The sequence below is a fragment of the Streptomyces sp. NPDC059718 genome, assembly GCF_042733315.1.
In the GTDB taxonomy this organism is placed as follows: domain Bacteria; phylum Actinomycetota; class Actinomycetes; order Streptomycetales; family Streptomycetaceae; genus Actinacidiphila.
This window is the reverse complement of the sequence record NZ_JBHWGA010000012.1, coordinates 1-54,652: the sequence shown is the minus strand read 5'-3', so window position 1 is coordinate 54,652 and position 54,652 is coordinate 1. Positions and strand designations below refer to the sequence as shown.

54 protein-coding genes and 2 tRNA genes (1 of these 56 cut by a window edge) are annotated in these 54,652 nt (G+C 72.9%); 19 read left to right on the top strand and 37 right to left on the bottom strand.

Annotated elements, in window-relative coordinates:
- Window positions 1–226, bottom strand: the start of a protein-coding gene (locus tag ACFV3E_RS15925) for a putative bifunctional diguanylate cyclase/phosphodiesterase (RefSeq protein ID WP_500535211.1). It extends 1,649 nt beyond the left edge of the window; only the first 226 of its 1,875 coding nucleotides appear in the window; it begins with the start codon at window positions 224–226; its stop codon lies off the left edge, out of view.
- Between the two features lie 315 nt (window positions 227–541).
- Here ACFV3E_RS15925 and ACFV3E_RS15920 point away from each other — a divergent pair, with 315 nt between their 5' ends.
- Together ACFV3E_RS15920 and ACFV3E_RS15915 are read left to right on the top strand one after the other, a co-directional pair.
- Window positions 542–1,792: a M6 family metalloprotease domain-containing protein gene (locus ACFV3E_RS15920; protein ID WP_500535305.1), complete on the top strand. Its 1,251-nt coding sequence runs from the start codon at window positions 542–544 to the stop codon at window positions 1,790–1,792.
- A 4-nt stretch (window positions 1,793–1,796) separates the two neighbouring features.
- Window positions 1,797–3,029: a M6 family metalloprotease domain-containing protein gene (locus ACFV3E_RS15915; protein WP_500535210.1), complete on the top strand. Its 1,233-nt coding sequence runs from the start codon at window positions 1,797–1,799 to the stop codon at window positions 3,027–3,029.
- 72 nt (window positions 3,030–3,101) lie between these two features.
- Here ACFV3E_RS15915 and ACFV3E_RS15910 read toward each other — a convergent pair.
- The 7 genes from ACFV3E_RS15910 to ACFV3E_RS15880 form a co-directional block, all read right to left on the bottom strand.
- Window positions 3,102–3,174 (bottom strand) — tRNA-Lys (locus tag ACFV3E_RS15910).
- A 53-nt stretch (window positions 3,175–3,227) separates the two neighbouring features.
- Window positions 3,228–3,776: a bifunctional DNA primase/polymerase gene (locus tag ACFV3E_RS15905; protein WP_500535209.1), complete on the bottom strand. Its 549-nt coding sequence runs from the start codon at window positions 3,774–3,776 to the stop codon at window positions 3,228–3,230.
- A gap of 112 nt (window positions 3,777–3,888) precedes the next feature.
- Window positions 3,889–4,260, bottom strand: coding sequence for a DUF8844 domain-containing protein (locus ACFV3E_RS15900; protein WP_499512035.1), 372 nt, complete (start codon window positions 4,258–4,260; stop codon window positions 3,889–3,891).
- A gap of 77 nt (window positions 4,261–4,337) precedes the next feature.
- Complete coding sequence (locus ACFV3E_RS15895; protein WP_500535208.1) at window positions 4,338–5,663, bottom strand: AAA domain-containing protein; 1,326 nt, start codon at window positions 5,661–5,663, stop codon at window positions 4,338–4,340.
- On the bottom strand, window positions 5,660–7,219 hold the full coding sequence (locus ACFV3E_RS15890) for a hypothetical protein (RefSeq protein ID WP_500535207.1): 1,560 nt from the start codon (window positions 7,217–7,219) through the stop codon (window positions 5,660–5,662). The genes ACFV3E_RS15895 and ACFV3E_RS15890 overlap by 4 nt, the downstream gene beginning before the upstream one ends.
- A complete protein-coding gene (locus ACFV3E_RS15885) occupies window positions 7,210–8,304 on the bottom strand; it encodes a hypothetical protein (protein WP_500535206.1) in 1,095 nt (364 codons plus the stop codon). Before ACFV3E_RS15885 ends, ACFV3E_RS15890 begins: the two co-directional genes overlap by 10 nt.
- Before the next feature lie 78 nt (window positions 8,305–8,382).
- A complete protein-coding gene (locus ACFV3E_RS15880; RefSeq protein ID WP_500535205.1) occupies window positions 8,383–9,267 on the bottom strand; it encodes a phosphatase PAP2 family protein in 885 nt (294 codons plus the stop codon).
- A gap of 260 nt (window positions 9,268–9,527) precedes the next feature.
- Here ACFV3E_RS15880 and ACFV3E_RS15875 point away from each other — a divergent pair, with 260 nt between their 5' ends.
- Window positions 9,528–10,211 (top strand): TetR/AcrR family transcriptional regulator, encoded by a 684-nt coding sequence (locus ACFV3E_RS15875; protein ID WP_500369298.1) that lies wholly within the window; start codon window positions 9,528–9,530, stop codon window positions 10,209–10,211.
- Between the two features lie 94 nt (window positions 10,212–10,305).
- Here the strand turns inward: ACFV3E_RS15875 and ACFV3E_RS15870 are convergent, their stop codons facing one another.
- Window positions 10,306–11,802 carry a cellulose binding domain-containing protein gene (locus tag ACFV3E_RS15870; RefSeq protein WP_500535204.1) on the bottom strand — a complete coding sequence of 499 codons (1,497 nt, stop codon included), beginning with the start codon at window positions 11,800–11,802 and terminating at the stop codon, window positions 10,306–10,308.
- Between the two features lie 335 nt (window positions 11,803–12,137).
- On the opposite strand from ACFV3E_RS15870, the gene ACFV3E_RS15865 reads away from it, so the two are divergent.
- Window positions 12,138–12,377 (top strand): hypothetical protein, encoded by a 240-nt coding sequence (locus ACFV3E_RS15865; RefSeq protein WP_500535203.1) that lies wholly within the window; start codon window positions 12,138–12,140, stop codon window positions 12,375–12,377.
- 70 nt (window positions 12,378–12,447) lie between these two features.
- Here ACFV3E_RS15865 and ACFV3E_RS15860 read toward each other — a convergent pair whose 3' ends face one another.
- Window positions 12,448–13,836 carry a HAMP domain-containing sensor histidine kinase gene (locus ACFV3E_RS15860; RefSeq protein WP_500535202.1) on the bottom strand — a complete coding sequence of 463 codons (1,389 nt, stop codon included), beginning with the start codon at window positions 13,834–13,836 and terminating at the stop codon, window positions 12,448–12,450.
- Window positions 13,833–14,510: a response regulator transcription factor gene (locus ACFV3E_RS15855; protein ID WP_500369305.1), complete on the bottom strand. Its 678-nt coding sequence runs from the start codon at window positions 14,508–14,510 to the stop codon at window positions 13,833–13,835. The genes ACFV3E_RS15860 and ACFV3E_RS15855 overlap by 4 nt, the downstream gene beginning before the upstream one ends.
- Before the next feature lie 108 nt (window positions 14,511–14,618).
- Here ACFV3E_RS15855 and ACFV3E_RS15850 point away from each other — a divergent pair, with 108 nt between their 5' ends.
- Window positions 14,619–15,173, top strand: a complete 555-nt coding sequence (locus ACFV3E_RS15850) for a hypothetical protein (RefSeq protein ID WP_500535201.1) — start codon at window positions 14,619–14,621, stop codon at window positions 15,171–15,173.
- Here the strand turns inward: ACFV3E_RS15850 and ACFV3E_RS15845 are convergent.
- Window positions 15,170–16,033, bottom strand: coding sequence for a spermidine synthase (locus ACFV3E_RS15845; protein WP_500535200.1), 864 nt, complete (start codon window positions 16,031–16,033; stop codon window positions 15,170–15,172). The genes ACFV3E_RS15850 and ACFV3E_RS15845 overlap by 4 nt on opposite strands.
- A gap of 33 nt (window positions 16,034–16,066) precedes the next feature.
- Window positions 16,067–16,465: a hypothetical protein gene (locus tag ACFV3E_RS15840; protein ID WP_499512023.1), complete on the bottom strand. Its 399-nt coding sequence runs from the start codon at window positions 16,463–16,465 to the stop codon at window positions 16,067–16,069.
- Window positions 16,466–16,642: 177 nt separating this feature from the next.
- On the opposite strand from ACFV3E_RS15840, the gene ACFV3E_RS15835 reads away from it, so the two are divergent.
- Window positions 16,643–17,965, top strand: a complete 1,323-nt coding sequence (locus ACFV3E_RS15835) for an NsdA family TPR-like regulatory protein (protein WP_500535199.1) — start codon at window positions 16,643–16,645, stop codon at window positions 17,963–17,965.
- A 31-nt stretch (window positions 17,966–17,996) separates the two neighbouring features.
- Here ACFV3E_RS15835 and ACFV3E_RS15830 read toward each other — a convergent pair whose 3' ends face one another.
- The 8 genes from ACFV3E_RS15830 to ACFV3E_RS15795 form a co-directional block, all read right to left on the bottom strand.
- A complete protein-coding gene (locus tag ACFV3E_RS15830; RefSeq protein WP_500535198.1) occupies window positions 17,997–18,464 on the bottom strand; it encodes an SUKH-3 domain-containing protein in 468 nt (155 codons plus the stop codon).
- Between the two features lie 241 nt (window positions 18,465–18,705).
- Window positions 18,706–20,676, bottom strand: a complete 1,971-nt coding sequence (locus ACFV3E_RS15825; RefSeq protein ID WP_500535197.1) for a hypothetical protein — start codon at window positions 20,674–20,676, stop codon at window positions 18,706–18,708.
- Window positions 20,677–20,681: 5 nt separating this feature from the next.
- Window positions 20,682–21,503, bottom strand: coding sequence for a nucleic acid/nucleotide deaminase domain-containing protein (locus tag ACFV3E_RS15820; RefSeq protein ID WP_500535196.1), 822 nt, complete (start codon window positions 21,501–21,503; stop codon window positions 20,682–20,684).
- Window positions 21,504–21,541: 38 nt separating this feature from the next.
- The gene (locus ACFV3E_RS15815; RefSeq protein ID WP_500535195.1) at window positions 21,542–22,123 is read right to left on the bottom strand and encodes an SUKH-4 family immunity protein; all 582 of its coding nucleotides are present in this window, start codon (window positions 22,121–22,123) and stop codon (window positions 21,542–21,544) included.
- 54 nt (window positions 22,124–22,177) lie between these two features.
- On the bottom strand, window positions 22,178–23,917 hold the full coding sequence (locus ACFV3E_RS15810) for a WXG100-like domain-containing protein (RefSeq protein ID WP_500535194.1): 1,740 nt from the start codon (window positions 23,915–23,917) through the stop codon (window positions 22,178–22,180).
- A 90-nt stretch (window positions 23,918–24,007) separates the two neighbouring features.
- Window positions 24,008–25,033, bottom strand: a complete 1,026-nt coding sequence (locus ACFV3E_RS15805; protein ID WP_500535193.1) for a hypothetical protein — start codon at window positions 25,031–25,033, stop codon at window positions 24,008–24,010.
- A 4-nt stretch (window positions 25,034–25,037) separates the two neighbouring features.
- Window positions 25,038–25,604 carry a hypothetical protein gene (locus ACFV3E_RS15800; RefSeq protein WP_500535192.1) on the bottom strand — a complete coding sequence of 189 codons (567 nt, stop codon included), beginning with the start codon at window positions 25,602–25,604 and terminating at the stop codon, window positions 25,038–25,040.
- A gap of 10 nt (window positions 25,605–25,614) precedes the next feature.
- Window positions 25,615–26,235, bottom strand: coding sequence for a hypothetical protein (locus tag ACFV3E_RS15795; RefSeq protein WP_500535191.1), 621 nt, complete (start codon window positions 26,233–26,235; stop codon window positions 25,615–25,617).
- A gap of 37 nt (window positions 26,236–26,272) precedes the next feature.
- On the opposite strand from ACFV3E_RS15795, the gene ACFV3E_RS15790 reads away from it, so the two are divergent.
- The 3 genes from ACFV3E_RS15790 to ACFV3E_RS15780 are packed head-to-tail and all read left to right on the top strand — an operon-like array spanning window position 26,273 to window position 28,098.
- Window positions 26,273–27,034, top strand: coding sequence for a GNAT family N-acetyltransferase (locus ACFV3E_RS15790; RefSeq protein WP_500535190.1), 762 nt, complete (start codon window positions 26,273–26,275; stop codon window positions 27,032–27,034).
- Window positions 27,035–27,085: 51 nt separating this feature from the next.
- Window positions 27,086–27,901 carry a Scr1 family TA system antitoxin-like transcriptional regulator gene (locus ACFV3E_RS15785; protein ID WP_500535189.1) on the top strand — a complete coding sequence of 272 codons (816 nt, stop codon included), beginning with the start codon at window positions 27,086–27,088 and terminating at the stop codon, window positions 27,899–27,901.
- Complete coding sequence (locus tag ACFV3E_RS15780; RefSeq protein ID WP_500535188.1) at window positions 27,898–28,098, top strand: DUF397 domain-containing protein; 201 nt, start codon at window positions 27,898–27,900, stop codon at window positions 28,096–28,098. Before ACFV3E_RS15785 ends, ACFV3E_RS15780 begins: the two co-directional genes overlap by 4 nt.
- 22 nt (window positions 28,099–28,120) lie before the next feature.
- On the opposite strand, the gene ACFV3E_RS15775 is transcribed toward ACFV3E_RS15780, so the two are convergent.
- The 4 genes from ACFV3E_RS15775 to ACFV3E_RS15760 form a co-directional block, all read right to left on the bottom strand.
- Entirely contained in the window at window positions 28,121–29,593 is a 1,473-nt protein-coding gene (locus tag ACFV3E_RS15775) for a GH1 family beta-glucosidase (RefSeq protein WP_500535187.1), read from the bottom strand.
- 76 nt (window positions 29,594–29,669) lie between these two features.
- Window positions 29,670–30,587, bottom strand: coding sequence for a carbohydrate ABC transporter permease (locus ACFV3E_RS15770; RefSeq protein ID WP_326575906.1), 918 nt, complete (start codon window positions 30,585–30,587; stop codon window positions 29,670–29,672).
- Window positions 30,588–30,592: 5 nt separating this feature from the next.
- Window positions 30,593–31,624, bottom strand: a complete 1,032-nt coding sequence (locus tag ACFV3E_RS15765) for a carbohydrate ABC transporter permease (protein WP_500369337.1) — start codon at window positions 31,622–31,624, stop codon at window positions 30,593–30,595.
- Window positions 31,625–31,629: 5 nt separating this feature from the next.
- A complete protein-coding gene (locus tag ACFV3E_RS15760; RefSeq protein ID WP_500322778.1) occupies window positions 31,630–32,976 on the bottom strand; it encodes an ABC transporter substrate-binding protein in 1,347 nt (448 codons plus the stop codon).
- 158 nt (window positions 32,977–33,134) lie between these two features.
- On the opposite strand from ACFV3E_RS15760, the gene ACFV3E_RS15755 reads away from it, so the two are divergent.
- The 3 genes from ACFV3E_RS15755 (at window position 33,135) to ACFV3E_RS15745 (ending at window position 35,251) form a co-directional block, all read left to right on the top strand.
- Window positions 33,135–34,163 (top strand): LacI family DNA-binding transcriptional regulator, encoded by a 1,029-nt coding sequence (locus ACFV3E_RS15755; RefSeq protein WP_500535186.1) that lies wholly within the window; start codon window positions 33,135–33,137, stop codon window positions 34,161–34,163.
- 340 nt (window positions 34,164–34,503) lie between these two features.
- A complete protein-coding gene (locus ACFV3E_RS15750) occupies window positions 34,504–34,692 on the top strand; it encodes a hypothetical protein (RefSeq protein WP_500322782.1) in 189 nt (62 codons plus the stop codon).
- Window positions 34,693–34,747: 55 nt separating this feature from the next.
- A complete protein-coding gene (locus tag ACFV3E_RS15745) occupies window positions 34,748–35,251 on the top strand; it encodes a pyridoxamine 5'-phosphate oxidase family protein (RefSeq protein WP_499512006.1) in 504 nt (167 codons plus the stop codon).
- 7 nt (window positions 35,252–35,258) lie between these two features.
- Here the strand turns inward: ACFV3E_RS15745 and ACFV3E_RS15740 are convergent, their stop codons facing one another.
- Entirely contained in the window at window positions 35,259–36,035 is a 777-nt protein-coding gene (locus tag ACFV3E_RS15740; RefSeq protein ID WP_500535185.1) for an isocitrate lyase/PEP mutase family protein, read from the bottom strand.
- Window positions 36,036–36,143: 108 nt separating this feature from the next.
- Here ACFV3E_RS15740 and ACFV3E_RS15735 point away from each other — a divergent pair, with 108 nt between their 5' ends.
- Together ACFV3E_RS15735 and ACFV3E_RS15730 are read left to right on the top strand one after the other, a co-directional pair.
- On the top strand, window positions 36,144–36,353 hold the full coding sequence (locus tag ACFV3E_RS15735) for a hypothetical protein (protein ID WP_499512004.1): 210 nt from the start codon (window positions 36,144–36,146) through the stop codon (window positions 36,351–36,353).
- A gap of 67 nt (window positions 36,354–36,420) precedes the next feature.
- Window positions 36,421–36,930, top strand: coding sequence for a flavoprotein (locus ACFV3E_RS15730; protein ID WP_499512003.1), 510 nt, complete (start codon window positions 36,421–36,423; stop codon window positions 36,928–36,930).
- Between the two features lie 80 nt (window positions 36,931–37,010).
- Here ACFV3E_RS15730 and ACFV3E_RS15725 read toward each other — a convergent pair.
- The 3 genes from ACFV3E_RS15725 to ACFV3E_RS15715 form a co-directional block, all read right to left on the bottom strand.
- Window positions 37,011–37,083, bottom strand: a tRNA-His gene (locus tag ACFV3E_RS15725).
- A 91-nt stretch (window positions 37,084–37,174) separates the two neighbouring features.
- Window positions 37,175–37,786 (bottom strand): oligoribonuclease, encoded by a 612-nt coding sequence (orn, locus tag ACFV3E_RS15720; RefSeq protein WP_500369344.1) that lies wholly within the window; start codon window positions 37,784–37,786, stop codon window positions 37,175–37,177.
- 5 nt (window positions 37,787–37,791) lie between these two features.
- Entirely contained in the window at window positions 37,792–39,312 is a 1,521-nt protein-coding gene (locus tag ACFV3E_RS15715; RefSeq protein ID WP_500535184.1) for a helix-turn-helix domain-containing protein, read from the bottom strand.
- Window positions 39,313–40,026: 714 nt separating this feature from the next.
- Between ACFV3E_RS15715 and ACFV3E_RS15710 the strand changes: the two genes are divergently transcribed.
- Together ACFV3E_RS15710 and ACFV3E_RS15705 are read left to right on the top strand one after the other, a co-directional pair.
- A complete protein-coding gene (locus ACFV3E_RS15710) occupies window positions 40,027–40,548 on the top strand; it encodes a universal stress protein (protein WP_500322789.1) in 522 nt (173 codons plus the stop codon).
- A gap of 111 nt (window positions 40,549–40,659) precedes the next feature.
- Window positions 40,660–41,256 (top strand): acetate uptake transporter, encoded by a 597-nt coding sequence (locus ACFV3E_RS15705; RefSeq protein ID WP_500535183.1) that lies wholly within the window; start codon window positions 40,660–40,662, stop codon window positions 41,254–41,256.
- 73 nt (window positions 41,257–41,329) lie between these two features.
- Here ACFV3E_RS15705 and glmS read toward each other — a convergent pair whose 3' ends face one another.
- The 6 genes from glmS to ACFV3E_RS15675 form a co-directional block, all read right to left on the bottom strand.
- Complete coding sequence (gene glmS / locus ACFV3E_RS15700; protein ID WP_500369348.1) at window positions 41,330–43,144, bottom strand: glutamine--fructose-6-phosphate transaminase (isomerizing); 1,815 nt, start codon at window positions 43,142–43,144, stop codon at window positions 41,330–41,332.
- 43 nt (window positions 43,145–43,187) lie between these two features.
- The gene (locus tag ACFV3E_RS15695; protein WP_500369350.1) at window positions 43,188–43,463 is read right to left on the bottom strand and encodes a hypothetical protein; all 276 of its coding nucleotides are present in this window, start codon (window positions 43,461–43,463) and stop codon (window positions 43,188–43,190) included.
- Window positions 43,464–43,536: 73 nt separating this feature from the next.
- Window positions 43,537–44,703 (bottom strand): acyl-CoA dehydrogenase family protein, encoded by a 1,167-nt coding sequence (locus tag ACFV3E_RS15690; protein WP_500369351.1) that lies wholly within the window; start codon window positions 44,701–44,703, stop codon window positions 43,537–43,539.
- Window positions 44,704–44,711: 8 nt separating this feature from the next.
- Complete coding sequence (locus tag ACFV3E_RS15685) at window positions 44,712–45,665, bottom strand: hydroxymethylglutaryl-CoA lyase (RefSeq protein ID WP_500535182.1); 954 nt, start codon at window positions 45,663–45,665, stop codon at window positions 44,712–44,714.
- Window positions 45,665–47,665, bottom strand: a complete 2,001-nt coding sequence (locus ACFV3E_RS15680) for an acetyl/propionyl/methylcrotonyl-CoA carboxylase subunit alpha (RefSeq protein WP_500535304.1) — start codon at window positions 47,663–47,665, stop codon at window positions 45,665–45,667. Before ACFV3E_RS15680 ends, ACFV3E_RS15685 begins: the two co-directional genes overlap by 1 nt.
- Window positions 47,666–47,687: 22 nt before the next feature.
- Window positions 47,688–49,316, bottom strand: coding sequence for a carboxyl transferase domain-containing protein (locus ACFV3E_RS15675; RefSeq protein ID WP_500369354.1), 1,629 nt, complete (start codon window positions 49,314–49,316; stop codon window positions 47,688–47,690).
- Window positions 49,317–49,456: 140 nt separating this feature from the next.
- Here ACFV3E_RS15675 and ACFV3E_RS15670 point away from each other — a divergent pair, with 140 nt between their 5' ends.
- From ACFV3E_RS15670 to ACFV3E_RS15660, 3 genes are read left to right on the top strand one after another with little or no spacing between them, the layout of a single operon-like run.
- A complete protein-coding gene (locus tag ACFV3E_RS15670) occupies window positions 49,457–50,080 on the top strand; it encodes a TetR/AcrR family transcriptional regulator (RefSeq protein WP_499511993.1) in 624 nt (207 codons plus the stop codon).
- Between the two features lie 38 nt (window positions 50,081–50,118).
- Complete coding sequence (locus tag ACFV3E_RS15665; protein WP_500535181.1) at window positions 50,119–51,276, top strand: acyl-CoA dehydrogenase family protein; 1,158 nt, start codon at window positions 50,119–50,121, stop codon at window positions 51,274–51,276.
- 31 nt (window positions 51,277–51,307) lie between these two features.
- Window positions 51,308–52,189 carry an acyl-CoA thioesterase gene (locus ACFV3E_RS15660; protein ID WP_499511991.1) on the top strand — a complete coding sequence of 294 codons (882 nt, stop codon included), beginning with the start codon at window positions 51,308–51,310 and terminating at the stop codon, window positions 52,187–52,189.
- Between the two features lie 15 nt (window positions 52,190–52,204).
- On the opposite strand, the gene ACFV3E_RS15655 is transcribed toward ACFV3E_RS15660, so the two are convergent.
- Together ACFV3E_RS15655 and ACFV3E_RS15650 are read right to left on the bottom strand one after the other, a co-directional pair.
- Entirely contained in the window at window positions 52,205–53,386 is a 1,182-nt protein-coding gene (locus tag ACFV3E_RS15655; protein ID WP_500535180.1) for a sensor histidine kinase, read from the bottom strand.
- Complete coding sequence (locus tag ACFV3E_RS15650; RefSeq protein ID WP_500322799.1) at window positions 53,383–54,033, bottom strand: response regulator; 651 nt, start codon at window positions 54,031–54,033, stop codon at window positions 53,383–53,385. The genes ACFV3E_RS15655 and ACFV3E_RS15650 overlap by 4 nt, the downstream gene beginning before the upstream one ends.
- Between the last annotated feature and the right edge of the window lie 619 nt (window positions 54,034–54,652).

The window sequence follows — 54,652 nt, the reverse complement described above, 5'->3', positions numbered from 1 at the left end:
TGGCCTCGCGCACCCGGCCGTCGGAACCGACCAGTGCCATCGGCAGCCGGGCGACGTTGAAGGCGGCGCGGTAGTCGCGCACCTCCGAGGCCGGACGTTCCGGGGCCGGTCGTTCCGAGGCTGACCTTTCCGGGGCCGAAGCGTGACGTTGAGTGACCGTCGTGGCCGCCGCCTCGGGCTCGAGGTCCGGGCTTCCCGAGGGTCCGCCCACCGCTGGCTCCCGCATAGGTGTCGTCTCGCACACGTGGTCGTGGAGGAATCGAATGACCGCCAAGAGGCGGCGTTCGGCCTGGAAATGTGCCGATCATAGACGTTGGGGAATTGCCGCGGCCACCGCCGTCGTGGTGATTCTCGGCACGTGGGATGCGATCTTGATCATTTGTGATTGGCCACTGAATTCCATTGATCGCTTTTCGTCACTCATTACGCACTGTAGTGATCGGACGGTAACACGAGCGGCGCAGCACAACAGGGCAAAACGTAGCAAACCGTAGCAGCGTGATGTGGGTGTCCCGACCCCGTACGGGAGGTCCACGTGCCGCTGTCAGGGCTACCCATACGTGCGCATCGGCGCTTCCGCCGGAGCGTCCGCGGGCATGCCCCCGATGGGCTCCGGGCGGCCATCGCCGCCGTCAGCGTCTTCGCGGCCGTCGTCGCGTGGACGCTGGTCACCGGCCCCGCGGCCGGGGGCTCCGACTCCTCGCTGTGCGCCCTGCCGCGGACCCGGGCGCACCACTCCGAGGGCGTCAGCGCCTGGAACGCCGCCTACCCGCGGGCCCGTGGCGACGTTGACGCCCTGATGGTGTTCCTGGCGTTCCCCGACGCCGTCCCCACCATCAGTCCCGGCGAACTGGCGGCCGATCACTTCCCGGCCACCACCGACTTCTTCGCCCGGGCCTCGTACGGCACCTTCCGGCTGCGGCCGCGCATCCTGCCGCACTGGCTGCGCATGCCCGCGGCGTCCACCGCGTACGGCATCGGCCGGGACTGGAGCCCCGACCTGCGCGCCCGCTACCTGCGGGACGCCGTGGTGGCGGCCGACGGGGAGGTGGACTTCTCCCGGTACGGGATCGTCTACCTGGTGGCCGACCCCGACGCGCCCGGTGTCGACCCGGACGCCACCAAGGTGGTCAACCTGGGCAGACCGGTCCGTGTAGACGGTACGGACCTGCACCGCTTCGTCACCGTCTTCGAGGGCCACCCGCCGGACGTCAACGTGCTCGCCCACGAGACCGGGCACGCCTTCGACCTGCCCGACCTCTACTACCGGCCGCCCCTGGGCAGCAACGCCGACTGGGACACCCACGTCGGCGACTGGGACCTCATGGGCAGTCAGTTCGGGCTGGCCCCGGACTTCTTCGCCTGGCACAAGTGGAAGCTGGGCTGGCTCGGGCGCTCGCAGGTCCGCTGCGTCACCGAGGGCGGCACCCACACCTTCCGCCTGAGCCCCGTCGAGCAGCGCGGCGGCACCAAGCTGCTGGTGCTGCCCGCCGGCGTGGACGGTGCCGTCGCCATCGAGGCCCGCGCCGCCCTCGGAAACGACCGCCTGACCTGCGGCCAGGGCGTCCTGATGTACCGCGTCCGGGCCGACGTGTCGTCAGGTGACGGCCCTGTCGACGTCATCGACGGCCACCCGGGCAGCGGCGACTGCTGGGAGTCCTCGGTGTACCCGCCGCTCGCCGACGCGCCGCTGCGGAGCGGGGAGACGTACGCCCTCGGCCGCTCGGCGCACGTCCACGTGGCGGACCGCCACTCCGACGGGTCCTGGACCGTCCAGGTCACCCAGGGCTGAGCCGATGCGCGGACCCCGGGCGCTCGCGGTCCTGGCATCGGTGCTCCTCTTCGCGGCCGGCAGCACCGCCGCCACCGAGGGCGCACCCGCCGCGGCCCCGCCGGCCGACCGTCCCTGCGCGCTGCGCGCCGCGGCGGGCGTCACGATGTCCGAGGGGTTCGGGGGCGCGGACGGCCGCGAGTTCGCCCGCGCCACCGGCGAGGTGCGGGCGCTCACGCTGCTCGTCGACTTCCCGGACAAGCCCGCCCCGTACAGCGCCGCCGAGCGCTACCGCGAGTTCTTCCCCGCCGTGCGGCACTGGTTCTACCGCGCCTCGTACGGGAAGCTGCGCTACGTCTCCACGCCGGTGCTGCGCTACATCCGCATGCCGAAGCCCTTCACGTCGTACGGGATAGGGCGCGGCTACGGCTGGCGCACGCACACGGCCATGATGCGGGACCTGCTGCGCGTCGCCGACCGGAAGATCGACTTCTCCGGGTACGACCTGGTCAACGTCCTCGTCACGCCCAACGCCGGGCCGCCCGCCGAACAGGCCGTCCTCTCGGTGACCTGGACCGGCGCCTCGGCCGCCACCACCGACGACGGCACGAGCCTGGACCGGGTCTCCCTGGTCTACGGCCACGACCAGTCCGGCGCGCGGGTGCTCAGCCACGAGAACGGCCATGCCTTCGGGCTGCCCGACCTGTACTCCGTCGAGGACTTCGGGCACACCGACACCCTCGCGGGCCAGTGGGACGGCATGTCCCTGGACTGGGGGCTGCAGGGCGACCTCTTCGCCTGGCACAAGTGGCGCCTGGGCTGGCTCGACGACTGGCAGGTCGTCTGCGTCCGCGACCCGGGCGCCCGCTCGGTGCACCTCACGCCGGTCGAGGTGCCCGGCGGCCGCAAGGTGGCCGTCATCCCCCTCGGCCGGACCCGCGCGTACGTCATCGAGGCGCGCGCCGCCCGCGGCAACGACAGCGAGGCCTGCCGCGAAGGGGTGCTGATCTACCAGGTGCGCACCGACGTCGACTCGGGCCACGGACCCGTCACCGTCGAGGACGCCCATCCGCGCACCACCGCCTGCGAGTACAGCAGCGCCACCTTCAACGCGCTCAACGACGCGCCGTTCTCCTCCGGCGGGCGCTTCACCGACCGCGGCCGCGGCCTCACCGTCGACGTCCTCGGCCGGGACCCGGACGACGAGGGCTGGACCGTGCGGATCACCACCTCGCGCCCCCTGTGGGACGGCCCCTAGGGCCACGGCCCCGACATGACGAAAGGCGCCCTCCCGATGGGAGAGCGCCCAGGTCAACGGCTGTGCCGTGAGTGCGCCGCCAGGGACTCGAACCCCGAACCCGCTGATTAAGAGTCAGCTGCTCTGCCAGTTGAGCTAGCGGCGCTCGCTGACGTCGTAGAGATTAGCATCCGCTTGCGGGCGGGTGAAAATCGATAATCAACCGGCTTCCGCGCGGGTCGCCCGGACGCAGGCCCACAGCAGGACGTCGGCCCCGGGGAGCCAGGGGCGGCGGGTGTCGGGGGCGACCAGCCAGCGGGAGCGCCCGTGGCCGGTGTCGCCGTACGGCGGGGGCAGCGCCACCGAGTCCCCCTCGCCGTGGCAGAGCACGGGCGGCACCGTCAGCCCCCACTCCTCCCAGGTCAGCAGCCCGGGGAGGCGTGCGGCGGTGCCCGGCTCGGCGAGCAGCAGCACCCTGCCGCGGAGCGTGGCGGCCGGGCCTGAGCCGGGGCCCGAGGACCACAGCTGCTCCAGGACCCGGCGTCCGAACAGGGCCGGCAGGTTCACCGCGTCGAAGGCCGTCCCGCAGGGCAGCACGCTGGGCGCCGTGGGCCGTGCGGACCACAGCGCCCGCACGCTGCGCGGGAAGGCGCTGGCGGAGGCCAGCCAGTCGGCCCCGTCGGGGGTGGGGTACTGCGCGTACGGATATGGGTGGGAGGCGGACTCCGGCACGCCCCCCGGCCATGTGTGCCACTGCCAATCACTCATGACCCATACAACTACCGTGAGTGAACGTTTCACTACGCGACATCGTCCGAAGGCCGGACACGCCCGCCATGTGTCGGGTACCTTGCCCCGAACGCATATGCCAGGTGCGTCGTCAGGACAGCGCTGCGTCCCCGCCCCGCATCAGGCCCTCGCCGAACTCGATCATCCGCTTGGCGTAGTCCTCCGACCAGCCCGCCTGCGCGCCGATGGCGGCGGGGGTCAGCCGGTCGAAACGCTTGGGGTCGGCGAGCTGGGCCGCTGCTATGGCCTGGAACTCCGTCGCCCGGTCCGCGGCCGCGCGGAAGGCGAGCGTGAGCTCCGTGGAACGGGCCAGCAGCTCCCGGGGGTCCTCGATGGACTCCAGGTCGAAGAAGTGCTCCTCGTCCTCGGCCAGGGCGGCGGGCTCGAACAGCAGCTGCGCGGGTTTCAGGCGCGGGGCGGGCTGCTTGCCCGCCGCGCTGTGAGCCGACTGCGGCTCGGACATGAACGTACCTCCAGGATCGTCAGCGCCTTCCATTGTCCCGCCCCGCGCAAGAGTGCCCCGGGCGGACGGCCGGCGCGCTACGGCCGCCAGGCCACGCGGTGCTCGGACAGGTGGGCGAGCACGGCGTGGTTGGCCTCCCAGCCGTCCGGGAACTTCACGGTCACCCCGAGCTGGACCGGCTCCGTCGAGGGGTGCTCGTCCAGCAGCTCCGAGACCCCGGCGCGGCACACCACGATGCACGCGTGCCGGTGGCGCGAGGCCAGCACGCACAGCCGCCCCGTCTCCAGGTGGAACGCGGTGGCGTCGGGACGCCCCGACAACGGGTGGAGCACCACGGTGACGTCGAACTCGCGGCCCTGCAGCCGGTTGGCGGTGTCCACGGTGACCCCGGTCACGCCCAGGTCCGCCAGCGCCGCGCGGACCGCCGCCGCCTGGTCGCGGTGGGCGGTGCCCACGGCGATCCGGTCCGGGCCCACCGGGGCGGTGCCCCGCTCGGAGACCGCCACGCCGCCGCGGTCCAGCAGCCGCCGGACGACCAGCGCGACCGCGCGCACCGCCTCGGGGTCGGTCCGCGGGGTGCGCCGCGCGGGCAGCTCCAGCAGGCCCCAGCCGGACGCCGCGGCCTCGTCCACCACCCGGTCCGGGCCCGAGCCGTCACCGGGCACGCCGAAGAAGAGCCGCCGGTCACCGTGGTCGGTGCCGCTGCGGAACGGGGTGTACGGGTAGAAGGCGTCGGAGACCAGCGGCGCGGCGGAGGCCGGCAGCCGCCAGGAGACCGGCAGCCGGTGCTGCGGCAGCCCCGGGTTGTGGGCCAGCAGGGTGACCACCGCGCTCGCCGACGGGTCGTAGCTCAGCCCCGCCCACTGCTCGGCGCCGACCACGCTGAACGGATCCAGCTGACCCGGGTCGCCGACGAACAGCGCCCGCTCGAACAACCCCGCCACCTGCAGCAGCGCGTCCGAGCGCATCTGGTAGGCCTCGTCGACGATGGCGTGCCGCCAGGGCTCCGTGTCCTTCACGAAGGCCCACTTCGCGGCGGTCGCGATCACCACGTTGGCCCCGGCGAGGTCGGCCGCCTTGCTCGACTTGAGCACGGCCTCGTGGCGGTCGAGCACCGGGTCCGGGGGCGAGTCGCTGCCGTGCAGCCGGCCGATCGGCAGTCCGGGTTCGGCGCTGGCCAGCCGGTCCACCAGGTCGTCCACCTGGGCGTTCGTCTGGGCGACCACCATCAGGGTCTCGCCCGCCGCGACCAGCTCACGGGCGGCGCGCACGACCAGCGTGGACTTGCCCGCGCCGGGCGGCGAGTCCACCACGACGCCGCGGTGCGTCCCGTGCAGGGTGTCGTGCAGGATCCGCTCGGTCGCGGTGCCGGCCGCCCGGGCGGCGTCGCTCACCGGGCTCACAGATAGTCCTCCGTGGTCGCGGGGTCAGGGCTCTCGGCGACGGCGGCCGCGGTCGTGCCCGCGGTCGTGTCGGCGGTCACGCTCGCGGCCGCGGTGCCCGGGGGCCCGCCGTGCGTCCACGGGGTGTCCTCGGGCTCCGGCAGCCCGGCGCCGCCACGCGGCGCGTGCTCGAACAACGTCCAGCACACCTCGTCCCCTTCCTCCGGCACCGTGCCGGGCTCGGGGACCTTGCCGCGGCCCATGCCGTTCACCACCCGCAGGAGCACCGCACCGGGTCCGGCCCACTCCACGAACTGCGCCTGCTGCGTACGGCCGTCCGGCAGCGCGCGGTACAGCTTCGCGTCCTCGTCCAGATGCGGCCGGTCCTGTGTGAGGACCGTCACCAGTGGGCGCGGCTTGGGCACCTTGCCCTCGCTCATCGCCATCTCCACCCGGTCCACCCGGCCCGCGAAGGCCTCCCCGGCCAGTCGCCGCCCGGCCATCACCAGCGGGTCGTCCAGCGCTTCCTGGGCCTCCAGCCGCACCTGGGCGGTCTCCCGGCCGGCGAGCTTCTGCGCCGCCGACACGGCGTCGTCACGGCGGGGCTGCGGCGGCTCCCCGGCGCGCACGCGGTCCCGGTGGGAGGTGTACGACCAGCGGTCGCGTTTCCAGCGGTCCGCGACGCGGGCGCCCTCGGGCAGCTCGCGCAGCAGGTCCAGTGACCGCCACACCGCGTCCCAGGTGGGGCGCATCTGGCCGGCCAGCAGGCGGGCGATGTCCTCGCCGGCCCCGGTGGTCCCGGCGTCGTAGCGGGCGGTGGCCGGGGCGAGCACGGTGTTGTCGAAGACCGGGTCCGTCGCGGGGCCGGCCGGGGGGAACGTCAGCAGGCCGTCCGGGCCGCGGTGGGACTCGGCGCGGCGGGCCGCCTCCATGCCCGTCATGCCGTCGGTGGCTTCGATCCAAGCCAGCAGGGCGCCCAGGTGCTGGTCCTCGAGGTTGCTCTGGCCGGTCGCCCAGTGCCGGCTGAGCAGTTCGGTGGCGGACAGCAGCAGCGCGGAGCCGGGGGTGCGGGCGCGTTCCCCGTAGTGGGTGAGCCAGCGGCCGAGCAGCGGCACCCGGGCCGGGACCGGGTGCGGCTCGTCGGGGTCGTCCTCGGCGGTGCGGCGGAAGCGGGTGGAGCGGCCGAGCAGGCGCACGTACTCCACCGCGGGGGTGTTCGCGACCACGATCTGGGGTGCGTCGGCGCAGACCTCCGACTCCTCCCGGTTGCGGGTCGCCGGCTCGGTCTCCGTGTCGTCCGCGTAGGACTCCAGGTAGGGCAGCACGACCTGCGCCAGCTCGGCCAGGAAGGCGAAGCGCAGATCGCGGTCGCGCGGCTGCGGCACCGCCAGCAGCCGGGGCTCGTCCCGGTCCGTGCCGACCAGGGCGCCCAGCGGGGCGCCGACCTCGCCCGCGGTGGTCAGCGGGACGAGGACCAGCGGCCGGTCCGACAGATGGCGGTGGCGCACCGTCGCGAGCGGGGTCGCCCGGCCGGTCGCCATGGCCTCCGCGCGGGCCAGCACCGAGATCAGCGACATCCCAGCGCCTCCGCCCGCAGGGCCTGCGCCCGCCGCAGCGCGGCGACCGCGGGATCCGCCGGATCGCCCTCGGTGCCCAGCGCGGCCGCCAGCACCTGCTCCACTTCGGTCAGGGCGCCCAGTTCACCGCGCACGCCGCGGCCGAGGACCTCCACCGCGCCGCAGGCCCGGGCCTGGTCGCGGCAGTGGAACGACAGCTCGCAACTGGCCAGGCACTCGGGCGCGTACGCCGCGGGCAGCCGGTCCACCGCATCGGAGAGCTCCGCGGCGGGGCGGGTCGCCGTCCGTCCGTCGTCGGTGAGCCGCAGGTCGAAGGTCGTGCCCTCGGGGAGGGCGGCGGCGATCTCCTCGATCCGGGTCAGCCGGGCCAGCTGCCGCCGGGTGACGGCCAGTTGCTTGCGCACGTCGACGAACTCGGCGGCGGGCAGGTTGGAGAAGTCCTTGGGGCACACCAGCAGCACCCGGTGCTCCGGCGTGCCGAACCCCAGCCGCTCCAGCGCCAGGACGTACACCGCGGCCTGGCGGGCCGCCGCGCCGACCTTCACGGCGTCCGCGGAACCGTCCAGGATCGGGAAGGACTTGACCTCCACCACCGTCCACGAGCCGTCCGGCCGCACGGCGATGGCGTCCGGTTCGAGGTAGACCGGGGCGTCGGCGACCTCGAGCACGAGCAGGGGGTGGTCGAGCAGCGTCCACCGGCCCGCCGCGGTCGCCTCCTTGAGCGCGAGGCGGGTACGGGCCACCCGGCCCTCGGGGCCCGGGGCGGACAGATCGGGCAGCACGGCGTCCGCGGTCTCGGGCGCGCCCAGCAGGCGCAGCAGCTCGGCGCACCCAGCGGCCTTCACCCGGGCCTCGAAGGCATGGCCCCGTACGAACGCGAACTGCGACTGCCCGAAGGGCGCGGGGTTGCCCAGGACGCGCGCCACCGCCGCCTTGTCCACCCCGGCGGCGTCCAGCAGCGCCCGGCGGCGGCACCCGGGGTTCGCGGCGAGCGCCGCCAGGGCGCGCGCGTCCATCGGGCGCGGCACGGTCGTCGGACCGCGCAACGCGGCCAGCCGCTCTCGCAGATCGTGCGTAGTGCTCACCCGGGCAAGTCTCGCACCCCCCACCGACAACGCGGGCCACAATGCGGAGGCCGCGGGTCCGCGGCCTCCGCCGGAGCGTCAGCGCCGCGGTTCGACCGCGGTTCCCGGCAGGAACCCCACGTCCGCCGGGGCGACGTCGCGGGAGGTCGCGACGACGGTGGAGGAGGCGGGCCGCGGCGTCGCGAACCGGGTGCGCGCCCCGTCGCGTACGAGGTCCACCACACGCAGCGCGGGCCGCGCCAGCAGGAAGCCGATCCCCATCACGGCGATCCCGGCGAGGGCGTCCAGCAGGTAGTGGTTGGCGGTGCCCATGACCACGAGGGTGGTGCCGAGGGGGTAGAGGACGCCCAGCGCGCGGACGAAGGGAGTGCGTCCGTGGCGCCAGAGCATGATGCCGCACCACAGGGACCAGCCGACGTGCAGGCTCGGCATGGCCGCGTACTGGTTGGTCATCCCGCCCAGCCCGCGCGGCGCGCTCGCCTCCGCGCCCCACCAGCCGTACGAACCGTACTGCGCCATGGTGTCGACGAAGCCGTGGCCGGCGGCCAGCAGCCGCGGCGGCGCGGTGGGCATGAGCGTGAAGCCGATCAGCCCGACGAGGGTGGACATCAGCAGCCATGTGCGCGCGAAGCGGTAGACGGTCGGCCGCCGGCGCCACAGCCAGACCAGCACCAGCGGGGTGACCAGGTAGTGGAGCGAGGCGTACCAGAAGTCGGCGGGAACACCGAGCGACCGGTAGCGGCTGAAGAGGGAGTTGAGCGAGCGCTCGGGGTCGATGCTGAGCGCGCGTTCCAGGTGGAGTATGGCGATGCCGTGGTCGACTGCCCGGCCCACGTCGCCGCGTACGAGGAGGCGGCCCGCGGTGTAGAAGCCGTAGACCACCGCGATCAGCGGCAGCTCGGTCCACCAGCGGAGCCCGCCCCGGTAGGCGGACGCCCGTGGGGCGGTGGTGCTCATCGTCATCCGGCCGTTCTCCCCCCATCTCTCCCTGTGAGAGTCGCTTCGATCTACCGTACGGCGTACGCTAGGCAACCCGGGCAGCGCCCCCGACTATTCCCTTCACCACCGATTCGTCCTGGATTCACGGAGCTGTGCTCGGGAAGACGTGCGAAAAGACGCCCCGCTTCCTCCCCGGGTTGCCCGGGAACGCGGGAGAATCAAGGAAACCGCTCAACCTTCCGACCGCTCGCGCACGATTCCCCCCGACCGGACACGCATCCCTCATGACTGTCACCCCGCCGGCCCGCTCCCCACGGCGCCGCGTCCCCCGCAACACCCTCAACCCGGACCGCATCCTCGACGCCGCGGTCGGGCTCCTCGACCGCCACGGGCCCGAGGCCTTCACCATGCGCGCGCTCGCCCAGGAGCTCGGCGTCGCGACCATGGCCGTCTACTCCCACTTCAAGGGCAAGGACGAGATCATCGACGCGGTCAACGAACGGCTGCTCGCCGAGATCGAGATGCCCCCCGGCTCCGGCGTGCCGCGCGAGCAGCTTATTGAACTCTGTGTCGGTGTGTACCGGCTTTTCAGTGAGCATCCCTCCGCGCTCCAACTGCTGACGAGCCGCCCGCTCCGCGGCGACGAGGCCATCGCCGTCATCGACCGGATGCTCTGCCTGCTGATCACGGCGGGACTGGACCCGCCCGCCGCCGCGCGCGCCCAGGTGGCGCTGATGCAGTACACGGTCGGCGCCGCGCTGTGGGTGGTGCGGCGCAAACGCGCGGAGTGCGAGGAGGCCGAGGCCGGGCTGCGCGAGAGGATCCGCAGCCGGCTCGCCGACCTGCCGCCGGACAGCTATCCCTCGCTCGTGGGGCTGGCCCCCGAACTCGTCGCGGCCCAGCAGTCCGGCCGCGCGCAGTACGAGGCCGGGCTGTCCGCGCTGCTGGACGGTCTGCTCCGCTCCTGAGCCCGGCGCACACGGGAGCGCCCCGGCCGGGGCGGGGTGCTGAACTGCCGGCCGGGGCGCCCGTGTGGGGGGAGGGGGATGGTCGCGTGCGGCCTCAGCCGCCGTAGGCCGCGAGGGCCTTGGAGAAGGCGCCCGCCTCCTGGAGGATCGAACTGCACGTCGCGTCGGCGACGTTCCTGGCACCCCCGGGGCACTGCTTGTCCCGTGTGCCCGACCACATCGACAGCCAGCCCAGGCCCTTGGACCGGGCGAAGGTCACCAGCTGCGTCGCGTCGTCGACCCTGAAGACCTCCGTGGTGACGTCGTTCACGCCGATCATCGGGGTGACCGCGACGGTCCTCCAGGCCGCGGCCTCCGACAGCCCCAGCACGCCCTTGAGCTGTCCCTGGGTGGCGGTGGCGGCGTCGATCGCGTAGCCGCCCATGTCGCCGCTGAAGGAGGCGCCGTAGTCCATCGCCATGATGTTGACCGCGGTGATCCGCACACCGCGGGACCTGGCGTCCGCCAGCAGGCCGACACCGTCCTGGGTGAGGCCGGTCGGCATCACCGGCAGGGTGTAGGAGACCTCCAGGCCGCTGTGGCCCGCCTGGAGCTGCGAGATGGCCTGCGCCCGGCGGGTGTTGGCGGCCGTGTCGGCGATGGCGCCGCCCTCGACGTCGAAGTCCACCTTGGTGAGCTTGTAGGTGTCGACGACCTTGGCGTACGCCGCGGTCAGCGCGGAGACGGAGGAGCAGGTCGTCGCCAGCTCCGAGCCGGACGCGCCGCCGAAGGAGACCCGGACGTCACCGCCCGCCCTGCGCAGGTCGCCGATCTGGGCCGCGACGCCGTCGTTCGCCAGGTCGCTGACCCCTCCCCACTTGGGCGTGCAGCCGCCGCCGTCGGTGACGAAGGCCAGGTTGTACTGCTTGACGCCGGTCGCCCGGGAGTGGGCGAGCAGGTCGAAGGCCGGGTAGAGCGAGGTGTCGACGTACGGCGCGAAGCCGGCGGAGGACGGCGAGCCGGTGCCCGAGGTCGGGCTCGGGGTCGCGGTCGGGGTCGCGGTGGCCGTGGGCGAGGAGGTCTTCGTGGGGGTGGCGGTCGGCGTCCTGGTGGGGGTGACGGTCGCCGTCGGGCTCGCGCCGGCGGTGGGGCGCCCGCTGGGGGAGGCGGTCACGCCGTCGTCGACGGAGCACTTCACGTCGTTGATCCGGCAGTTGACCGGGTCGCCCGCCTTCGCGGCGGACTTCGTCACGAAGCCGACCTCGGCCGTCTTCCCCGCGGCGATGTCCTTGTTCCAGCTCGCGGGGCGCACCGTCACGTGCTGCCCCGACACCGTGTAGGTGGCGTTCCAGAGCGAGCTGATGCTCGTGCCCGCGGGCAGGTCGAACTTCAGCGTCCAGTCGGACAGCGTCGCGTTCGAGGAATTGGCGATCTCGTACCGGCCCGTGTACCCGGTGCTCCAGTCGCTGGTCTTGCTGTACGCGGCACCGACGGTGGCGGCCTGGGCCGAGCCCGCGAGCGCGAAGGCCCCGGCCGCGACGACCGCGCCCGCGGTCACGCCCCCGAGGAGGGCGACCTTGCGGGTGGGACGACGACGATGTGAGTTCCTCATGAGGCGGCACGCTAGCGATGCCGATTCGGACAAATGCCCAGAGTCGTGCGGGCGTTCGACTTCTTATGGCGCGCTTAAGGGAGCCATCGGGGCCGGTTAAAGGTTCAGACCTCTGCGGGCGGCGCGGTGCTGCTCGCGGCCGGCCGGCCGGTCCCCGGCGCCCGGGGGGCCGGCGGCCTTTGTCAAGCCCCGAAATCCAGGGGCATGACGCGGGGCGCCGGGCCGGGGTTAATGGAGGCATGGGTTGACGCAGAGCCGGAAATCCGAAGTGAAATTCCGGCCAGGACCGTTCCCGTATTTCCCTCCCCGCAATTCCTCACGCAAGGAGAATCCCGATGACTCGCACACGACGTCTGGTCATCCTCACCGCTTCCGCCGCCCTGGCCGCGGGAGGTGCCCTGATCCCCACCACGGCGTTCGCCGCCCCGGCGTCGGCGCAGGCCGGCTCCGTGGTGACGCAGACCTCCCAGCAGCGGGCCGGCGCCGTCAGCGGCTACGTCAGCGACGACTACTGCTATTCCGGGGAGGACGCATACTATTACTATTACGAGGCCTGCGACATTTACTGGGGCTGACCCGGACCGGCTGTCGCGAAATACGACTCGAATACCGGCCGGGTGGTGAGAGCCGCCCGGCCTCGATCGTTCAGAGCCCCGTGGTCGCGGCCGTCCGCTTCAGCCGCCTGCGGCGCACCACGCGGTGGTTCCGCTTCCCGCCCGCGGCGAGCGGCCGCAGCGCGATCCACACCCGGATCTCCGCGCCTCCCAGCACCGAGGAGCCGAGCCGGACGTCGCCCCCGGTGGATTCCGCGAGGCGCCGTACGATGTCCAGCCCGAGGCCCGTGGAACCGTCGCCGCCCGCGCCCTGACCGCGCCGCAGCGCGGCCGCCGGGTCCTTGATGCCCGGGCCCGCGTCGGAGACCAGCACGATCACCGCCTCCTGGCTGCTGTGCACGTCCACCGCGAAGGCCGTGCCCTCGGGGGTGTGCCGGAAGACGTTGCCGAGCATGGCGTCCAGCGACGCCACCAGATCGGCCCGCGCCACCGGTACCCGCACCGGGCGTTCGACGCCCGCGGTGCTCACCTCGCGGCCCTGGTCCTCGGCGAGCGCCGACCAGAAGGCCATCCGCTCCCGGATCACCTCGGCCGCGTCGCAGCCCACCGCGACCGGCTGGCTCTGCGCCTGCTGGGCCCGTGCGGTGCGGATGATCTGGTCCACCTCGCGCTCCAGCTGGGCCACCGCCTGCCGGGTCTGCTCCCCGGCGAGGCCGTCGCCGAGCGAGGCCGCGTTGAGCCGCAGCACGGTCAGCGGGGTCCGCAGCCGGTGCGACAGGTCGGCGGCCAGCTCCCGCTCGTTGGCGAGCAGTTGCACCACCTGGTCCGCCATCGCGTTGAACGCGACGGCGGCGGAGCGCAGTTCGGCCGGGCCGTCCTCCGGGACGCGTACGGTCAGGTCCCCGCGCCCCAGGCCGTGCGCGGCCTCCGCGAGGCGCTCGGCCGGACGCACCAGGCGCGTGCCGAGCCGGTCCGCCACGGCCACCGCGCCGACGATCAGGCCCACGCCGACCAGCGCCAGCACCGCCCAGGCGGCGGTGACCCCGCGGCTGACCTCGCCGTCCGGCACGAACACCTCGACCACCGCCACCGAGCCCGAACCGACCGCGGTCGGCTGCAGCAGCGCGTAGCCCCCGGCCACCGGGACGGTGGAGGCCCGGCCCAGTTCCGAGGCCCGGTCCAAGTCGGCGACGGGCGCGTGCGGGTCGCCGATCTCCACCCCCGCCGTGCCCTCCGTCGCCGGCACCCGCACCGCGATCCGGCCGTCGGCGCCCGCCTGCGTCGAGGCCACCGCCCGCTCCAGCTGGGTGCGGTCGGTGGTGATCGCCAGCGCCGGCCCTATGGCCGCGGCCTGCCGCTCCGCGTTGCCGATCGCCCGGTCCCGGGCCATCTCCTTGACGGTGAGCGCCAGCGGCACCGCGAAGGCGACGACGACCATGGCCGTGACCGCGACGCAGACCTTGACCAGCGCCCACCTCACCGCGGTGGCTCCAGCTTCACTCCCACCCCGCGCAGCGTGTGCAGGTAGCGCGGCCGGGCCGCCGTCTCCCCCAGCTTGCGCCGCAGCCACGACAGATGGACGTCGATGGTCTGGTCGTCGCCGTACGACTGCTGCCACACCTCCGACAGCAGCTCGCGCCGTGCCACCACCACGCCCGGCCGGGCCGCCAGGAAGGACAGCAGGTCGAACTCACGGCGGGTCAGGTCCAGCAGGGCCCCGTCCAGGACGGCCTGACGGCGCAGGACGTCGATCTGCAGCCCGCCCACCCGCAGCACGCGGTCCGCCTCCGCCGACCGCGAGCGGCGCAGCACCGCCGCCATGCGCGCCGACAGGTGCTCGACCGAGAACGGCTTGATGAGGTAGTCGTCGGCGCCCGCGTTGAGCAGCCGCACGATCTCCGACTCGTCGTCCCGCGCCGTCGCGATGATCACCGGCACGTCCGTGATGCCGCGCAGCATCTTCAGCGCCTCGGCCCCGTCCAGGTCCGGCAGGCCGAGGTCCAGGATCACCACGTCGAAGCCGACCTGCGCGACCTCCCGGAGCGCCTCCAGGGCCGTGCCCACGCTCCGTACGGCGTGCGCGGCCTCGGTGAGGTGCCGGATGAGGGCGGAGCGCACGAACTGGTCGTCCTCGACCACGAGCACACTTGCCATGGCCCGCAACTTAGCCCATGAGGGGGATGCCGGGTGGGCGCGAGCACGTCAGAACCTGAAGCGCAACCCCCGGCTCCGTCGGGCGGGTGCGTCCGGCACTATGGGCGGATGCGAAAAGGACTGGCGCACGCCGGAGCGTGGACGCTCGCCACGAGCGCCGCCGTCGCACTGTCGTGGTTCGGCGTCCACCACGTGCTGGCGGGCACGGCCTACGACCCGCCCCGGGCCCTGCCGATCTCCGAGCCGGTCTCCGACAAGGTCCCCGCCCCCACGCAGTCCCCGGACGGCGGAGCCACCCAGCGCGCGGCCGGGCCCACGGCCACCGGTCCGGCCCGGAGCGCCCCCGCCACGCCGCGCACCCCCTCCACCGCCCCGGCCAGGCCGCCCGGTTCGGCCACCCCCGCCACGACCTCCGCCGCCGACACCGGCAACGTGCACGGCTACACGGTCGAGGGCGGACGGGTCGTGCTCGACCTGGGCGAGACCTCCGCGACCCTGGTCTCCGCGACGCCCGACTCCGGCTGGGAGATGAAGGTCTGGAAGCAACCGGAGTGGATCCGCGTCGACTTCGTCTCGGCCACCACGACCTCGTCGCTCTTCTGCACCTGGAACGGGCATCCGCCCACCGTCGACACCTACAAGGCGCAGAACACGGGCGGCTAGCGGAACACCGACTCCGGCGGAGCGGGCGAGGCCGCGGCCGTGGCGTCGGTGACCGGCGCCGCGCCGCCCGCGAAGGCGTCCAGCTCCCCGCCGTGCTCGACCCGCCCCGGATGCGGGTCCGAGGCCACCCGCCGGGTGAACTCCGCCACGGGCAGTTCGCCGTCCGCGGCCACCAGGATGACGTTGCCGAAGCGCCGCCCCCGCAGGACGGCGGGATCCGCCGCCAGGCACGCGTGCGGGAAGCAGGCCCGCACCGTCGCGATCTGCGCCCGCAGGAACTCCAGCCGTCCGCCGTCCGCCACATTGGCGGCGTAGAGCCCGCCGGGCGTCAGCGCGCGCCGCACCTGCGCGAGGAACTCCGTACTGGTCAGGTGGGCGGGCGTACGGGCCCCGCCGAAGACGTCCGTGATGACCAGGTCCGCCCAGCCCTCCGGGACCTTCGCCAGGCCCTCGCGGGCGTCGCCGCCGCGCACCTTGATGCGCCAGGTGCGGTCCCACGGCAGTTCCCGCCGCACCAGCTCGACCAGCGCGGTGTCCAGCTCCACCACCTGCTGCGTCGAGCGCGGCCGGGTCGCCGCGGTGTAGCGGGCCAGGGTCAGCGCGCCGCCGCCCAGGTGCAGCACGCGCAGCGGGCGGCCGGACGGCGCGGCGAGGTCGACGACGTGGCCGAGCCTGCGCTGGTAGGAGAAGTCCAGGTACTCCGGGTCGCCGAGGTCGACGTGCGACTGCGGCGCCCCATCGATCAGCAGCGACCAGCCGCGCGGACGGTCCCGGTCCGGCACGAGCTCGGCGAGACCCCCGCCGACCTGCTCGCGTATGCCGTCCGGTGCCTTCGTCGTCCTCGTCCTGCGCGGTGCCATGCACCCCAGTATGGGCGGCGGGCGACGCGGAGCTCAGAGCCGGTCGGCCAGCTCGATCATCCGGGCGGCCTCGCCCAGCGCGTCACGCAGCACCGCCGGGTCCGTCACGGCGCTGTCGTCGTGCGGGGGCACCAGCCAGCCGGTGCCCGCCACCGGCGGCTCCCGCAGCTCGCCGGGGACGGTGAAGCCGCCACCCTCGGTCTGCGTGCAGGCGCTGCCCGGCATGTCCCAGCCGTCGGCCGTGCCCGGCGGCACCAGGAAGCCGAGGCTGTGACCCGAGCTGTCGTGCAGCACGGGTCCGAGACCGGTCCGCATGCGCAGGATGTCCACGGCCTCCAGTCCCTGCCGGGCCGGGACGGTGACCAGATCCCATGGTTCGTCCAACAAGGCGAATCCTCCTTGGGGTCGGACGGTGGGTTGCACGGTGTCCAACGCGCGCGGACGTCAACGGCTACGCCCCCTTGACGCCGACAGGGGTGGCGTTTCATGGCGAATGGAGGGTGAGATATCCCTTTTGTAGCCAAACCCACGGTACTCGGGCCCTCACAGCGAGTACGGTCGTCGCGCCGCCAACCGGCACCGCACCGACCGTCCAACGGGAGCCCGGCGATGCACTCGTCACCTTCCACCCCCAACACAGCCTTCCGGCGCCTGCGCGGAGACCGGTCCCCCGGTGAGTTCGCCGCCGCCGTGCGCCGCGCGGGGCGGGACATCGGCGAGCAGGTCAGCTGCGACGCCCGCTACATCGGCCGCGTGGAGTCCGGGGAGATCCGCTGCCCCAACTACGCCTACGAGCGGGTCTTCCGGCACATGTTCCCCGGCCGCGACCTCGCCGACATGGGCTTCGAGCCGCGTGAGCTGGTCCGCGGCCGGCGCGGCACGGCGGCCCCGGGCCCCCGGCCGACCCCGTACGAGACCGAAACCGACGAGGAGAGCGACGTGCTGCGTCGCGCGTTCATGACCGGCGGCCCGGCCGCCATCGCCACGACCCTGATGCTGGGGCCCGCCGCCGCGGCGGAGCCGGTGCACAAGGTCGGCAGACCGCAGGCCCGGGCCGTCCGCGCGGCCGTCCGCGAGATCCGCCTGCACGACGACCGGCACGGCGCCGGCGCGCTCTACCGCCAGGCCGGCCACTCCCTCGGGGCCGCCTACCGCCTCCTCGACGAGGGCACCTACAGCCAGGCCGTCGCCGAGGACCTGATGGGCGGCGCCGGTGAACTCGCCATCTCCGTGGGCTGGCTGGCCCACGACTCCGGGCGCCTCGCCGACGCCCGCTCCTTCTACGGCGAGGCCCTCGCCACCGCCCGCATGGCCGGCGACCGCGCCCTGGAGGCGCACGCCTTCTGCAACGCCTCCTTCCTCGCCCGTGACGCCGGGCGCCCCCGCGAGGCCGTCCGCGCCGCCCAGGCCGCCCAGCAGGCCGCCCGCCACCTCGGCTCGCCCCGCCTGCTCTCCCTGCTCGCCCTCCGCGAGGCGGGCGGCTGGGCCGGCCTCGGCGACCGCCCCGGCTGCGAACGCGCCCTCGCCCGCGCCCAGACCCTGTTCGGCCGCGGCCCCCGCGCCGCGGACCCGGAGTGGATGACCTTCTACGGCGAGGCCGAACTCGCCGGGCTGGAGGCCCAGTCCTGGTCCGCCCTCGGCGACCACCACCGCGCCGTCGAGCACGCGCGGCGCGCGGTCGGCCTGCAGGCGCCGCACTTCACGCGCAACGCCGCGCTGTACACCGCGGAGCTCGCCGACAACCTCGCCTCCGCCCGCCAGGTCGACGAGGCCACGGACGCCGGCATCCGCGTCCTGGACCTCCTGGGCCGCGTCCAGTCCCCGCGCGTGCGGGGCATGCTCTCCTCCACCGCCCAGACCCTCCAGCCGTACTCCCGGCGCAAGGACGTCGCCGAATTCCTTCGCAGGCAGGCGCAGTCGCGGCCGGCGTGAACGGGCGCGCTGCGGCGTGACGGGGGCCGCGTCAGACGTAGAACTCCTCCGCGTCCGGCAGAGCGCTGCCGGAAAGGCGGCGGGCGAAGGCCTCGTAGGCGTCGCGGCCCAGGAAGTACGGCCCGGTGGAGTGCTGGTGGAACACCCGGCCCAGGTCGTCCACCAGCACGATCCCGCCTTCCGAGGTCTCGTACCCGACGGGGAACGCCGGCCGGCGCAGGATGCCGCCGAGCTCGGCGAAATCCTCGGAGTCGCCCTCGTAACCGACGTCCGGGCGGACGACGAGAGCGATCTCGGGTGCCGCCCGGTACGGAAGGCGCAACAGCCCGTAGGAGCCCAGGAATCCCAGGGCGGCGGCGAACGCGGTGAGCGGGAACCCCTGGCGTCCGGCCTCGTGCGGCCGGAAGGCGAGATGCTCGCCGATCCGGTCCCGCACGTCCCGTCCGGGGTACCAGCCGTGCTCCCGCAGCCACGCCCGGACCGTCCCCTCGTGCGTCAAACCGCCGCCGCCCTTGTCACGTCGAGCAGATCGGTCCCCTGCTCCAACGGCATGATCGCGGTGAGGTTCCGGAACCTCGGACCGTTCGTCACGGCGGTGACCGGATCTCCGTCTCCCGATCGGCAGAGGAACAGGCCGAAACCACGGTTTCCGCCTCCCGCCGTGGGGCCCTCCGCATCCTGGACCGGTCCCAGGTGAGCCTGGATGTGGTCGAGGAAGCCCGCGTACGGTTCCCCCACCGCTACGCCCACAGCCGGTCGAAGTGGAGCCGGAGGCCGTACGTCCCGCCGGGACCGGTGACGGTGAGGGCGCCGTCGGGCGTGAGGGCGATGCCGTCGGCCCGGTGCAGCAACGGAAGGGGGTGGACGCGGGCGTCGAGCAGGTTCCAGACGCTCGCGCGGCCGTCGGCCCAGGCGGCGACGGCGACCGGGCCGTGGGCGGGGGTGTCCGCGGCGGCCAGGGCGGTGATGACGCAGTCGCGCCGCTCCACGGGGTCCGGCATCGGTTCGCCCGAGGTCGCCCACAGGCGCAGGGTGCCGTCCAGCCCGCCGCTGAGGCAGAACGACAGGTCGTGCCGGGCCGAGTGGACGTGGGCGAGCGTGGAGACGGGGGCCTGGTGCAGGGGGCGGCTGAGGGGCTCGGGGTCGTACGCGGGGGAGCGCCACAGGTGGACGCGGCCCTCGGTGTCACCGACGGCCAGGAGACCGGAGGCGGGCACCGAGGCCAGGGCCGAGGGGCCGTCCTGGTTGTGGCGGTGGGCGGCCTCGCCGAAGGCGACCGTGCCGGGCGGGAAGGCGTGCAGGACCTGGTCGCGGTCGAGGAGCAGCATGCCGTCGCCGAGAGCCGCCAGGGCCAGCGGCCGTACCTCGGCGGGGGAGGGCACCCTGCGCAGGTCCGCGCCCGTGGCGGGGTCGAGGGCGTGCAGCCGGCCGAGGGGATCGGCCGCGAGCAGCTCCCCCTCGACCGTGCCGGGGCCGAGGGCGGTGAAGGACTCGCCGGGGCGGAACCACTCGGCGGTCCAGGTGTGCCGTTCGGCGACGGGGCGCAGCAGCGCGGCCATCTGCGGCGCGTCGGCGAGCGCGGCGGCGTGCAGGACGGCGGCGCGCTCGGGGTCGCTCATGCCGGTGTTCGTCAGCACGGGCGCCGCGCGGCGCCACAGGGGGACCAGTACCTCGGGGGCCGCGGTCGCGGTGTCCGGGTCCGAGAGAGCCGCCGTCACGGCCGTCGCGGAGCCGTGGACGAGGAAGCCCGCGTCACGCAGCAGCCGGTCCGCCGTACCGGCGGCGACGGCGTGGCCGAGCACGTGCTCCCGGGCGTAGGAGCTGGTCAGGGCGCGGGACTTGAGGACGTCGACGATGCGTTGGTCCAGTCCCGCGACGACGGGCCCGCCGGGCGGCACCTCGTACCGGGCTCCCCCGGGCAGGCGCTCCACGGCGGCGGCGACGGCCTCCCGCGCCGCCGGGTCGCCCGTCAGGTGCGCGTGCAGCAACTCCCACACGTCCGGGGGGACCGGCGCGCGCAGCGCGGCCAGCGTGTGCAGCGCGGGACGAGCCGTCTCGGGCAGCCGCGCCCACCACACGGACGGTACGGCTCCCTCGGCAGGCGGCCCGGGGACCGTGGCGGCCAGGCGGGCCGTCGCCGGGTGAGGGAAGACCTGGTCCGCGGTGAAGGCGGCGCCGGCGGGGACCAGCCCGGCGTACCAGGCGGCGAACTCCGCGCGATCGGTCAGCGCGGGGTCGTCCAGGTCGACCACGAAGGCCCCGTCCGGAACGCTCCCGGTGTCCCCCGCTTCGAGCAGCACGCGCACGTGCGCGAAGTCCAGCAGGGGGTCCACGAGGGCCGCCCGGCAGCCCGGCCGGGCACCGTGCAGGTCGGCGAAGCCGAGGGTCAGCGGACGCGGGTCGGCCAGGATCCGCCCCAGCAGGTCCTCCGTGGACAGCGGCCCGTACCCCAACTGCCGTCCCAGTTCCCAGGACACGGCGTCCGCGGTCAGGCCGTGGGCGGGGGCGAGCCCGTGCACCATGGTGCCGGGGTCCCGGTGCGCGACGGCCGCGAACCACGCCAGCAGATGGCTCTTGCCGGCCCCGGGGGAACCGGTCACCGCCAGCGGTGCCTTGGCGCCCGACGTCGCCCACTCCAGGATCCGCCGCCCGGCGGGCCCCCGGCCGGCCCCGAGAGCGGGCCGGTCCGCCGTCCCCAGTTCCCCCGTCATCTTCCTCAGCCCTCCTGTGCCGCCGCCTCGCGCAACTTCCGGATGCCGGCGGCCCGGGACTCGGCCGTCTCCCCGTAGGGGAAGTTGTGCGTCAGCCCGGCCTCCGGGAAGAGGTCCGCGAGCATCATCGAGCAGTAGTGCCCCGGCATGAAGCACGACTCCAGTTCGGTGTGGATGCGCCTGACCTGCTCCGGTTCCACCCCGGCGGCCCGAAGGTTCGCCCACAGCCGCTCCTCGGGGTGCACGCAGATCCCGCCCGAGGAGGTCAGGATCTTCGCCTCCCCGTCGGCGTCGACGACCTCGAACGCCGCGAACCACTCCGCGCCCGCGGTGTCCCGGATGTCGTCCAGCACCTGCGGCCACCAGTCCTCGCGGTCCGCGAACGCCGTCGCGTCCAGCTCCCGCAGCCGCGTCTCCAGCGCCGCGAACGCCTGTGACGCCGCCTCGGGCCGGTCGGTGCCCGCGATCGCGGTGAGGGCCTCGTCCAGCGCCACCAGGCTCCGGGCGAACGCCTCCGCTGTGCCGCTCACATGCCGCTCGGGCTCGTCGTAGCCGACGAGGACCCCGCGCACGGCGCCGTCCGGGGCGAGGCAGATCTCGTACCCCCGGTCGGTGCCCAGGCGCAGGTACTCCCGCGCCCGCTCGGGCACCTCCGCTTCCAATGCGTCGGCGAAGGCGGCCAGGGTCTCCGGTTCCTCGGGCGACGTGGCGAAGTACGGACCCACCTGCAGGGGCACCACCACCTCGGGCACCCCCGCGAACCGCCGCACCCCGCCGTCGCCGAACCGGGCCACCACGCTTGCCGTCACCTCTGGGCGGCCGTCCATTGCCTGTCGTCTCCTTCTCCTGGTCCTCCGGCGCCGCCCTAGCCGGCCGCGCCGTCGAAACCCTTCGAGGCGTCCTGGAGGAACAGGGACCACGGGCTGTTCTCGTGTCCGAACGCCATGGGCTCCAGCGGACGCAGTTCTGCGAGGAGCCGGTCCGCCGCCCCCCGCGGGTCCCAACGCGCCGCCCGCACGACGGCGTCCGGGAACTGGGGGTCGTAGGCCGGGCGTTCGCGTTCGGCGGCGCAGAGGAAGTACGCGAGCGAATGCAGGTCCTCGTGGAGGGGGAACACCTCCGGCTCCGCCTCGGGCAGTGCCCAGACCCGCCCGGACGCCCCGTCCAGGACCACGTGGTCGTAGTGCAGCTGGGCCAGGTACAGGAAGCCCGCGGCGCCCGGAGGGGCGTCGTCGCCCAGGTGCCAGTCGTGGATGGTCGTCATGTGCGTCGGGAAGTCCGGGTCCAGCACGAACACGCCGCTCTCCTGGAGGGGCAGGCCGATGTCCCGCAGGAACTCCCGCGAAGGCTCGTGGGTGATCAGGGACATCGCCGGGTCGTCCAGGGTGACCAGCTCACCGGGAGGGAAGACGGACTCCAGCAGGGCGCGTGTCACCGTCGGTGGCATGATCCCCTCTCCTGCACGTCATGGGTGTGGGCGGTCGTTCGCGGGCTGCCGATCCTACCGGCGGCCCGCCCGGAGGTCGTCGAGGTAGCCCTTCATGATCGCGTTGCCCCGCTCCTGGGAATCCGCATCGCCGTACTCCACGCTGTGGCTGACGTCGACGTGCGGCATGTACCCCTCCAGCCAGTAGGCGCAGGTGGGCGACTTGTCGTAACACGGCTCGCGCTCCGTGTACATGTGCGTGACGTTTCCGTCCATGCCCCTGTCCATGAACGGTGTCGCCAGGCGCTTCTCCGAGTGGTACGGGCGTTCGCTGTACGTGACGAGGACGAATTCGTGGTCGTTCGCCTCGTCGCGGTAGTGGGCGGCCGCGTAGTTGTTGCTGCTGAAGGTCTCGTCGTCGGTGCCCTGCTTCTCGTACGTCCCGTAGTGGCCCTTCGCGTGGCGGGCCCTGCGGGTGGCGTCCGCGAGGGGAGTGGACGACAGCGGGACCTCGGTGGACTCCTTCTTCTTGGCGGGCTTGCCGCCGGGCAGTTGGCCCACGGTCCGCTTGCCGGGCTTCGGGACGCTGGTCCGGTCCGTGGGGTTGCCGTCGCGGTCCTGCAGGAGCCGTGTGATGCCGGACTTCTTGTCGTCGTCCGTGAGGTCGACGAGTTTGCCCTGGTCGTTCAGGCGCTTGATCTGCCCGTCGGACTCCAGGACGTAGACCGGCTTGCCCCTGCCCGTCTTCTGCAACTGCTGCAGCTCGGTCGCGATGCTGTCGTCGTTGTCGCGGTGGTTCTGGTGCATCTGCTTGAGGCCCTTGCGCATGTCGTTGCGCACATGGCCCACGGCCTTCTCGGCCGCTTCGCCGATGCCGTCCACGATCTTCGTGGCGATCGGCATGATGTGCCCGGCGATCTCGCCGCGGCCGCCGGTGCGGTTCTTGGCGTCGCGGGCCCGGCCTATGTGACCCTTCGACTTGCCGTGCAGGGAGCCGGTGATGCCGTCGAGCTGGGTGTCGATCCGGTCGAAGCTGTCCCCGTCGCTCTGGAAGTGAGTGCCCCCGCCGCCCCCGCCACCGGTGCCCCCGCCGCCACCGCCACCGCCACCGCCGCCTCCGGCGCTGGCGAGGGTGAAGCTGTCGGCCTGCTTCTTGGCGCCGTCGACGCCCTCGCCGAAGCCCTCCTTGCCGGCGTCGGCGGTCCGGCCGAGGTCGACGCCCTTCTGCAGGCCGAGGGCGTTGGAACCGACCTGGATGATCAGGTCGGCGGCCATCGACTCCAGGGCGGCGTAGATCGGGGCGGTGGCGATGGACATCAGCTGGTCGACGACCTGGTTGATGACCTCGCGGAAGATCTTCTTCACGATCATCCGGGTCGCCTGCGTCGCGGCGGCCCCGGCGAAGCTCGACAGCCCGAGCGTGAAGGGGGCGGAGGCGATGGTCGCGACGATCTCGGCTGCCAGGATGCCGAGTTGGACGATCGCCGCGACCTTGGCGACTTCGATCGCGATCGCCACCCCGTCGAGCGCCGTCGCCCCCATCCGCGCGGCCTCGGCGAGATTGGCCAGATGTGTGCCCTTGACCTTGCCCCAGTGCGCCTCGAAGGCGTCCATCGCGGCGCCCGCGTTCGCGCCCAGCAGTTCCTGCACGGCGGTGTGGGCGTCCATGGCGCCGCCGTCGATGTCGTCCGCGAAGTCCCGCAGCGACGTGGCCATCTCGCGGTAGTCGTCCTCGTCGACGTTCGGCCACGCGATGCCGATCAGGTCGAGCACGTACGCCAATTCGTCGGGCAGTACGACACCCACCGCGGACACCCCCGTGTCTCTTCTTGACTGCAGCAGCAGAGATTTTGACGCTACGTGAGAGGCTCCAGTTCCTCAACTGGCCTGGAAATGACGGGATGTCTATCGGACGCGCCACCTGAGCACGTCGTCGTCGCGCACGGTGATCCAGGTGCCGTCCCCCAGGGGAACCGGTTCGGGGCTCACGGCGAAGGGGTACGCGATCTCGGCCGGCGGCTCCAGGGACGTCGCGTCGAGCAGGAGGTGCCGCGACTCCTCCGGCCAGATGTCGTACGCGACCGCCGCGAGCACCCGATGCCGGTCGAGGAATCCCGGGCTGCCGGCGAAGCACAGCTCCGGATCCTCCAGTGCGGTCGCGGTCGCGGCCGCCACGTCCGCCCCGGCCCGGCAGATACCGGACGCGGTCGCCTCGTACCGGGTGAGGAACTCGCCTCCCCGGGTCAGCTTGAGGAAACCCACGCCGTCCAGGCTGTTGCCGGTGAACGGTTCGTCGGCCGGGCCCGCGGGCAGTGCGCGGATGCCGTCGCCCGCATACGAGACCAGGAGGGAGTGCGCGTCGTCCTGCCCCTGCCCCGCCGAGAGGAAGACGACGTCCGAAGGCCCGAGGGACTGCTGGAAACCGTAGGCCGCGGAGCAGGTCGGCAGCACCCTCTCGCCGAGCGGCTCGCCGGAGGCGCCGTCCAGAGCGACGCACAGATCGCCCTCGTACCCGTCCTCCATGAGCCGGCCCGTGACCGTGACCAGGACGACCGCACCGGACGGCGTCACGACGCAGGCCCCACGACCCAGGCCGTCGACCGGCCAGGCGGCGTGGCGGAAGGTCCAGCGCACCGAGCCGTCCGCGGCGAGCGAGGTGACCCGGTCGCTCCCCGCCACGACCAGCCCGTCCGGCGCCGGCGTCGCGTATCCGCGTTCCCCCGGACAGGGCTCGGGGAAAGCCGCGGTCTCGGAGAAGACCCGTGAGGGGTCGTCGGACAGACGACGGACGGTGATCTCGCCGCGGTCGTGCCCGACGAGCCACGTGCCGCCCTGCCGCACCTGGCGCCCGTCCCGCCTCCCGAGGGCGTCCCCGACCCCCGGGCACGTCTCCTGCGCCACCTGTTCCGCGATCACCCTGCCGCCGCGCACCTCGCTACGCCTCCCCGCCGCCCGACCGGGGGCGGACCTCGACTCCCGCCCGCCGCCAGGAGCCGTAGGAGAAGGGGTCGTCGCCGTCGAGCAGGACGACCCATGCGTCGCCGCGCGACCACACCACGGACCGGGACGCGGACTCGGGCACGTGACCCTGCGGCCCGGGCGGTTCAGGTACGCCGAGCCGGGCGCTCAAGCGTCCCGCCATCCGCTCGTACGCGGTCTCGTACTCCTCGGGGCCCGCGTCCGCGTCCCACCCCTCGGGGGTCTCGCCTTCCATGACGTACGCGAACGGCAGCACGATCGAGCAGTCCGCACGGCACTCCGGGTGGTCGCACACCGCGTCGGCGTCGTCCCCGCAGCCCGGGTACTCGCCGAGCTCCAGCCAGTGCCCGCCGATCGGCCAGGCGTCGAGCCAGCCGATGACGAGCTCCCCGCCCGCACCCACGTGGGCCCATCCGTTGCGCACGAACACGTCCTCGAAGACCCGGTAGCTCCAGGGCAGGCCGGCCAGTCCGATGATCCGGTCCAGCAGATCGTCATCGACGTCCCGGAGTCGTACGGCCATGACGGCGAACCTAACGCTTCGGCCGGACGGCGACGCCCGCGCGGCGGTAGGCGCCGTACGACATGGCGTCGTTCCCGTCGAGCAGGATCACGTACGCCTCGCCCCGCGACCAGCGGAGGTGCCGGGTGGCGTCGATGTCCTTGTACGGCCAGGGGCCCGCGGGTTCAGGCTCGCCGAGGCGGTCGCGCAGCAGTGCCGCCACGCGCCGGTACTCGGCGTCGTAGTCCTCCGCCGTCGCCTCGCGCCGCTCGTCGGGACGGCTGTGCCAGGGCCCGAACTCGTTGTCCCACTCGGCCGGGTCGTCCGGGTCGGCGAAGTACGCGAAGGGGTGCAGGACGTAGCTCCCCGCACCGCATCCGGCGTGGGCGCACGCGTCGTCGGGGGAACCGTCGTCCATGCAGCCGGGCCGTTCGCCCAGCTCCAGCCACCAGTCGTCTACGCCCTCCTCACGCCCGGGGAGGAACTGGACCTCCCACCAGCCGATGACCGGCCCCTCCTCCTCGTCCTCCGGGACCTCCCGACCATTGGCCACGAACGCGTCCTCGACCGCCCGGCAGCTCCACGGCAGGTCCGCCAGCGCGATCATCCGGTCCGCGAAAGCCTCGTCGGCGTCGAAGAGTTGTATCGCCATGGCACGCGACCCCAGCGGTCCGGCCTAGGCTGCCCCCATGTCAGGACCGCAAATGCCGCAGATCCGCGCCTTCGTCGCCGCCTTCGCCCGCCGTCAGGCCGCGCGCACCGTCGACCTCCCCGGTGGCTTCGCCGTCCTCGACGACGCCTACGCGTACTCGCACGGCAACAACCACGTGGTCGTGGACGGCGCCGTGGATCCCGAGGCGCTGCCCGCCCTCGCCGACGAGGCGCTGGGCCACCTGAAGCACCGCGCGATCACCGTCCTGGACGACGCCACGGGCACCGCCTGCGCCGCACCCCTGATCCGCGCCGGCTACCACCACTCCGCCGAGCTCGTCATGCTGCACACCGGCCCGGTACCGGACGGCGGCCCTGCGGCGGAAGTGGACCTCGACGCCTTCCGCACCCCCCTCGCCCGGCGCTGGCGCGGCTTCCTCCCGGAGGCCGACGACGAGGTCATCCGCCAGCTCGTCGACCGCCGCGAGGTCCGCCGGCGCGGTGCGGACGTCGTCCGTTTCATCGGCGCGCGGACGCCCGAGGGAGACGTCGCCTCCTGGGCGGACCTCTACATCGACCCCACCGCCGGCACTGCCCAGATCGAGGACCTCATCACCTCCGAGGCCCACCTCGGCCGCGGCCACGCCGACGCCGTCCTGTCCACGGCGCTGCGCCAGGCCGTCGATGCCGGGTGCGCCACCCGCTTCCTCGTCGCCGACGCGGACGACTGGCCCCGGAACTGGTACGCGCGCCGCGGCTTCACGGCCATCGGCCGCTTCCACAGCTTCGGACGCGACTGACAGCGTCGTTCCGTAGTCTTGTGACCACGGAGAGTGCGGGGGTGGGTGCGTATGACCGGCGAGGTGACCCAGCCGCCGATGGCGTGGCGTTACTGCGGCAACCAGGTCAAGCTCTGGCGTGAGCAAGCGGGCGTCACGCGCGAGCAGTTGGCGCGCGAGGCGGCGTACGGCTACGAGACGGTGAAGTCCATGGAGCAGGGCCGCCGCCGGCCCACCACTCGGTTGCTCCAGGTCGCGGACCAACTCTGCGGGGCGGGAGGGAAGCTCACGGCGGCGCAGGAGTTCCTGAAACCGGAGAGGTTCCCCGAGCGCACGCGTGAGTTCATGCAGGCGGAAGCCGAGGCGATCGCGCTGTACGGGTACGAGCCCCTGCTCGTTCCCGGGCTGTTGCAGACCGAGGCGTACGCCCGTGCGCTCATGGGCGACAGCTGTCCGCCGCTCGACGACGAGACGATCGAGGAACGGGTCGCGGCGCGTCTGGAGCGGCAGGAGAAGCTGCGGCGGAAACCCACGGCGTTGTTCGGCTTCGTGCTCTACGAGGCGGCCCTGAGGACGAACGTCGGCGGCCGGGAGGTGATGAAGCGGCAGTTGCAGGGCCTGCTGACCGCGGGCTCACTGCGCAACGTCTCCGTCCAGGTGCTGCCTGCGGACCGTGTCGCATATCCGGCGCTCAGCGGGTCGTTGGTGCTCTTGGAGACGGAGGAACACGAACACCTCGCCTACGTGGAGGCGCAGGAGACCAGCGCCCTCTACACCGACCCGAAGAAGGTCAGCCGGCTGTCGCAGCGTCATGGGACCATCCGCGTGCAGGCCCTCGGCGTCGAGGAGTCGGCACGGTTCATCGGCGAGGTGGCGGAGGCCCTATGAACACCCGGTTGGTGTGGTCCACGTCCAGCTACAGCGACGATCAGGGCGGCAACTGCGTCGAGGTCGCCACCACCCCCCACCGCGTGCACGTCCGGGACAGCAAGGACCCGGACGGCCCCTTCCTCTCCTTCACCCCCGCCGCGTGGACGGAGTTCCTCCGCGGCGTGGGACGGGACGCGGCACCCCCCTCCGAGTAGTGCGCCGCGTCCCGCCGGTCCGTCACGACGCGGTGTCCGCCTCCGCCGCGTCGGGGAGCGCGCCCGCGCGGGCGACGCCCGCGTACCAGTGGGCGCTGGACTTCGGGATGCGCTCCTGCGTCTCGTAGTCGACGTAGACCGCTCCGAAGCGCTTGCTGTACCCGTACGCCCACTCGAAGTTGTCCATCAGGGACCACAGGAAGTAGCCCCGCACGTCGGCGCCGCTGCGCATGGCGCGGTGGACGGCCTCCAGGTGGACGCGCAGGTACTCCACGCGCTCGGGGTCGTGCACGGCGCCGTCGGGACCCACGGAGTCCTCGTAGGCCGCGCCGTTCTCGGTGATGAGCAGCGGCAGGTCGGGGAACTCGCGGTTCATCCGCATCAGCAGGTCGTACAGGCCCGTGGGGTCGACGGACCAGCCCATCGCGGTCCGCTCGCCCGGGGGCTGGTGGAAGGCGACGTCGTCCGCGCCCGGCCAGGGGGAGAACGCGCTGGAGCCGTGGCCGTCGCTGCGCGGACCGTCGACGGAAGCGCCGTCCGACACCAGGGTGGGCGTGTAGTAGTTGATGCCGAGCACGTCCAGCGAGTGGCGCTTGATCGCGGCGAGGTCGCCGTCCTGGACGAAGGACCAGTCGGTCAGGCCGCGGGTGTCCTCGAGCAGGTCCTTCGGGTAGGCGCCCTGGAGCAGGGGGCCGGTGAAGACCCGGTTGCCGACGGCGTCGATGCGGCGTGCGGCGTCCACGTCGGCGGGGGAGCCGGTGAGCGCGCGGACCTGGTGCAGGTTGAGCGTGATGCCGAGCTGGGCGCGGGCCGGGAGGACCGAGCGCAGCGCCTCGGCGGCGCGGCCGTGGCCGAGGTTGAGGTGGTGGGCGGCGCGCAGGGCGGCGACCGGGTCGGTGCGGCCCGGGGCGTGGACGCCGGAGCCGTAGCCGAGGAAGGCGCTGCACCAGGGCTCGTTGAGGGTGGTCCACAGTTGGACGCGGTCACCGAGGGCCTCGGCGACGATCCGCGCGTACTCGCCGAAACGCTCCGCGGTGTCGCGGGCGGGCCAGCCGCCGGCGTCCTCGAGCTCCTGCGGCAGGTCCCAGTGGTAGAGGGTGACGGCCGGCTGGATGCCGTGCTCCAGCAGCTCGTCGGTGAGCGCGCGGTAGAAGTCGAGGCCGCGCTCCACCGCCGGCCCACGGCCGGTGGGCTGGACGCGGGACCAGGAGACGGAGAACCGGTAGGCGCTCAAGCCGAGGTCGGCCATGAGCCGTACGTCGTCACGGAAACGGTGGTAATGGTCGGCGGCCACGTCGCCGCTGTGGCCCTCGAAGACCTTGCCGGGGGTGTGGCTGAAGGTGTCCCAGATCGACGGGGTGCGCCCGTCCTCGGCAGCGGCGCCCTCGATCTGGTACGCGGCGGTGGCCGCGCCCCACAGGAAGCCGGGCGGGAACTGGTGGCCGCTTGCCGCGGCGGTGCCGCTCGCTGCGGGACGGATGTCGGACGCTGTCATACGGGAGCGCTCCCATCGGAACGAGTGAACAAGAGGAAGTAAGGGGGAAGGGGCGCGGCCGTGGCCGGGGGAGGGCTCAGCCCTTGACCGCGCCCTGCATGATGCCGCCGACGATCTGCTTGCCGAAGATCACGAAGACCAGCAGCAGCGGGAGCGTGCCGAGCAGCGCGCCGGCCATGATGACGGACTCGTCGGGGATGTAACCGCGGCCGAGGCTGGTGAGCGCGACCTGCACGGTCGGGTTCTCCTGGGTCAGCGCGATGATCGGCCAGAAGAAGTCGTTCCAGGCCGCGACGAAGGTCAGCATGCCCAGGACCGCCATCGCGGGCCGGGCGGCCGGGAAGACCACGTGCCAGACGATCCGCAGGCTGCTGGCGCCGTCGACGCGGGCGGCCTCGATGATCTCGGTGGGCAGCGCCTGGGAGAGGTACTGCCGCATGAAGAAGACACCGAAGGCGCTGACGAAGGTCGGCAGGATCACCGCCTGGAGGTGGTTCGTCCAGTCCAGGTCCGCGATCCACAGGAACAGCGGCACCACGCTCAGCTGCGGCGGCACCATCATGGTGCCGATGGTCAGCATCAGCAGGAAGTTCTTCATCTTGAACTGCAGCTTGGCGAAGGCGAAGCCGGCGATCGTCGAGAACAGCACCGTGCCGATGGTGATGCTGCCGGCGACGATGGCCGTGTTCAGCAGCGCCGTGCTGAGGTTGGCCTCGGTCCACGCGGTCTGCAGGTTGCTGAAGAGGTTCGAGCCGAACCAGAACGGCGGCGGGGTCTGCGCCAGCCGCGAGTTCGTCCGGGAGGCGGCGATCGCGGTCCACACCAGGGGGAAGAGCGATATCGCCGTGAAGACGATCAGCACGATGTAGGTGAACGGGCCTGCGTGCAGCTGCCGTCCGGCCTTGGGCGCCCCGGGGGTGCGGCGCTTCGCCTTGCGGGGCGCGTCCGCTGCGCCGGCCGCCTGATCCGCCGGGTTGGTCGAGATGGTGGCCATCGTCGTCACCCCTCGTGGTTCTTGCGCAGCCAGCGGGCGACCAGCCCGTTGACGGCGGCGATCAGCAGCAGGATCAGGAACATCGCCCAGGCGATGGCCGAGGCCCGCCCGAGGTGGTAGTTCGTCCAGCCCTGCTCGTACAGGTACAGGCCCAGCGTCTGGAACTGGTGGGAGGAGCCGCCCTTCTCGCCGCCGGGGCCGCCGAAGAGGAACGGCTCGCCGAACAGCTGGGTGGCACCGATCGTCGAGACCACGATCGTGAAGAGGATCGTCGGCCGCAGCATCGGGATGGTCACGTGGCGGAACTGCTGCCAGCGCGAGGCGCCGTCCAGGGCGGCGGACTCGTACAGATCGTGCGGCACGGCCTGCATGGCGGCCAGGTAGATCAAGGTGTTGTAACCGGTCCAGCGCCAGATCACGATCGACGAGACGGCGATCTGCGAGGACCAGGTGCCCGCCCGCCAGTCGATGTGGTTGCTGAACCCGAGGTGCTCCAGCGCCCAGTTGATCATGCCGTAGTCGGTGCCGAACATCAGCGTGAAGACCAGCGTCGCGGCGGCCACCGACGTGGCGTACGGGGTGAGCATCGCGACCCGGAAGAAGGTCGAGCCGCGTAGCTTGTAGTTGAGCAGGTGGGCCAGGCCCAGCGCGATCAGCAGCTGCGGGACGGTCGAGATCACACCGATGGTGAACGTGTTCTTCAGGGCGTTCCAGAAGAACTCGTCCTCCAGCAGACGGGTGTAGTTGTGGAAGCCGACGAACTCGCGCGCGTCGAGGTTGGTCAGCTCCACCCGGTAGAAGGAGGACCAGCCCGTGTAGATCAGCGGGAAGAGGCCGAATGCGGCGAAGAACAGGAAGAAGGGCGAGACGAAGGCGTACGGCATCGCCTTGACGTCCCACCGGTAGCGGCGGCTGCGCCAGCGGCCGCGTCGCTCGTCACGTGCGTCGCGCGGACGGCCGGAGCCGCCGCGCGGGGCCGCGCCCCCCTCGGAGGGGGGCGCGGTCACTGCGGTCATGTCGGAGATCTCCGAAGCCATGCGGGTCACTGGTCCAGTGCGTTGTCGATTTCCTTCTCGGCAGCCGCCCAGCCCTGAGCAGGGGTCTTGCCCTGCTGCTCGACCTGCAGGATGCCGACGTCGGTGATGGCCGTGTAGATCTGCTGGTCCTTCGGACCGATCACCAGGGTCGGGATGCTCTTGGCCGCGTCGGCGAAGATCTGGCCGATCGGCGCGTTGTTGAAGTACTCGTGCTTGGCGTCCTTGACCTCGGGCAGGTCATAGGCGCCCGGGGCGCTCGGGAAGCTCGCCTGCTTGGCGAAGACCTTGGCCTGCTGCGCCGGGGCGGTCAGCCACGCGGCCAGCTTGACGGCCTCTTCCTTGTTCTTGCCGGCCGAGGGCACGCCCACGAAGGAGCCGCCCCAGTTGGCGGGCTTCGGCGCGGCGGCGACGTCCCACTTGCCCTTGCCCGCGTCGCCGGCCTTCTCCTGGATGTAGCCGAGCATCCACGACGGGCAGGGGAGCGAGGCGAAGCGGCCGTTGGCGAAGCCCTGGTCCCAGGCCTTGTCGAACAGCTTCAGCTTGGCCGTCATCTTGCCGGTGGTGGCCTCCATGGCCAGGTCCCAGGCCTCCTTCACGGAGGGGCTGGTCTTGTAGATGACCTTGCCGCTGCTGTCGTAGTAGCGCTCGGAGGCGGAGTTGCTGATCGCCTGGTAGAGACCGGCGGACGAGTCCAGGAACGTGGTGCCCTTGGGCGCGTTCTCGGTGTAGGTCTTGCCCGCATCCAGGTACTTGCTCCAGTCACCGGCCCACAGCTTGCCGACCTCGGCGCGGTCGGTGGGCAGACCCGCCTTCTTGAACAGGTCGGTGCGGTAGCAGATGGCCATCGGGCCGATGTCGGTGCCGAGGCCGATGGTCTTGCCGTCGGAGGTGCTGGCCTGGGCCCACTTCCAGTCGAGGTAGTTCGACTTCTCGACGCCCTCGGCCTTGGAGAGGTCCTCGAACTTCGCCGCCTGGGTGGTGACGATCTCGTTGATGTTGCCGACCTCGATGGCCTGGATGTCGCTCAGGCCGCTGCCGGCGGCGAGGTGGGTGAGGAGCTGCGGGTAGTAGGCGTCGTTCCGCTCGATCACGTTCTCCTTGATCGTGATGTTCGGATGCGCCTTCTCGTACTCCTCGTACAGACCGGCCTGCTTGTAGCCGAAGACACCGAAGGTGCCGACCGTGAGGGTGATCTTGCCCTTGCCGTCACCCTCCGAGCCACCGGCCTTGGCGGGCTCGTCGCTGTCCTTGGAGCAGCCGGCGAGCAGGCTCACTCCGAGCGCGGCCACCGCGGTTATCGCTACGGCAGCGGTACGGCCTCGTGGCCGGGACGACTTCCTTGTCGTGCGCATTCGGGTCCTCCGGGATACGTGCGGGAAGTGTACGTGTTCGCTAGTGTGGGAGCGCTCCCACATGTGATGTGTTGAAGAGTCTCCGTTCCCCGATGAGGTGTCAAGGGAGCAGACGCTCTAAGTTGGCGCAGTTACCACCTCGTGATTGGGAGGCCGCAATGGTGATCGGCGGACGGCGCAGCGGCAGGCCGACGCTCGAAGAGGTCGCCGCGCGGGCCGGAGTGGGCCGGGGCACCGTCTCCCGGGTGATCAATGGATCACCTCGGGTGAGCGACCATGCCAAGGCCGCGGTCGAGGCCGCCATCGCCGAGCTCGGCTACGTCCCCAACCGCGCGGCGCGCGCCCTGGCGGGCAACCGGACGGACGCGATCGCCCTGGTCATCCCGGAGGCCGAGACCAGGCTCTTCGCGGAGCCCTACTTCTCCGACATCATCCGGGGCGTGGGCGCCGAGCTCGCGGACACCGACATGCAGCTGCTGCTCACGCTGCTGCGGACGCCCAAGGAGCGGCAGCGCTTCGCCCAGTACCTCTCCGCCCACCGGGTCGACGGCGTCCTGCTGGCCTCGGTGCACCAGGACGATCCGCTGCCCGACCTGCTGGAGCAGCTGGAGATGCCGACGGTGCTCAGCGGCCGCCGCTCCGACCTGGAGTCGGTGTCCTACGTCGACTCCGACAACGTCGGCGGCGCCCGTTCGGCGGTCGCGCACCTGCTGGGGCTCGGGCGCAGGAGCGTCGCGACCATCACCGGCCCCCTGGACATGTACGTCGCCCGCTGCCGCCTCGACGGCTACCGCCAGGCGGTCGAGGCCGCCGGGCTGGTCCACGACAACGCGCTGGTCGCGGCCGGCGACTTCACCGAGGAGGGCGGCCGCGCCGCGATGCGGGCGCTGCTGGAGCGCCGCCCCGACGTCGACGCGGTCTTCGCGGCCTCGGACGTCATGGCCGGCGGCGCGCTGCAGGTGCTGCGCGAGCGGGGCCGGCGGGTGCCCGACGACGTGGCGCTGATCGGCTTCGACGACTCCGCGATCGCGCGCCACACCGACCCGCCCCTGACCAGCGTGCGGCAGCCGATCGAGGAGATGGGCCGCACCATGGCGCGGGTGCTGCTGGAGGAGATCGCGGCGAGCACCGCCACCCGCCGGCACGTCGTGCTGTCGACCGAACTGGTGCGCCGCGAGTCCGCGTGACCGCCACCCGGAGCCGGGGGCGGGCGCACGGACCCGGAACGGCCCGCCGTGGGGCCGGGGCGCCGGTCGGGCGCGTGGGCGCGTCCCCGCAGGTCCCGGCGTCCCCGCAGGTCCTGGCGCCCCCGCAGGTCCTGGCGCCCCCGCAGGTCCTGGCGCCCCCGCAGGTCCTGGCGCCCCCGTCGGTCCCGTTGGACCGTAGTGCCAAGTGAGGCGTGCGCCCGGAGGAGTTGGCCCGGACGCCGGGGGTGAGCCCCGTCACGTGAGGAGGCTCACGGTGTGACATGGGCCCACGGGGCGCCAACCGCGGCTCTTTGTCACACCCCTCTCCTAAAATCAAGACATGCCACCGACCGTTCTGGACCGCCGCTCCGTCGAAGCCGCCAATGAGGCCATACGGCGGTACGTCGCGGGCCGGCGCACCTGGTCGCGTGCCGAACTGGCCGAGCTGGACCGCCTCCGTGGCATCTGGCAGGCCGCCCGCCAGGGCCAGGGCGACGCCCCGGCCCGCCGCCTTCCGGGCGAGGACTGACACCGCCCCGGCAATGCCGACAGAGGATGTCGGGTATGCCGGGGAGCATGGCGGCATGACGACCAGCTGGACAGACTTCCAGGAAGCACAGCCCGGCCTCGCCGAGGCCGTGCGCACCCGATTCGGCGGCTACAAGCACCACGTCCTCGGCACCCTGCGTGCCGACGGCTCACCCCGGCTCAGCGGCATCGAGGCCGAGTTCCGGCTCGGCGAGCTGTGGCTCGGCATGATGCCCGGCTCCCGCAAGGCCCTCGACCTGCGCCGCGACCCGCGCTTCGCGCTCCACGTCAACCCCGGCCCCGACACCTCCATGGACGGGGGCGACGTGCGGATCTCCGGACGCGCCGTCGAGGTCACCGACCCGGCGGCGATCGCCCGCTTCACCGGCGAGGTGACGGTGCCGGAAGGGCCCTTCCACCTCTTCCGCGCCGACATCGCCGAGGTCGTGCGCACCTACGTCGAGGACCCCGACCTCGTCCTGCAGGTGTGGCGGCCCGGCGGTCCGCTGCGCACCGTGCGCCGCGGCAACGACGAGTCGCCCCCGCGCACGGACGGCTGAGGTGCCGTCAGCCCTCGGGGAAGGGACTGTCCCCGCGCGCCACGGTCGCGAGGAGCCCGGCGAAGTACCGCTGGACCAGCTGGTGGAGCTGGTGGCCGAAGCTGATCCGCGCCACCCCCAGCTCCGCCAGACGGGCCGGTGAGGGCCCGCCCGGCCGGGACAGCACGTTGACCGGGCGGCCGTCCACGGCCTCGACCACGGCCCGGACGGTGGCCTCGTCCAGCGCCCCGATCGGGTAGACGCAGTCCGCGCCCGCCTCCAGGTACGCCCGTGCCCGGCCCGCCGCGTCCGCCAGCCGCTCCGCGGGACCGGCGCCGCCGCGGAGGAAGCAGTCCGTCCGGGCGTTGATCACCAGCTCCGGGGCCGCCGTGCGCAGGGCGGCGATGTACGCCGCCTGCTCCCCGGGGTCGGCCAGCAGCCCCGTACGGTGGTCGGTGTCCTCCAGGTTGCAGCCCACGGCGCCGGTCGCGGCCAGCCGCTCCGCCAGCTCCGCGGGCGGCAGCCCGTAGCCCCGCTCCATGTCGGCCGTCACCGGTACGGGGACGGCCCGGGCGATGCGGGCGACCGCGGCGCACATCTCGTCCACGGGCGTGTCCTCCTGGTCCTCGTAGCCCAGGGTGGGCGCCACGGCCGCGCTTCCGGTGGCGACCGCCGGGAAGCCCGCGTCGGCCACGGCACGCGCCGAAGCGGCGTCCCAGACGTTCGGCAGGACCAGCGGGTGGCCCGGCACGTGCAGGGCGCGGAGTCGGGAGGCGAGGGCCGTACGGGAGGGCTCGGTGCTCATGCCCTCCACGCTACGATCGCGGGCCCGGACTCGCCGAGGGCCATTCACCCGTCGTGCGGCAGGGCCACTTCGGGTGCGCCGGGCGCCGGGGTGCCGCAAGCTGGACGGGTGAGCACCACCCCGATCGTCGTGTCCCCCGTCCAGGCCGGCGACCCGCCCTTCCGCATCGTGCAGATCGACGGGGAACCCGTCGGCATCGCCCATGACCTGCTCGACGTCGTCCGCATCGCCCTCGACGCCGGGCGGGAGCACGTCGACTTCGACGACCCCCAGGCCGTGCGCTGGCTCGGCGGGGGCAAGTACCACTGGGCCCCGTGAGACCCTCCGGACGTCCGGTCCTCCGTACGGTTGCGTAAGATCCACTTCCCGCGATTGGGTGGTCCGCATGACTCGGACCCTCTACCTCTTCGCCGGTGCCGCCCCCTCCGTCTTCGACGTCGCGCGCGTCATCGAGGACGCCCAGGTGCGCGGCTGGGACGTCTGCCTCGGCCTGACGCCCACCGCGGCCCGCTGGCTTGAGCCGAGCCTGGACGGACTGGCCGCGCTGACCGGCCGCCCGGTGCGCCACGAGTACCCGCTGCCCGGCCGGCCCGAGGTCTGGCCCCCGGCCGACGTGATCCTGGTGGCCCCGGCCACCTTCAACACGATCAACGGATGGGCACTGGGCCTGACGGAGACGTTCGTGGCCGGCACCCTCGCCGAGGGCATCGGCAAGCGCGTCCCGATGGTGGCGATGCCGTCCGTGAACGCGGCGCTCATGCAGCACCCGCAGTACGAGCGCTCGCTGGAGACCCTGCGCGCCGCCGGGGTCACGGTGCTCTTCGGCGACGCCGGATCCGGCCCGGAGTACCCCTGGCAGCCGGCGCTCGCCGCCGCCGAGGCGGTCGCGGGCTGACCCGCCCCGCCCGGGGTCCCGAAGGCCCGGGGACGAGGAAGGCCCGGCCTGCTTCCGCGGGCCGGGCCTTCCTCGGTGAGGGTGAGTGACGGGACTCGAACCCGCGGCATCCTGGACCACAACCAGGTGCTCTACCAGCTGAGCTACACCCACCATGACCGGTGATTCCTACTGCTTCCCACCGGCCGAGAAAAAGTGTACAGGGTCCGGAGGGGTGCTCGCTGCCACGTTTTCCGTGGGTCGCTCAGTCCGAGGTTTCCGCAGGCAGGACGTACTTCGCGGCGATCGAGCGCGCCGTGTCGGTGTCCGGTCCGGGCTGGGGCACGAAGACCGCCTCACGGTAGTAGCGCAACTCCGCGATGGACTCGCGGATGTCGGCGAGGGCGCGGTGGTTGCCGTTCTTCTCCGGGCTGGCGAAGTAGGCGCGCGGGTACCAGCGCCGGGACAGCTCCTTGATGGAGGAGACGTCCACGATGCGGTAGTGCAGGTGCTGCTCGAGCGTGGGCATGTCCCGGGCGAGGAAGCCGCGGTCGGTGGAGACCGAGTTCCCGCACAGCGGCGCCTTGCGGGGCTCGGCCACGTACTGGCGGACGTAGTCCAGGACCAGCTTCTCCGCCTCCTCCAGCGTCACCCCGCCGTCGAGCTCCTCCAGCAGGCCGGAGGCGGTGTGCATCGTGCGGACGATCTCCGGCATGCTCTCCAGCGACTCGGCCGGCGGACGGATGACGATGTCCACCCCCTCGCCGAGCACGTTGAGCTCCGAGTCGGTGACGAGCGCCGCCACCTCGATCAGAGCGTCCTGGGCCAGGGAGAGCCCGGTCATCTCGCAGTCGATCCACACCATCCGGTCGTTCATACGTCTCACCCTACGGGGCGATCCCGTGGAGCAGGCATAGTCGCGCTGCGGCTGCGTCCGTCACGGCCGTCCCGGTCGCCGCGCGGCCGCCGGGCGCCGTGCGGCTCGCGGGCGTCGAAACGGCTGCCGGGCTGCTCCGGGATGCGCGTCGCGTAGGGCGGCTCGGCGTCGGTCTTGGCCGTGCCCGGGCCACCGCCGGAACCGGCCTGTCCCGCGATCTGCAGCACCCCGCCGTGACCGCGGTCCGCGGTGGGCACGGGGCTGCGGCGCGGGGCCGGCACCGGGCCGCCGGCCGCCTCGGGGCCGCGCGGTTCCCGGGCGGCGGCGAGCCCGGGGTCCGGGTCGTCCTGCGGGCGTCGGGCCCGGTAGGCGGCCCGGTACGAGGCGGGGGAGGAGCCGAGCTGGCGGCGGAAGTGACCGCGCAGCGCGACGGGCGAGCGGAAGCCGCAGCGCGCGGCGACCTCGTCCACGGAGTAGTCGGAGGTCTCCAGCAGCCGCTGGGCCTGCAGGACGCGCTGGGTGATCAGCCACTGCAGGGGCGCGCTGCCGGTCAGCGTGCGGAAGCGGCGGTCGAAGGTGCGGCGGCTCATGTAGGCACGGGCGGCGAGGGTCTCCACGTCGAACTGCTCGTGCAGGTGCTCCAGCGCCCAGGCGACGACCTCGGCGAGCGGATCGCCGCCGATCTCCTCCGGTAAAGAGCGGTCGAGGTGCCGGGGCTGGCCGCCCCAGTCGCCGCGCCGCGGCGGCACGACCAGCCGGCGGGCGAGCGCGTTGGCGGCCTCGCCGCCGTGGTCGCTGCGTACGACGTGCAGGCACAGGTCGATGCCGGCGGCGGTGCCCGCGCTGGTGAGGACGTCGCCGTCGTCGACGAACAGCTCGCGCGGGTCGACGTGGACGGACGGGTAGCGCTTGGCGAGGGTCGGCGCGTACATCCAGTGCGTGGTGGCCGGGCGGCCGTCCAGCAGCCCCGCGGCGGCGAGCACGAAGGCGCCGGTGCACAGCCCGATGATGCGCGCGCCCTCCTCGTGGGCGCGGCGCAGCGCGTCCAGCGCCTCGGCGGGCGGCGGCTGCGAGATCGAGCGCCAGGCGGGCACGACGACCGTGCCGGCCCGCGACAGCGCCTCCAGCCCGTACGGGGCCGACAACTCCAGCCCGCCGGTGGTGCGCAGCGGGCCGTCCTCACCGGCGCAGACCAGCAGCCGGTAGCGCGGCACGCCCGCGTCCTGGCGGTCGATGCCGAACACGGAGAGCGGGATCGAGCTCTCGAAGATCGGGCCGCCGCTGAACAGCAGTACGGCGACGACCTCCTGACGGCGTCGCGCCGACAACTTCCGCGGTCCGCGGCCCTGTTGGGCGGTGGCGGACGGGCCGGCCGGGCCCGACGGAACGGAGGTGCTCACCGGGACGCCGGACGCTCCCGGGACGTGCGGGAGGCCCGGTGCCCCCGTCGACGCGGACGGTGCGGTGGACATGCCGGCGGCCGACTGGATCTCCGCCATGGTGCCGGTCCTGGACTCCTGTGTCATGGAGCTCAAGCCCCCCTCGGTCGTCTGGTCCTCTCGGTCCTGCACGGGTCCCCCGCCGTTGTCACTCAAGATCGAATCTACTGGTTCCGCTGTACCCGCAGTGGCAAGTTCACCACCTGCCGGTATGTCGACATGACCACGTGGCGTGAAGCATTCGATCACGAAGCGTTCCCCTCGTGAAGTGTGCCTTCCGCGAGGGGAACCGGCGCACAACGCCCGTGCGCCCCCTCATTCCGCTTCCGCCCTGGTGGCGGCGGGGGTTGTGGCACATGATCCCAAGTCCCCCTGCACAGAGGGAAGTTGGCCGAAAATGATGGGAAGTCCTGTACGCACCCCTGGTCAGCGCTCCGTCGTACGCCCCTTGTGTGGCCGGAGAACGAGTGCGCCCCCTGTGCCTCGCACGGCCGGGAGGACGATTCCGGATATGGCCGGAGGCGGACAGCGGGAGAGGGCCGGGCGCGAGGTGACTTGTCCGATTGGCGGCGGGGCGTTGCGCTCGGCGGCCGGCTCCGGCATTCTCCTGGAAACTCCGGGGTAGGGGGACGCTGTGAGGGCACCTGCGCATCTGTGCAGGGGCCCTCAGTCGCCGTACTCTGGAGTCAGCGGGAAGGGCAGCCCCTTACCGGTCGAAATCAGGCCGGTCCCGCGGCCCCCGCACTGTTGTTGTCCGCCCACTCGGCGCTCCCGGCGCCGACCTTGCCGAGAAACCGCATCATGGCCGGTTACGAGCTCCCCGAGCCCGCCGACGGAAAGCCGCTCGCCGAATCGGCGGCGGCTCCGGAGGCGGCCTGCGAGCCGCGCACTTCCTGTGATCCCGCGTTCCGGCACGGCGTGGTCGTCGGTTTCGACGGCTCCGTGTCGAGTGAACGGGCCCTCGCGTACGCCATCGGCATGGCACGCCGGTCCGGTTCGGCGCTGATCATCGTGCACGTCGCCAACCGGCTCCCGGCGACCGTGTGGGCGGGCTGCGAGCCGCCCGTCTTCGTCGACGTCCCCGACCACCGCACCGAGGTGCTCGGCCTGGAACTCGCCTGCGCCGACCACCTGTCGGAGGTCCCGTGGATCCTGGTCGAGCGCGGCGGCGACATCTGCCACGAGCTGGAGGAGGTCGGCCGGGAGTACGAGGCCGACGCCATCGTGGTGGGTGGGACGCACGGGATCATCGGCAAGATCTTCGGGTCGGTCGCCGGACGGCTCGCGCGGCGCGCCCAGCGGCCTGTCGTGGTCATTCCATAACGATTCGGTGCACGCCGCCGTGAATACGGCCTCCGCAGGATTGCTTGTGCCCTTGTGAAGGGTATCTCATCTGCAGTTTCTTCCTTCCCTCGTACACGAAGGGGGCCCGCGGTGGACAACGACGTCTCCACGGCGCGCATGGCAGGAGCCGGCGCTACGGCTCTGGGATATCTGACACTCGGCCTGACGCTGATCGCCTACGGGCTGCTCGGCACCGGCGTATTCGACAACACCGCGGCGGCGGACGCCGCCCGGCTCGCCCTGGTCGTCGGCGGCGTCACGCAATTCGTCGCCGGCATGTGGGAGTTCTACGGTGGCAACGGCTTCACCGGCACCGCCTTCGCCTCACTGGGCGCCTTCTGGGTGACCTGGTCGGCGGGGTCCGGCGCGGGCGCGAGCAAGGAGGTCGCCGGGCTCTTCATGCTCCTGTGGGCGCTGCTGGCGCTCAGCCTGACCATGGCCGCGTGGCAGATGGGCGGCGTGGCGCAGGCGGCCTTCGGGCTGCTGACCGTGGCCATGGCCCTGTCCGGCATCGCGGCACTCGCCTCCAACAGCGGTCTCGGCAAGACGGCCGGCTGGGTCGGCCTCGCGGCCGGCGCGGTCGCCTGGTACGGCGGGACCGCACTGCTCACCAACGCCACGTGGGGCCGGCGCGCCCTCGCCGACGGGTGGCGGCTGGCCATGCCGCACCGCGGGCACGCGGCCTGACGTCCGGGGAGGCAACGGCGAGGCCCCCCGCGCCGAAGGGCGCGGGGGGCCTCGTGCGTGCCGGGGCCGTCGGCTACTCGACCGTCACGGACTTCGCGAGGTTGCGCGGCTTGTCGATGTCCCGGCCCAGGGCCAGCGCCGTGTGGTACGCCAGCAGCTGGAGCGGGATGCCCATCAGGATCGGGTCGAGCTCGTCCTCGTTCTTCGGGACGAGGAGCGTGTGGTCGGCCTTCGCCTGCTCCTGGTGCGCGACCGCCAGGATCCGGCCGCTGCGGGCCTTGATCTCCTCCATCGCGGCGCGGTTCTTCTCCAGCAGCGAGTCGTCCGGGATGATCGCGACCGTCGGCATCGCGGGCTCGATCAGGGCCAGCGGGCCGTGCTTGAGCTCGGAGGCCGGGTACGCCTCGGCGTGGATGTAGGAGATCTCCTTCAGCTTCAGGGACGCCTCCAGCGCGACCGGGTAACCGCGCACCCGGCCGATGAACATCATCGACTTGGCGTCCGCGTATTCGGCCGCCAGCTTCTTGATGTCCTCCTCCTGCGTGAGGATCTCCTGGATCTGCTCGGGCAGCCTGCGCAGGCCTTCGATGATCCGCTTGCCGTCGGCCACCGACAGGTCGCGGATGCGGCCCAGGTGCAGGGCGAGCAGTGCGAAGGCGACGACGGTGTTGGTGAAGCACTTGGTGGAGACGACGCAGACCTCAGGGCCGGCGTGGACGTACATGCCGCCGTCGGTCTCACGGGCGATCGCGGAACCCACCACGTTCACCACGCCGAGGACGCGGGCGCCCTTGCGCTTGAGCTCCTGGACCGCCGCCAGCACGTCGTACGTCTCACCAGACTGCGAGACGGCGATGTAGAGGGTGTCGGGGTCCACGACCGGGTTGCGGTAGCGGAACTCGGAGGCGGGCTCGGAGTCGGCGGGGATACGGGCCAGGCCCTCGATCAGCGAGGCACCGATCATCCCTGCGTGGTACGAGGTGCCGCAGCCGAGGATCTTCACGCGGCGGATGCCGCGGGCCTCGCGGGCGTCGAGGTTCAGGCCGCCCAGGTGCACGGTGGAGAACTTGTCGTCGATCCGGCCGCGCAGCACGCGGTCGACCGCGTCGGGCTGCTCGCTGATCTCCTTGTGCATGTACGTGTCGTGACCGCCCATGTCGTAGGAGGCGGCCTCCCACTCCACGGTCTCGGGGGTGGCCGTGGTGCGGGTGCCCGAGGTCGTGTAGGTGCGGAAGTCGTCGGCCTTCAGGGTGGCCATCTCGCCGTCGTCGAGGGTGACGACCTGGCGGGTGTGGGAGATCAGCGCGGCGACGTCGGAGGCGACGAACATCTCCTTCTCGCCGATGCCGAGGACCACCGGCGAGCCGTTGCGCGCCACGACGATCCGGTCGGGGAAGTCGGCGTGCATGACGGCGATGCCGTACGTGCCCTCGATGACCTTCAGCGCCTCGCGGACCTTCTCCTCCAGGGACTCGGCCTGGGAGCGGGCGACGAGGTGGGTGATGACCTCGGTGTCGGTCTCGGAGGCGAAGACCACGCCGTCGGCCTCCAGCTTGGCGCGCAGCTCGGCGGCGTTGTCGACGATGCCGTTGTGGACGACGGCGACCTTGCCCTCGGTGTCGAGGTGCGGGTGCGCGTTCTCGTCGCTGGGCGCGCCGTGGGTGGCCCAGCGGGTGTGGGCTATGCCGGTGGTACCGGCGAAGCGCTTGGGGACCCGTGCCTCCAGCTCACGGACCCGGCCCTTGGCCTTGACGGCCTTGAGTCCGCCGGACTTGCCGGCGACCACGATGCCCGCGGAGTCGTAACCGCGGTACTCCAGCCGCTGCAGGCCCTCCAGCAGCAGCGGGGCGACATCACGCTTCCCGATGTAGCCGACGATTCCACACATGTTTCCGTCCCTCCCGGTCGCTCGAGGCGGCCCGGTCTCGCTGTCAGCCGTAGACGATGCGGCGCAACTGCCGCAGTGAGTACTCGGGCGGGGTGACCGCCCGGTACGGCAGCTCGGCCGTGATCTGTCCGAAGATCTCCGCGTTCTGCAGACCCTTGGCCTGCAGCTCGCGGTGGCGGCGCCGTACGAAGTCCTCGGCCGTCTCGTCGAAGTACGCCAGGACGTCGAGGACCACCCGGGCGGCCTCACCGCGTTGCAGCGGCGTGGTCCGCACCAGGTGGTCGACGAGGTCGTCATGTGTCGTCCGGCGTTCGAGCACCGGTCGATACTGAGGGAAGGAGGAGGCTGATCGCAAGATTCCTGCCCGATATCGGGCAGGGGAGTGGCGAAAACTACGCCGGAAGGCCGAGCTCGCGTGCGATCAGCATGCGCTGCACCTCGCTGGTGCCCTCGCCGATCTCCAGGATCTTGGAGTCCCGCCACATACGGGCGACCGGGTACTCGTTCATGAAGCCGTAGCCGCCGTGCACCTGGGTGGCCTCGCGGGCGTTGGTGACCGCGATCTCCGAGGAGTAGAGCTTGGCCATCGCCGCCTCCTTCTTGAAAGGCTCCCCGGCGACCAGCCGGGACGCCGCGTCCCGCCAGGCCAGCCGGGCGGTGTGGGCGCGCATCTCCATGTCGGCGAGCTTGAAGGCGACCGCCTGGTTGCTCCCGATCGGGCGGCCGAAGGCGGTGCGCTCCTTGGCGTACGCCACCGACTCGTCCACACAGCCCTGCGCCAGACCGGTGGCCAGCGCCGCGATGGCGATCCGGCCCTCGTCCAGGATGCGCAGGAACTGGGCGTAGCCCCGGCCCCGCTCGCCCAGCAGGTTGGCGGCCGGCACACGGCAGTCGGAGAAGGACAGCTCGCGGGTGTCGGAGGCGTTCCAGCCGACCTTGCTGTACTTCTTCGACACCGTGAAGCCCGGGGTGCCGGAGGGCACGATGATCGAGGAGATCTCCGGGCGGCCGTCCTCCTTGCGGCCGGTGACGGCCGTGACCGTGACCAGCGAGGTGATGTCGGTGCCCGAGTTGGTGATGAAGCTCTTGGTGCCGTTGATCACCCACTCGCCGGTCGCCTCGTCCAGCCGGGCCGTGGTGCGGGTGCCGCCGGCGTCGGAGCCGCAGTCCGGCTCGGTCAGCCCGAACGCGCCCAGCTGCTCGCCGGCGGTCAGCTGCGGCAGCCACTGCCGCTTCTGCTCCTCGGTGCCGAAGCGGAAGACCGGCATGGCGCCGAGCGAGACCCCCGCCTCCAGGGTGATCGCCACGGAGGAGTCCACCCGGGCGAGCTCCTCCAGGGCGATGCAGAGGGCGAAGTAGTCGCCGCCCATGCCGCCGTACTCCTCGGGGAAGGGCAGGCCGAACAGGCCCATGCGGCCCATCTCGCGGATGATCTCGTAGGGGAACTCGTCGTGCTCGTAGAACTCGCCGATCTTCGGCGCGACGACGTCGTGCGCGAACTCCTCCACCGTGCGGCGGAGTTCCTCGTACTCGGCGGGGAGCCGGTGGGCGGTCGTCATGGCTGTGGTCACTCCTGGTGGGAGAGGGCGCGGACGGTACGGGACGGGCTCGGTCGGCCCAATTGCTCCGCCATCCACACGCTGGTGGCGGTGAGGCGGCTGAGGTCGACCCCGGTCTCGACGCCGAGGCCGTCGAGCATCCAGACCAGGTCTTCGGTGGCGAGGTTCCCGGTGGCGCTCTTGGCGTACGGGCAGCCGCCGAGGCCGCCGGCGGAGGCGTCGACGACGCCCACGCCGTGCCGGAGGGCGGCCAGGGTGTTGGACAGTGCCTGGCCGTAGGTGTCGTGGAAGTGGACGGCGAGCCGCTCGACGGGCACGTCCAGGCCGGTCAGGGTGTCGAGCAGCGCCACGACGTGGCCGGGCGTGGCGACGCCGATGGTGTCGCCGAGGCTCAGCTCGTCGCAGCCCAGGTCGTAGAGCCGGCGGGCCACCGCGGCCACCTGCGGGACGGGCACGGCGCCCTCCCACGGGTCGCCGAAGCACATCGACAGGTAGCCGCGCACCCTCGCCCCCGCCTCCTTGGCGGCGGCGACGACCGGCGCGAACATCTCCAGCGACTCGTCGACCGTGCGGTTGAGGTTGGCCTTCGCGAAGGACTCGGTCGCGCTGCCGAAGACGGCGACCTCGCGCACCCCCAGGGCCAGGGCCCGCTCCAGCCCGCGCTGGTTGGGCACCAGCACCGGCAGCCGGACCCCGTCGCCCAGGTCGTCCAGCAGCGGCATCAGCTGCTCGGCGTCGGCGAGCTGGGGCACCCACGTGGGGTGCACGAAGCTGGTCGCCTCGATGGTGGTCAGCCCGGCGTCGGCCAGGCGGTGCACGAACTCCGCCTTGACCTCGGTGGGCACCGTGGCCTTCTCGTTCTGCAGCCCGTCGCGTGCGCCGACCTCGTGGATGCGCACCCGCCGCGGGAGCCCGTCCAGCGGCACGGACATGGGCAGCCCGGGAGTTCGCTCGACGGCCATCACTCGGCCTCCTCCTGGTGCGGGGCGACGACCGCGAGCACCTGGTCCATGGCGACGGTGCTGCCCGGGGTCACGTCGATCTCGGTGACGGTGCCGTCGTGCGGGGCGGTGATGACGTGCTCCATCTTCATCGCCTCCACCACGAGCAGGCTCTGGCCCGCGGTGACCTCGTCGCCCTTGGCGACCTTGACCACGGTCACCGTGCCCGGCATGGGCGCGGCCAGGGTGTCCACCCCACCCGCCCCGGCCGCGCCGCGCAGCGCGGCCTCGACCGGGTCGTACGGCTGCAGGCGCCAGCCGTCGCCGTCCCGGCCCAGCCAGTCGCCGGCGTGGTCGAAGGCGTGCGTGACGCCGTCCCACTCGACGGTGGTCCGCTGCCCGGAGCCGGGGAGCAGCCGGGCGCGCACCGCGGCGGCCTCGTCGATCCGCACCTCGGCCTCCGGGGCGCCGCCGCGGACACGGACCCGCACGGCCTCGCACCCTGGTACCCGCAGCCAGTGGTCGGTCCAGGCGGGCTCCCCGCCGAGCCGCCAGCCGCTCGGCACGGAGAAGGGGTCCCGCCAGCCTCCGCCGGCCGCCGCCGGTTCCAGGGCCGCGTGGCGCAGCAGCGCGGCCGCCGCGTACACCTCGACGGGCACCTCGGAGGGCACCAGGCCCGCCAGCTCCCGGTCGATCAGGCCGGTGTCCATCTCGCCGGAGACGACGTCGGGGTGGGCCAGGAGGCGGCGCAGGAAACCGGTGTTGGTCTCCAGGCCCAGCACGGTCGTCCCGGCGAGGGCGGCCCGCAGCCGGCGCAGCGCCGTCGGGCGGTCGGGGCCGTACGCGATGACCTTGGCGAGCATCGGGTCGTAGGACGTGCCGATCTCGCTGCCCGCACGGAGCCCGGAGTCGACGCGCACGCCCTCGCCGACGGGCTCGTCCAGCGCCAGCACGGTGCCCGCCGACGGCAGGAAGTTGCGCGAGGGCACTTCGGCGCAGATCCGGGCCTCGACGGCGTGCCCGGTCAGGGCGACCTCGTCCTGTCCGAAGGACAGCCGCTCGCCCGCGGCGATCCGCAACTGCCACTCCACCAGATCCAGCCCGGTCACCAGTTCCGTGACGGGGTGCTCGACCTGGAGGCGGGTGTTCATCTCCATGAAGCAGTAGGCGGAGGGGTCGGCGCCCGGGACGATGAACTCCAGGGTGCCCGCGCCGACGTAGCCGCAGGACAGCGCGGCCTGCACGGCGGCGGCGCCCATGGCGGCCCGGGTCGCCTCGTCCAGCAGGACCGAGGGGGCCTCCTCGATCACCTTCTGGTGGCGGCGCTGCAGCGAGCACTCGCGCTCGCCGAGGTGCACCACGTTGCCGTGGCCGTCGGCCAGCACCTGGATCTCGATGTGCCGGGGACGGTCGATCCACCGTTCCACCAGCAGGGTGTCGTCCCCGAAGGAGCCGCGCGCCTCGCGGCGGGCGGCCGCGATCTCCTCGGGGAGCAGGGCCGTGTCGCGCACCAGGCGCATGCCCTTGCCGCCACCGCCCGCGGAGGGCTTCAGCAGCACGGGGGTGCCGATCTCCAGGGCGGCGGCCGTCAGCTGCTCGTCGGTGAGCCCGCTGCCGCTGCTGCCCGGCACCACCGGGACCCCGGCCTCGCGGACGGTCTCCTTGGCGCGGATCTTGTCACCCATGAGCTCGATGGCCCGGGCGGGCGGCCCGATGAAGGCGAGCCCCGCCTCCGCGCAGGCACGGGCGAAGGCGGCGTTCTCGGCGAGGAAACCGTAGCCGGGGTGGACGGCCTGGGCGCCGGTGCGGGCGGCCGCCTCCAGCAGCCGCTCGATCGAAAGGTAGCTCTCGGATGCCGCCGCCGGGCCGATGCGCACGGCGGTGTCGGCTTCGCGGACATGGCGGGCCCCGGCGTCGGCATCGCTGAAGACGGCGACCGAACGGATCCCGAGCCGCCGCAGGGTGCGGATGACGCGGACCGCGATCTCGCCGCGGTTGGCCACCAGGACGGTGTCGAACATCGCTGACATCTGAGTGCTCCCCCTACATCCGGAAGACGCCGAAGCCCGGCGCCTGCGGATCGCGTTGCGGAATCGGCGCGTTGGCGCACGCGGTCAGGGCCAGTCCCAGCACCTGGCGGGTCTGCAGGGGGTCGATGACCCCGTCGTCCCACAGCCGGGCCGTCGCGTAGTAGGCGTTGCCCTGCTCCTCGTACTGGGCGCGGATGGGGGCCTTGAAGCCCTCCTCGTCCTCCGCCGCCCAGGTGTCGCCGGCCGCCTCGATCTGGTCGCGCTTGACGGTGGCCAGCACCGAGGCGGCCTGCTCGCCGCCCATGACGGAGATCTTGGCGTTGGGCCACATCCACAGGAAGCGCGGCGAATAGGCGCGGCCGCACATCGAGTAGTTGCCCGCGCCGTAGGAGCCGCCGATGACCACGGTCAGCTTGGGCACCCGGGTCGTGGCCACCGCGGTGACCATCTTGGCGCCGTGCTTGGCGATCCCGCCCGCCTCGTACTGACGGCCCACCATGAAGCCCGAGATGTTCTGCAGGAAGAGCAGCGGGATGCCGCGCTGGTCGCACAGCTCGATGAAGTGCGCGCCCTTCTGGGCCGATTCGGAGAACAGGATGCCGTTGTTGGCGACGATCCCGACCGGGTGGCCGTGGATCCGGGCGAAGCCGGTGACCAGCGTCGTGCCGTACTCGGCCTTGAACTCCGCGAAGCGGCTGCCGTCGACGAGGCGGGCGATGACCTCGCGGACGTCGTAGGGGGTGCGCGAGTCGACCGGGACCGCGCCGTAGAGCCCGGCCGGGTCGACGGCGGGCTCCTCGACGGGTCCGACCGTCCACGGCAGTGCGCCGCGGGCGGGCAGGGTCGCCACGATGTTCCGCACGATGCGCAGCGCGTGGGCGTCGTCCTCGGCCAGGTGGTCGGTGACGCCGGAGGTGCGGGAGTGCACCTCGCCGCCGCCGAGCTCCTCGGCCGTGACCACCTCGCCGGTGGCGGCCTTCACCAGCGGCGGGCCGCCCAGGAAGATCGTGCCCTGGCCGCGGACGATCACCGCCTCGTCGCTCATCGCGGGGACGTAGGCGCCGCCCGCCGTGCAGGAGCCGAGGACGGCGGCGACCTGCGGGATGCCGCGCGCGGACAGGGTGGCCTGGTTGAAGAAGATCCGCCCGAAGTGGTCGCGGTCGGGGAAGACCTCGTCCTGCTTCGGCAGGAAGGCGCCGCCGGAGTCGACCAGGTAGACGCACGGCAGCCGGTTGTCCAGGGCGATCTCCTGGGCGCGCAGGTGCTTCTTGACCGTCATCGGGTAGTACGTGCCGCCCTTGACGGTGGCGTCGTTGGCGACGATCACGACCTCGCGGCCGGAGACCCGGCCGATCCCGGCGACGACGCCGGCGGCCGGTGCCTGGCCTTCGTACATCCCGTCGGCGGCCAGCGGGGCGAGCTCCAGGAAGGGCGATCCGGGGTCGAGCAGCCCGTCCACGCGGTCGCGGGGGAGCAGCTTGCCGCGCGCGGTGTGCCGGGCGCGGGCCTTCTCGCCGCCGCCGAGCGCGGCGGCGGCGAGCTTCTCGCGCAGCCGCGCGGACAGCTCGGCGTGCGCCTTCTCGTTGGCGCGGTAGGCCTCGCTCGCCGGATCCGCGGCGCTGGCGAGGACGGGTGCTTCCATGTCACGGGCCCCCGGAGGAGTTAGCGGTCGTTAACGTGTTGTCGACCACGTTAGCGGTCGTTAACACGGCTGTCTAGAATGGTAGGACGATGAGATCGCGGGGGCATCCGCAGACCGGACGCCTCGCGGAAAGGTGCGGTGTGGAGCCCACGAGGACGGCGGCCAAGGCGGCCAGCGGCAGGCGTGACCAGATCCTGAGGGAGGCCGCGCGGCTCTTCGCCGAGCGCGGGTTCCACGGGGTCGGCGTGGACGAGATAGGGGCGGCCGTCGGCATCAGCGGTCCCGGGCTGTACCGGCACTTCGCGGGCAAGGACGCGATGCTCGCCGAGCTGCTCGTCGGGATCAGCGGCCGGCTGCACTCCGCGGGCCGCATGCGGGTGGCCGAGGCCGACGGCGCGGCCGCCGCGCTGGACGCCCTGGTCCGCGGGCACATCGACTTCGCCCTGGACGACCGGGCGCTGATCACCCTCCACGACCGCGAACTGGACCGGCTCCGCGACTCCGACCGCAAGCTCGTGCGCCAGCTGCAGCGCCAGTACGTCGAGCAGTGGGTCACGGTCGTCCGCGAGGTCCACCCGGGGGCGGCCGAGCCCGAGGTCCGCGCGGCCGTGCACGCCGTCTTCGGCCTGCTCAACTCCACCCCGCACCTCGGCCCGCACGGGGGGCTGCCCGGCCGCGCGGCGACCGCCGTGCTGCTGCACCGGCTGGCCCTGGGCGCCTTCGCCGCTCTGGACAGCGCGCACAACCGGGAAGTAACTTACTGAGCGCTTGCTTATCGCCCAGTGTGCAGAGGAGGCGCCAAGTGCGTCGCACGGTATTCAACGAGGACCACGAGGCCTTCCGGGAGACGATCCGGGACTTCATCGCCAACGAGGTCGTGCCCGTCTACCCCGAGTGGGAGGAGGCGGGGTACCCGCCCCGCGACTTCTACCGGCGCCTGGGCGAGCTGGGCATCTTCGGCATCGAGGTGCCCGAGGAGTACGGCGGCGCCGGCATCACGGGCTGGAAGTTCAGCGCCGTGGTGACCGAGGAGTGCGCCCGCGCCGGCGTCAGCTTCGGCAGCAGCGGCGTGCACACCGGCCTGGTGCTCCCGTACCTCCTCGAGTTCGCCAACGAGGAGCAGAAGAAGCGCTGGCTGCCCGACTTCATCAGCGGCGACATGATGACCGCCATCGCCATGACCGAGCCCGGCACCGGCTCCGACCTGGCCGGCATGACCACCACCGCGAAGCTCTCCGAGGACGGCACCCACTACGTCCTCAACGGCGCCAAGACCTTCATCACCGGCGGCGTGGTCGCCGACCGCGTGCTGGTCGTCTGCCGCACCTCGCCGGCCACCCCGGAGGACCGCCGCCGCGGTCTGTCGATCCTCGCGGTCGACACCACGAGCGAGGGCTACGCCGTCGGCCGCAAGCTGGAGAAGATCGGCCTGCGCACCTCCGACACCGCGGAGCTGTCCTTCAGCGACGTCAAGGTCCCCGTCGAGGACCTGCTCGGCGAGGAGGGCAAGGCCTTCTCCTACCTCGCCCACAACCTGCCGGTCGAGCGCCTCGCGATCGCCTTCGGCTCCTACGCCCAGGCCGACGCCGCCGTCCGCTTCGCGGCCCAGTACGTGCGCGACCGCAAGGTCTTCGGCAAGAGCGTCGCCGAGTTCCAGAACACCAAGTTCGTGCTCGCCGAGTGCGCCTCAGACGTCGACGCCATGCAGGCCGTCGTCGACCGCGCCCTGGAGGCCCACGAGCTCGGCGACTTCACCGCCGCCGACGCCGCGCGCGCCAAGCTCTTCTGCACCGAGACCGCGGCCAAGGTCATCGACCGCTGCCTCCAGCTGCACGGTGGCTACGGCTACATGCTGGAGTACCCGATCGCCCGCCTGTACGCGGACAACCGCGTGCACCGTATCTACGGCGGCACCAGCGAGGTCATGAAGTCGATCATCGCCAAGTCGATGGGGCTGTGACCGGACGGTCCGCCGACCCCGAGAGACACACGTGACCAACCACGCACTGCAGTCCCTGCTCGACCTCCTCGACCTCGAGCGGATCGAGCAGGACATCTTCCGCGGCGCCAGCCGCCCCGCCGTCGTCCCCCGCGTCTTCGGGGGCCAGGTCGCCGCACAGGCGCTGGTCGCGGCGGGGCGCACGGTCCCGGAGGGACGCGACGCCCACTCCCTGCACGCCTACTTCCTGCGCATGGGCGACCCGGGCGCGCCGATCGTCTACCAGGTCGACCGCATCCGCGACGGCCGCTCCTTCACCACCCGCCGGGTGGTCGCGGTGCAGCACGGGCAGCCGATCTTCCACCTGTCCGCGTCCTTCCAGACGTACGAGGACGGGCTGGAGCACCAGGAGCCGATGCCGCCGGCACCCGACCCGGAGAGCCTGCCCACCGGCGAGGAACTGCTGCGGCCGCACAGGGACCGGTTCCCCGACCCCTCGGTCGTGGACCGCCTCCTGGAGGCCCGCGCCGCCGTCGACCTGCGCTACGTCGACGCCCCGCCCTTCCTCGCCGCCGGGGCCGGGCCGCGTGAGCCCCGCTCCCAGGTGTGGTTCCGCACCAACGGGAAGCTCGCCGACGACCCGCTGCTCCACGTCTGCCTCGCCACCTATGTGTCGGACATGACGCTGCTGGACTCCGTGCTGCTCGCCCACGGGCGCGGCGGCTGGGCGGTGGGCGACGTGGTGGGCGCCAGCCTGGACCACGCCATGTGGTTCCACCGGCCGTTCCGCGCCGACGAATGGCTGCTGTACGACCAGCAGAGCCCCTCCGCCTCCGGCGGGCGCGGGCTCGGCACCGCGCGCATCTACACCCAGGACGGGCGGCTCGCCGTCTCCGTCATCCAGGAGGGCGTGGTCCGCGTACCGCGGGACTGAGCCGCCGGGTCACCGTCACCGGTCCGCGTCCAGCGGCAGTGTCGCCCGCACCAGGAAGCCGCCGTCCGGCTCCGGACCCGCGTCCAGGGTGCCGCCCAGCTGGGCTGCGCGCTCACGCAGCCCGGTGAGGCCGTGACCGCCGGACGGCAGCGCCGGGCCGGGCGCGTCCCCGCCGCACGGCGCGTTGCGCACCGCGACGTGCAGCGCGCCGGCGGCGAGCCGTACGGTCACCTCGGTGCGCGCGCCGGGAGCGTGCTTGCGCACGTTGGTCAGGGCCTCCTGCACGGTGCGGTACGCCGCGTGCTGCACCGGCGGCGGGCACCCGGGCCGGCCCAGGGCGGTCAGGTCGCCGTGCACCTGCGGCCCGGCCGCGGCGAGGAGCGTGGGCAGTTCCGCCAGGCCCGGGCCGGCGTCCTCGCCGCCCACCGCCACCGGCATCCGCAACAGCCCCACCATGTGCCGCAGTTCGTCCAGGGCGTCGCGGCTGAGCTGCCGCACCGTACCGGCCGCGGCCCGCGCCTCCTCGCCCCGGGCGGTCGCCTCCAGGGCGCCCGACTGCACGGCGATCAGACTGATGTGGTGGGCCACGGTGTCGTGCATCTCCCGCGCGAGCCGGGTGCGCTCGCGCACCACCGCCCGTTCCGCGGCCAGCCGGCGTTCCCGCTCCCGGCTCTCCGCCAGCTCGGCGAGCCGCGCCGCGAGTTCACGGCGTGAGGCGGCGAGCAGCCCCAGCGCCGTCGGGGCCACGGCCAGCAGCGCCGACAGCAGCACCGCGAGCACGGTCGCCGCGGGGGCCCAGTCGACTTCCCCGATCCACGGCCAGGGGAAGAACGACACAAAGGCGACGGCTGCCGCGCTGCCCAGCGTCACCACCATGGGCGGCGGGATCCGTCTCCGGCCGGGGAGCGGCGGTCCACGCCGCAGCAGCCGCCGGGCGCGGGCCACGGTCAGGGCGGCGCCGTCGGCGGCGATCGTGTACAGCGCGGCCATGGGGGCCAGCCACACATAGCCCAGCGACAGGGCGGGCAGCGTCGCCAGCAGCACCGTCAACGGCAGCCGTCGGCGCAGCGCGAGGGCGCCGGCGGCCACGTACGCCGCCGACAGCGCGAGGGGACCGCCCAGGGAACGGGTCGCCCAGGCCTCGGTCGCCGCGACGGCGACCAGGCACCCGTCGACGGCGGCCCGGGGGAGTCTCACGCGGCGCTCCCCGGCGAGAGCCCGGCCCGGTGCGCCAGGATCGCCAGCGACACCCGGTTCGGCGCGTCGAGCTTGCGCAGCAGGGCGCGGACGTGGTCCTTCACCGTGGCGACGGTGATGTGCAGCCGCTCGGCGATCTCCAGGTTCGACAGGCCCCCCGCGACCAGCAGCAGCACCTCCCGCTCCCGTCCGGTCAGCCGGTCCAGGGGCGCCCCGGCGGGGTCGGCCTCCTGCGCGTCGGCCGTGCCCAGGTAGCCGTCGACCACGGCGCGGCTGACGGTGGGCGTGAAGACCGTCCCGCCGGAGGCGAGCACGCGGACCGCGTCAATGAGGGTGGCGACCGCCGTGTCCTTGAGCAGGAAGCCGGTCGCGCCCGCGCGCATGGCGGCGGTGATGTGGGCGCTGGTGTCGAATCCGGTGAGCATCGCGACGGCCGGCGGATCGGGCAGCGCCCGTACGGCCCGCAGCACGGTCAGCCCGTCGGGTTCCGGCATCACCGTGTCCAGGAGCACCAGGTCGGGCTTGCGCGCGCGGACGGCGGCCAGTGCCGCGCGGCTGTCGCAGTCCGCGACCACCCCGATGTCGCCCGCGGACTCCAGGATGCGCCGCAGGGCGGTCCTCACCAGTGTCTCGTCGTCGACGATCACGACCCGTATCACGATCCCGCGCCTTTCTCCGGACGGCCTTCCACTCCACCCGAGGGTGGACTGCGAACTCCATCCCGGGGTTGATCCACCGGCGGCGCCGGACCGGAAGAATCGACGGCGATCGTAACGAGCACGCCGCCGGGTCGCATGACCGGTCGGCCGTGCCCGTCGGTCGACGGGGGAAACGGGGGCCCACGGGGGAAAACGGGGGCCCACGGGGAACGGGGGTTCTCATGTCGCGGACCAAGGGCGGGGGCGAAGGCCCCGGCCTGTCGACATCGGGCCCCGGGCCGCGGCATGGACGGCGGCCCGGGGCCCGTCGGGAGTAGCGGGGGCCGGCCCCCCCGGGGGGGGGGCCCCCGGGGATCGGGGGGGGGGGGGGGCGCCCCGGCGCGGCCGTGGGGGGGGTGGTGGGGGTGTTGGGGGGGGGGGGGGTGGTGGTGGGGGCCGGGGTCTCCGCGGCGGGGCTCGTGCTGCTGGCTGACGTAGACCCCCCCGCCGCCCCGCCCCGGCCGCCCCCCCCCGGGGTTGTGGTGGGGGGGGCCCCAGACCCCCCCCAACCCCCCCAAACCCCCCACCAACAAAAACAAGAAACGGTCGGCGAGGACCAACAACCAAT

Bases quoted from the DNA above. Each gene is read 5' to 3' on its own strand.
- ACFV3E_RS15775 (WP_500535187.1), bottom strand. From the start codon at position 29,593: ATGACAGCGTCCGACATCCGTCCCGCAGCGAGCGGCACCGCCGCGGCA.
- ACFV3E_RS15835 (WP_500535199.1), top strand. From the start codon at position 16,643: ATGCACTCGTCACCTTCCACCCCCAACACAGCCTTCCGGCGCCTGCGC.
- ACFV3E_RS15675 (WP_500369354.1), bottom strand. From the start codon at position 49,316: ATGGAAGCACCCGTCCTCGCCAGCGCCGCGGATCCGGCGAGCGAGGCC.
- ACFV3E_RS15820 (WP_500535196.1), bottom strand. From the start codon at position 21,503: ATGGACGGCCGCCCAGAGGTGACGGCAAGCGTGGTGGCCCGGTTCGGC.
- ACFV3E_RS15800 (WP_500535192.1), bottom strand. From the start codon at position 25,604: ATGGCCGTACGACTCCGGGACGTCGATGACGATCTGCTGGACCGGATC.
- ACFV3E_RS15875 (WP_500369298.1), top strand. From the start codon at position 9,528: ATGACTGTCACCCCGCCGGCCCGCTCCCCACGGCGCCGCGTCCCCCGC.
- ACFV3E_RS15710 (WP_500322789.1), top strand. From the start codon at position 40,027: ATGGCCGGTTACGAGCTCCCCGAGCCCGCCGACGGAAAGCCGCTCGCC.
- ACFV3E_RS15730 (WP_499512003.1), top strand. From the start codon at position 36,421: ATGACTCGGACCCTCTACCTCTTCGCCGGTGCCGCCCCCTCCGTCTTC.
- ACFV3E_RS15770 (WP_326575906.1), bottom strand. From the start codon at position 30,587: ATGGCCACCATCTCGACCAACCCGGCGGATCAGGCGGCCGGCGCAGCG.
- ACFV3E_RS15765 (WP_500369337.1), bottom strand. From the start codon at position 31,624: ATGGCTTCGGAGATCTCCGACATGACCGCAGTGACCGCGCCCCCCTCC.
- glmS (WP_500369348.1), bottom strand. From the start codon at position 43,144: ATGTGTGGAATCGTCGGCTACATCGGGAAGCGTGATGTCGCCCCGCTG.
- ACFV3E_RS15740 (WP_500535185.1), bottom strand. From the start codon at position 36,035: ATGAGCACCGAGCCCTCCCGTACGGCCCTCGCCTCCCGACTCCGCGCC.
- ACFV3E_RS15690 (WP_500369351.1), bottom strand. From the start codon at position 44,703: ATGACGACCGCCCACCGGCTCCCCGCCGAGTACGAGGAACTCCGCCGC.
- ACFV3E_RS15915 (WP_500535210.1), top strand. From the start codon at position 1,797: ATGCGCGGACCCCGGGCGCTCGCGGTCCTGGCATCGGTGCTCCTCTTC.
- ACFV3E_RS15760 (WP_500322778.1), bottom strand. From the start codon at position 32,976: ATGCGCACGACAAGGAAGTCGTCCCGGCCACGAGGCCGTACCGCTGCC.
- ACFV3E_RS15870 (WP_500535204.1), bottom strand. From the start codon at position 11,802: ATGAGGAACTCACATCGTCGTCGTCCCACCCGCAAGGTCGCCCTCCTC.
- ACFV3E_RS15785 (WP_500535189.1), top strand. From the start codon at position 27,086: ATGACCGGCGAGGTGACCCAGCCGCCGATGGCGTGGCGTTACTGCGGC.
- ACFV3E_RS15780 (WP_500535188.1), top strand. From the start codon at position 27,898: ATGAACACCCGGTTGGTGTGGTCCACGTCCAGCTACAGCGACGATCAG.
- ACFV3E_RS15890 (WP_500535207.1), bottom strand. From the start codon at position 7,219: ATGTCGCTGATCTCGGTGCTGGCCCGCGCGGAGGCCATGGCGACCGGC.
- ACFV3E_RS15880 (WP_500535205.1), bottom strand. From the start codon at position 9,267: ATGACGATGAGCACCACCGCCCCACGGGCGTCCGCCTACCGGGGCGGG.
- ACFV3E_RS15750 (WP_500322782.1), top strand. From the start codon at position 34,504: ATGCCACCGACCGTTCTGGACCGCCGCTCCGTCGAAGCCGCCAATGAG.
- ACFV3E_RS15850 (WP_500535201.1), top strand. From the start codon at position 14,619: ATGCGAAAAGGACTGGCGCACGCCGGAGCGTGGACGCTCGCCACGAGC.
- ACFV3E_RS15715 (WP_500535184.1), bottom strand. From the start codon at position 39,312: ATGACACAGGAGTCCAGGACCGGCACCATGGCGGAGATCCAGTCGGCC.
- ACFV3E_RS15755 (WP_500535186.1), top strand. From the start codon at position 33,135: ATGGTGATCGGCGGACGGCGCAGCGGCAGGCCGACGCTCGAAGAGGTC.
- ACFV3E_RS15815 (WP_500535195.1), bottom strand. From the start codon at position 22,123: ATGCCACCGACGGTGACACGCGCCCTGCTGGAGTCCGTCTTCCCTCCC.
- ACFV3E_RS15900 (WP_499512035.1), bottom strand. From the start codon at position 4,260: ATGTCCGAGCCGCAGTCGGCTCACAGCGCGGCGGGCAAGCAGCCCGCC.
- orn (WP_500369344.1), bottom strand. From the start codon at position 37,786: ATGAACGACCGGATGGTGTGGATCGACTGCGAGATGACCGGGCTCTCC.
- ACFV3E_RS15790 (WP_500535190.1), top strand. From the start codon at position 26,273: ATGTCAGGACCGCAAATGCCGCAGATCCGCGCCTTCGTCGCCGCCTTC.
- ACFV3E_RS15825 (WP_500535197.1), bottom strand. From the start codon at position 20,676: ATGACGGGGGAACTGGGGACGGCGGACCGGCCCGCTCTCGGGGCCGGC.
- ACFV3E_RS15745 (WP_499512006.1), top strand. From the start codon at position 34,748: ATGACGACCAGCTGGACAGACTTCCAGGAAGCACAGCCCGGCCTCGCC.
- ACFV3E_RS15905 (WP_500535209.1), bottom strand. From the start codon at position 3,776: ATGAGTGATTGGCAGTGGCACACATGGCCGGGGGGCGTGCCGGAGTCC.
- ACFV3E_RS15795 (WP_500535191.1), bottom strand. From the start codon at position 26,235: ATGGCGATACAACTCTTCGACGCCGACGAGGCTTTCGCGGACCGGATG.
- ACFV3E_RS15680 (WP_500535304.1), bottom strand. From the start codon at position 47,665: ATGTTCGACACCGTCCTGGTGGCCAACCGCGGCGAGATCGCGGTCCGC.
- ACFV3E_RS15685 (WP_500535182.1), bottom strand. From the start codon at position 45,665: ATGGCCGTCGAGCGAACTCCCGGGCTGCCCATGTCCGTGCCGCTGGAC.
- ACFV3E_RS15845 (WP_500535200.1), bottom strand. From the start codon at position 16,033: ATGGCACCGCGCAGGACGAGGACGACGAAGGCACCGGACGGCATACGC.
- ACFV3E_RS15865 (WP_500535203.1), top strand. From the start codon at position 12,138: ATGACTCGCACACGACGTCTGGTCATCCTCACCGCTTCCGCCGCCCTG.
- ACFV3E_RS15855 (WP_500369305.1), bottom strand. From the start codon at position 14,510: ATGGCAAGTGTGCTCGTGGTCGAGGACGACCAGTTCGTGCGCTCCGCC.